Annotated in this window: 53 protein-coding genes and 1 pseudogene (1 of these 54 cut by a window edge); 29 read left to right on the top strand and 25 right to left on the bottom strand. The window is 71.6% G+C overall.

Features of this window, described 5'->3' with window-relative positions; translation table 11 throughout:
* Positions 1-56 precede the first annotated feature (56 nt).
* The 4 genes from E1262_RS21440 to E1262_RS21455 form a co-directional block, all read right to left on the bottom strand.
* On the bottom strand, positions 57-1,589 hold the full coding sequence (locus E1262_RS21440; protein WP_132105372.1) for an ABC transporter permease: 1,533 nt from the start codon (positions 1,587-1,589) through the stop codon (positions 57-59).
* Between the two features lie 177 nt (positions 1,590-1,766).
* Entirely contained in the window at positions 1,767-3,524 is a 1,758-nt protein-coding gene (locus E1262_RS21445; RefSeq protein WP_203454150.1) for an ABC transporter family substrate-binding protein, read from the bottom strand.
* A gap of 183 nt (positions 3,525-3,707) precedes the next feature.
* On the bottom strand, positions 3,708-4,934 hold the full coding sequence (locus E1262_RS21450) for an MFS transporter (protein ID WP_162606020.1): 1,227 nt from the start codon (positions 4,932-4,934) through the stop codon (positions 3,708-3,710).
* Positions 4,931-5,518 (bottom strand): winged helix-turn-helix domain-containing protein, encoded by a 588-nt coding sequence (locus E1262_RS21455; RefSeq protein ID WP_132105376.1) that lies wholly within the window; start codon positions 5,516-5,518, stop codon positions 4,931-4,933. Before E1262_RS21455 ends, E1262_RS21450 begins: the two co-directional genes overlap by 4 nt.
* Before the next feature lie 200 nt (positions 5,519-5,718).
* On the opposite strand from E1262_RS21455, the gene E1262_RS21460 reads away from it, so the two are divergent.
* The 5 genes from E1262_RS21460 to E1262_RS21480 all read left to right on the top strand — a co-directional run bounded on the left by E1262_RS21460 (position 5,719) and on the right by E1262_RS21480 (position 10,661).
* Positions 5,719-6,006, top strand: coding sequence for a hypothetical protein (locus E1262_RS21460; protein ID WP_132105378.1), 288 nt, complete (start codon positions 5,719-5,721; stop codon positions 6,004-6,006).
* A gap of 117 nt (positions 6,007-6,123) precedes the next feature.
* Positions 6,124-6,921 carry a hypothetical protein gene (locus E1262_RS21465; RefSeq protein WP_132105380.1) on the top strand — a complete coding sequence of 266 codons (798 nt, stop codon included), beginning with the start codon at positions 6,124-6,126 and terminating at the stop codon, positions 6,919-6,921.
* Between the two features lie 16 nt (positions 6,922-6,937).
* Positions 6,938-8,764: a fumarate reductase/succinate dehydrogenase flavoprotein subunit gene (locus tag E1262_RS21470; RefSeq protein ID WP_132105382.1), complete on the top strand. Its 1,827-nt coding sequence runs from the start codon at positions 6,938-6,940 to the stop codon at positions 8,762-8,764.
* Positions 8,765-8,790: 26 nt separating this feature from the next.
* Entirely contained in the window at positions 8,791-9,579 is a 789-nt protein-coding gene (locus tag E1262_RS21475; protein ID WP_132105384.1) for a succinate dehydrogenase/fumarate reductase iron-sulfur subunit, read from the top strand.
* Between the two features lie 785 nt (positions 9,580-10,364).
* Positions 10,365-10,661, top strand: coding sequence for a 4a-hydroxytetrahydrobiopterin dehydratase (locus E1262_RS21480; protein ID WP_132105386.1), 297 nt, complete (start codon positions 10,365-10,367; stop codon positions 10,659-10,661).
* A gap of 7 nt (positions 10,662-10,668) precedes the next feature.
* Here the strand turns inward: E1262_RS21480 and E1262_RS21485 are convergent, their stop codons facing one another.
* The gene (locus E1262_RS21485; RefSeq protein ID WP_132105388.1) at positions 10,669-11,514 is read right to left on the bottom strand and encodes a DeoR/GlpR family DNA-binding transcription regulator; all 846 of its coding nucleotides are present in this window, start codon (positions 11,512-11,514) and stop codon (positions 10,669-10,671) included.
* Between the two features lie 186 nt (positions 11,515-11,700).
* On the opposite strand from E1262_RS21485, the gene E1262_RS21490 reads away from it, so the two are divergent.
* The 5 genes from E1262_RS21490 (at position 11,701) to E1262_RS30990 (ending at position 17,979) form a co-directional block, all read left to right on the top strand.
* On the top strand, positions 11,701-12,987 hold the full coding sequence (locus tag E1262_RS21490; RefSeq protein ID WP_132105390.1) for an ABC transporter substrate-binding protein: 1,287 nt from the start codon (positions 11,701-11,703) through the stop codon (positions 12,985-12,987).
* Between the two features lie 71 nt (positions 12,988-13,058).
* Positions 13,059-14,009 (top strand): carbohydrate ABC transporter permease, encoded by a 951-nt coding sequence (locus tag E1262_RS21495; protein WP_203454151.1) that lies wholly within the window; start codon positions 13,059-13,061, stop codon positions 14,007-14,009.
* Between the two features lies 1 nt (position 14,010).
* Positions 14,011-14,856 carry a carbohydrate ABC transporter permease gene (locus E1262_RS21500; RefSeq protein WP_132105392.1) on the top strand — a complete coding sequence of 282 codons (846 nt, stop codon included), beginning with the start codon at positions 14,011-14,013 and terminating at the stop codon, positions 14,854-14,856.
* Between the two features lie 55 nt (positions 14,857-14,911).
* Positions 14,912-15,772: a ketose-bisphosphate aldolase gene (locus tag E1262_RS21505; RefSeq protein ID WP_132105394.1), complete on the top strand. Its 861-nt coding sequence runs from the start codon at positions 14,912-14,914 to the stop codon at positions 15,770-15,772.
* Positions 15,773-15,783: 11 nt separating this feature from the next.
* Positions 15,784-17,979 (top strand): ADP-dependent glucokinase/phosphofructokinase, encoded by a 2,196-nt coding sequence (locus E1262_RS30990; protein WP_203454152.1) that lies wholly within the window; start codon positions 15,784-15,786, stop codon positions 17,977-17,979.
* Between the two features lie 111 nt (positions 17,980-18,090).
* Here the strand turns inward: E1262_RS30990 and E1262_RS21520 are convergent, their stop codons facing one another.
* Complete coding sequence (locus tag E1262_RS21520) at positions 18,091-18,675, bottom strand: class I SAM-dependent methyltransferase (protein ID WP_132105396.1); 585 nt, start codon at positions 18,673-18,675, stop codon at positions 18,091-18,093.
* 261 nt (positions 18,676-18,936) lie between these two features.
* Between E1262_RS21520 and E1262_RS21525 the strand changes: the two genes are divergently transcribed.
* From E1262_RS21525 to E1262_RS21540, 4 genes are read left to right on the top strand one after another with little or no spacing between them, the layout of a single operon-like run.
* The gene (locus E1262_RS21525; protein ID WP_203454153.1) at positions 18,937-20,220 is read left to right on the top strand and encodes an ABC transporter substrate-binding protein; all 1,284 of its coding nucleotides are present in this window, start codon (positions 18,937-18,939) and stop codon (positions 20,218-20,220) included.
* Positions 20,217-21,185 (top strand): carbohydrate ABC transporter permease, encoded by a 969-nt coding sequence (locus E1262_RS21530; protein ID WP_132105398.1) that lies wholly within the window; start codon positions 20,217-20,219, stop codon positions 21,183-21,185. Before E1262_RS21525 ends, E1262_RS21530 begins: the two co-directional genes overlap by 4 nt.
* Positions 21,182-22,066 carry a carbohydrate ABC transporter permease gene (locus tag E1262_RS21535; RefSeq protein ID WP_132105400.1) on the top strand — a complete coding sequence of 295 codons (885 nt, stop codon included), beginning with the start codon at positions 21,182-21,184 and terminating at the stop codon, positions 22,064-22,066. The genes E1262_RS21530 and E1262_RS21535 overlap by 4 nt, the downstream gene beginning before the upstream one ends.
* Positions 22,063-22,638: a YesL family protein gene (locus tag E1262_RS21540; protein ID WP_132105402.1), complete on the top strand. Its 576-nt coding sequence runs from the start codon at positions 22,063-22,065 to the stop codon at positions 22,636-22,638. Before E1262_RS21535 ends, E1262_RS21540 begins: the two co-directional genes overlap by 4 nt.
* 8 nt (positions 22,639-22,646) lie before the next feature.
* On the opposite strand, the gene E1262_RS21545 is transcribed toward E1262_RS21540, so the two are convergent.
* From E1262_RS21545 to E1262_RS21570, 6 genes are all read right to left on the bottom strand, one after another.
* Positions 22,647-24,554, bottom strand: coding sequence for a polysaccharide lyase family protein (locus E1262_RS21545; RefSeq protein ID WP_132105404.1), 1,908 nt, complete (start codon positions 24,552-24,554; stop codon positions 22,647-22,649).
* Between the two features lie 159 nt (positions 24,555-24,713).
* Complete coding sequence (locus E1262_RS21550) at positions 24,714-26,360, bottom strand: exo-alpha-sialidase (protein ID WP_132105406.1); 1,647 nt, start codon at positions 26,358-26,360, stop codon at positions 24,714-24,716.
* Between the two features lie 22 nt (positions 26,361-26,382).
* Positions 26,383-27,297, bottom strand: coding sequence for a dihydrodipicolinate synthase family protein (locus E1262_RS21555; protein WP_132105408.1), 915 nt, complete (start codon positions 27,295-27,297; stop codon positions 26,383-26,385).
* Positions 27,297-28,910 carry an FAD-dependent oxidoreductase gene (locus E1262_RS21560; RefSeq protein ID WP_132105410.1) on the bottom strand — a complete coding sequence of 538 codons (1,614 nt, stop codon included), beginning with the start codon at positions 28,908-28,910 and terminating at the stop codon, positions 27,297-27,299. The genes E1262_RS21555 and E1262_RS21560 overlap by 1 nt, the downstream gene beginning before the upstream one ends.
* Entirely contained in the window at positions 28,907-30,925 is a 2,019-nt protein-coding gene (locus E1262_RS21565; RefSeq protein ID WP_132105412.1) for an MGH1-like glycoside hydrolase domain-containing protein, read from the bottom strand. The genes E1262_RS21560 and E1262_RS21565 overlap by 4 nt, the downstream gene beginning before the upstream one ends.
* Before the next feature lie 4 nt (positions 30,926-30,929).
* Positions 30,930-32,012, bottom strand: coding sequence for a LacI family DNA-binding transcriptional regulator (locus E1262_RS21570; RefSeq protein WP_132105414.1), 1,083 nt, complete (start codon positions 32,010-32,012; stop codon positions 30,930-30,932).
* Positions 32,013-32,242: 230 nt separating this feature from the next.
* Between E1262_RS21570 and E1262_RS21575 the strand changes: the two genes are divergently transcribed.
* Together E1262_RS21575 and E1262_RS21580 are read left to right on the top strand one after the other, a co-directional pair.
* Positions 32,243-33,142: a phytanoyl-CoA dioxygenase family protein gene (locus tag E1262_RS21575; RefSeq protein ID WP_203454155.1), complete on the top strand. Its 900-nt coding sequence runs from the start codon at positions 32,243-32,245 to the stop codon at positions 33,140-33,142.
* Positions 33,132-34,031: a helix-turn-helix transcriptional regulator gene (locus E1262_RS21580; RefSeq protein WP_162606021.1), complete on the top strand. Its 900-nt coding sequence runs from the start codon at positions 33,132-33,134 to the stop codon at positions 34,029-34,031. Before E1262_RS21575 ends, E1262_RS21580 begins: the two co-directional genes overlap by 11 nt.
* A gap of 27 nt (positions 34,032-34,058) precedes the next feature.
* On the opposite strand, the gene E1262_RS21585 is transcribed toward E1262_RS21580, so the two are convergent.
* Positions 34,059-34,283 (bottom strand): KTSC domain-containing protein, encoded by a 225-nt coding sequence (locus tag E1262_RS21585; RefSeq protein ID WP_132105418.1) that lies wholly within the window; start codon positions 34,281-34,283, stop codon positions 34,059-34,061.
* A gap of 152 nt (positions 34,284-34,435) precedes the next feature.
* On the opposite strand from E1262_RS21585, the gene E1262_RS21590 reads away from it, so the two are divergent.
* Positions 34,436-36,157 carry an ABC transporter ATP-binding protein gene (locus tag E1262_RS21590; RefSeq protein ID WP_132105420.1) on the top strand — a complete coding sequence of 574 codons (1,722 nt, stop codon included), beginning with the start codon at positions 34,436-34,438 and terminating at the stop codon, positions 36,155-36,157.
* The gene (locus E1262_RS21595) at positions 36,154-37,917 is read left to right on the top strand and encodes an ABC transporter ATP-binding protein (protein ID WP_132105422.1); all 1,764 of its coding nucleotides are present in this window, start codon (positions 36,154-36,156) and stop codon (positions 37,915-37,917) included. Before E1262_RS21590 ends, E1262_RS21595 begins: the two co-directional genes overlap by 4 nt.
* A gap of 6 nt (positions 37,918-37,923) precedes the next feature.
* On the opposite strand, the gene E1262_RS21600 is transcribed toward E1262_RS21595, so the two are convergent.
* From E1262_RS21600 to E1262_RS21615, 4 genes are read right to left on the bottom strand one after another with little or no spacing between them, the layout of a single operon-like run.
* Positions 37,924-38,355, bottom strand: coding sequence for a type II toxin-antitoxin system VapC family toxin (locus tag E1262_RS21600; protein WP_132105424.1), 432 nt, complete (start codon positions 38,353-38,355; stop codon positions 37,924-37,926).
* Complete coding sequence (locus tag E1262_RS21605) at positions 38,355-38,600, bottom strand: type II toxin-antitoxin system Phd/YefM family antitoxin (RefSeq protein WP_132105472.1); 246 nt, start codon at positions 38,598-38,600, stop codon at positions 38,355-38,357. The genes E1262_RS21600 and E1262_RS21605 overlap by 1 nt, the downstream gene beginning before the upstream one ends.
* 47 nt (positions 38,601-38,647) lie before the next feature.
* Positions 38,648-39,241 (bottom strand): DinB family protein, encoded by a 594-nt coding sequence (locus E1262_RS21610; RefSeq protein WP_132105426.1) that lies wholly within the window; start codon positions 39,239-39,241, stop codon positions 38,648-38,650.
* 50 nt (positions 39,242-39,291) lie between these two features.
* Positions 39,292-39,699 carry a RidA family protein gene (locus E1262_RS21615; protein WP_132105428.1) on the bottom strand — a complete coding sequence of 136 codons (408 nt, stop codon included), beginning with the start codon at positions 39,697-39,699 and terminating at the stop codon, positions 39,292-39,294.
* A gap of 31 nt (positions 39,700-39,730) precedes the next feature.
* Here E1262_RS21615 and E1262_RS21620 point away from each other — a divergent pair, with 31 nt between their 5' ends.
* Entirely contained in the window at positions 39,731-40,309 is a 579-nt protein-coding gene (locus tag E1262_RS21620; protein WP_132105430.1) for a CGNR zinc finger domain-containing protein, read from the top strand.
* Positions 40,310-40,370: 61 nt separating this feature from the next.
* On the opposite strand, the pseudogene E1262_RS21625 reads toward E1262_RS21620, so the two are convergent.
* A pseudogene (locus E1262_RS21625) lies at positions 40,371-40,556 on the bottom strand (winged helix-turn-helix transcriptional regulator); the annotation flags it as partial.
* Between the two features lie 12 nt (positions 40,557-40,568).
* Entirely contained in the window at positions 40,569-40,745 is a 177-nt protein-coding gene (locus E1262_RS30455; protein WP_162606022.1) for a hypothetical protein, read from the bottom strand.
* Between the two features lie 71 nt (positions 40,746-40,816).
* On the opposite strand from E1262_RS30455, the gene E1262_RS21630 reads away from it, so the two are divergent.
* Positions 40,817-41,116 carry an HNH endonuclease gene (locus tag E1262_RS21630; RefSeq protein WP_132105474.1) on the top strand — a complete coding sequence of 100 codons (300 nt, stop codon included), beginning with the start codon at positions 40,817-40,819 and terminating at the stop codon, positions 41,114-41,116.
* Here the strand turns inward: E1262_RS21630 and ychF are convergent.
* Positions 41,106-42,179 carry a redox-regulated ATPase YchF gene (ychF, locus tag E1262_RS21635; RefSeq protein WP_132105434.1) on the bottom strand — a complete coding sequence of 358 codons (1,074 nt, stop codon included), beginning with the start codon at positions 42,177-42,179 and terminating at the stop codon, positions 41,106-41,108. The two genes, E1262_RS21630 and ychF, sit on opposite strands and share 11 nt — an antisense overlap.
* A gap of 130 nt (positions 42,180-42,309) precedes the next feature.
* On the opposite strand from ychF, the gene E1262_RS21640 reads away from it, so the two are divergent.
* Positions 42,310-43,788, top strand: a complete 1,479-nt coding sequence (locus E1262_RS21640; protein WP_132105436.1) for a DNA recombination protein RmuC — start codon at positions 42,310-42,312, stop codon at positions 43,786-43,788.
* 62 nt (positions 43,789-43,850) lie between these two features.
* Positions 43,851-45,035: a hypothetical protein gene (locus tag E1262_RS21645; RefSeq protein WP_132105438.1), complete on the top strand. Its 1,185-nt coding sequence runs from the start codon at positions 43,851-43,853 to the stop codon at positions 45,033-45,035.
* 332 nt (positions 45,036-45,367) lie between these two features.
* Here E1262_RS21645 and E1262_RS30995 read toward each other — a convergent pair whose 3' ends face one another.
* The gene (locus E1262_RS30995; RefSeq protein ID WP_203454158.1) at positions 45,368-45,799 is read right to left on the bottom strand and encodes a pyridoxamine 5'-phosphate oxidase family protein; all 432 of its coding nucleotides are present in this window, start codon (positions 45,797-45,799) and stop codon (positions 45,368-45,370) included.
* Positions 45,800-45,965: 166 nt separating this feature from the next.
* Between E1262_RS30995 and E1262_RS30460 the strand changes: the two genes are divergently transcribed.
* Positions 45,966-46,424: a DUF1707 SHOCT-like domain-containing protein gene (locus tag E1262_RS30460; protein ID WP_162606023.1), complete on the top strand. Its 459-nt coding sequence runs from the start codon at positions 45,966-45,968 to the stop codon at positions 46,422-46,424.
* Between the two features lie 7 nt (positions 46,425-46,431).
* Here E1262_RS30460 and E1262_RS21660 read toward each other — a convergent pair whose 3' ends face one another.
* Positions 46,432-47,406 (bottom strand): 4-hydroxy-3-methylbut-2-enyl diphosphate reductase, encoded by a 975-nt coding sequence (locus E1262_RS21660; RefSeq protein ID WP_132105442.1) that lies wholly within the window; start codon positions 47,404-47,406, stop codon positions 46,432-46,434.
* A gap of 88 nt (positions 47,407-47,494) precedes the next feature.
* On the opposite strand from E1262_RS21660, the gene xseA reads away from it, so the two are divergent.
* Positions 47,495-48,724: an exodeoxyribonuclease VII large subunit gene (xseA, locus tag E1262_RS21665; RefSeq protein ID WP_203454159.1), complete on the top strand. Its 1,230-nt coding sequence runs from the start codon at positions 47,495-47,497 to the stop codon at positions 48,722-48,724.
* 20 nt (positions 48,725-48,744) lie between these two features.
* The gene (locus tag E1262_RS21670) at positions 48,745-48,960 is read left to right on the top strand and encodes an exodeoxyribonuclease VII small subunit (RefSeq protein WP_132105446.1); all 216 of its coding nucleotides are present in this window, start codon (positions 48,745-48,747) and stop codon (positions 48,958-48,960) included.
* Positions 48,961-49,006: 46 nt separating this feature from the next.
* On the opposite strand, the gene E1262_RS21675 is transcribed toward E1262_RS21670, so the two are convergent.
* Complete coding sequence (locus tag E1262_RS21675) at positions 49,007-49,537, bottom strand: DUF4245 domain-containing protein (protein WP_162606024.1); 531 nt, start codon at positions 49,535-49,537, stop codon at positions 49,007-49,009.
* A 184-nt stretch (positions 49,538-49,721) separates the two neighbouring features.
* On the opposite strand from E1262_RS21675, the gene E1262_RS21680 reads away from it, so the two are divergent.
* The 4 genes from E1262_RS21680 to E1262_RS21695 all read left to right on the top strand — a co-directional run bounded on the left by E1262_RS21680 (position 49,722) and on the right by E1262_RS21695 (position 54,746).
* Complete coding sequence (locus E1262_RS21680; protein WP_132105478.1) at positions 49,722-51,326, top strand: SLC13 family permease; 1,605 nt, start codon at positions 49,722-49,724, stop codon at positions 51,324-51,326.
* Between the two features lie 5 nt (positions 51,327-51,331).
* A complete protein-coding gene (locus tag E1262_RS21685; RefSeq protein WP_132105450.1) occupies positions 51,332-52,396 on the top strand; it encodes a tartrate dehydrogenase in 1,065 nt (354 codons plus the stop codon).
* Between the two features lie 71 nt (positions 52,397-52,467).
* Complete coding sequence (locus E1262_RS21690) at positions 52,468-54,060, top strand: sensor histidine kinase (RefSeq protein ID WP_203454171.1); 1,593 nt, start codon at positions 52,468-52,470, stop codon at positions 54,058-54,060.
* Positions 54,057-54,746, top strand: coding sequence for a response regulator (locus tag E1262_RS21695; protein WP_132105454.1), 690 nt, complete (start codon positions 54,057-54,059; stop codon positions 54,744-54,746). The genes E1262_RS21690 and E1262_RS21695 overlap by 4 nt, the downstream gene beginning before the upstream one ends.
* On the opposite strand, the gene E1262_RS21700 is transcribed toward E1262_RS21695, so the two are convergent.
* Positions 54,727-55,779, bottom strand: a complete 1,053-nt coding sequence (locus E1262_RS21700) for an ABC transporter ATP-binding protein (RefSeq protein ID WP_132105456.1) — start codon at positions 55,777-55,779, stop codon at positions 54,727-54,729. The genes E1262_RS21695 and E1262_RS21700 overlap by 20 nt on opposite strands.
* On the bottom strand, positions 55,776-56,266 hold the 3' portion of the coding sequence (locus E1262_RS21705) for an ABC transporter permease (RefSeq protein WP_203454173.1). 316 nt of this gene lie beyond the right edge of the window; the window shows 491 of its 807 coding nt (coding positions 317-807); its start codon lies beyond the right edge, outside the window; the stop codon is at positions 55,776-55,778. The genes E1262_RS21700 and E1262_RS21705 overlap by 4 nt, the downstream gene beginning before the upstream one ends.

Here is a 56,266-nt window from a genome sequence, read left to right on the forward strand (position 1 = left end):
CGGCCGGGGTGGGGCCCGGGTCGGGAGTCGTGGGGTTGCTCATCGTTTCGTCCTCCTCACGACAACCGGATGCGCGGATCGAGGAACGCGTATGCGATGTCGGCCAGCATGTTGAACAGCACCGCGGCAGTGCCGGCGATCAGGAAGAACCCCATGACCGGGTTCGGGTCGACGCGCGCCAGGGAGTCGACGAAGAGCTTGCCCAGGCCGGTCCAGCCGAACACGTTCTCGGTGATGACGGCGCCGCTGAGCACGCCGGCGAAGTCGAAGGCCATGAGCGTCGTGATCGGGATCATCGCGTTGCGGAACGCGTGCTTGACGATGACGCCACGCTCGGCGAGGCCCTTGGACCGGGCCGTGCGCACGTAGTCCTGGTTCAGCACCTCGAGCATGCTCGAGCGCGTGTACCGGGTGTAGGTGGCGAACGAGATCAGCACGATCGCGATGGTGGGCAGGATCAGGTGGGTGGCGCGATCCAGGCCCTGCTCCCAGAACGTGCCCTCGAAGTTCGGGGTGCGCGCGCCGATGGTGGCGATGACGCGGCCGCCGACCCGGTCAGAATAGGTGTCCCAGGCGCCGAGCAGCCGGTCGAGGAAGAGCAGCGCGCCGGTGCCGAGGCCGGTGAGAACGGCGGCCTGCATGGCCTGCCGGCGCTGCAGCCCGCCCAGGCCGTAGCCGAGGCCCAGGCCGACGGCGATGGTGAGCAGCGCGAGCAGGACGATGGTCAGTCCGCTGGGGTCGTCGAGGACCGAGTTCAGCGCGAAGTGGCAGACGATGCCGACTCCGGCCGACGCCAGGGCCGCGTAGAGCACGTTGCGGTAGGTGAACCCGGCCACCACCGCGGTGGTCAGGAACGCCAGCCCGGCGGCCGTGACCGTGATGACGACGATGCCGAGCCCGGGGTCGGCGAACCACTGGGTCTCCGACAGCAGCCACAGCGCGCCCGCGGAGGCCACGAACGCCGCGGCGAAGGTCGTGAGGCGTCTGGTGCGGTCGCCGGAGATGACGATCATCCAGAACAGCCCGCTGACGATCCCGAGGACCACCGCCACTCCGAGGGGGATGGACGGATCGGCCAGCCAGTCGTTGAACCGGATCGCACCGTACTCCTTGAGCAGCACCGCGACCCAGAAGATCGGCAGCGAGAAGAAGAGGAAGGCGCTGAACGTGACGCTGTAGTCCAGGCCGCTGTACTGGCGCAGCGCGGTGACGATGCCGACGGTGATGCCCAGCACCATCGCCAGCACGGTGGCGGCGATGACCAGCTGCAGGGTCTGCGTGAACGCGACGCTGAGCAGCGCACTGACGTCCTGGCCCTGGATGCTCTGGCCGAGGTCGCACTCGAAGACGAACGGCGCCAGGCAACCGGCGGCGCCCTTGAGCCAGATGAAGTACCGCAGCGGCGCCGGCGTGTCCAGGTTGAGCAGCCGGATACGGGCCTCGATGAGCGCGTCGCGGTTCGGCGCCCGCGACTCCTGCAGGTCCTGCAGCGGATTACCGGCGTTCGCGGTGAGCATGTACATCACGAACGTCGCGGCCAGCAGGATGAAGAACGAGACGATCACCCTGCGCACGATGAAGACCAGCATGGTTACACCAGCCCGTCGACAGTCATCAGATCAGAACCAACCCTCGTCAGGTCCGCACCATCGCCCGTCAGGGTACGACGGGAACGCGGTGCAAGGGTCGGGCCAGGGGCGACGAAGCCCCTGGCCCGCACCATCGGGCCGGTCCGGCCGGGGTTCCCGGCCGGACCGGCGAAACGGTCAGGACGTGCGCGTCCACTCTTCCATGTTGAACGACACCTGGGTCTGGGCGGCGTTCTGCTGGACACCCTCGATGGCGGGGTTGTGGGCGGTGACGCCCGGGTGCGCGTACAGCGGGATGCTGAACAGGTCGTTCCAGAGCTCGGTCTCGATCGTGGTCAGCAGCTCGGTCTGCCGGGCCTCGTCGACCGTGACGATCAGCTCGGTCCAGGCCTCGTCGACCGTCGCGTTCGAGTACCCGTACGGGTTCTGGCCCTCGTTGGTGCGGTAGAGCGAGGCCCCGGAGGTCATGACACCGGAACCGGCCCAGGCGAACAGCGCGACGTCGTAGCTGGTCACGTCGACGATACCGGCGCCGAGGTCCTGCGTCGGGGTGTCGATGATCTCGAAGCCGGCCTGGTCGCAGGAGGCCTTGATGGCCGCGACCGTGTCGGCGCGCCGCGGGTTCGGGTCGGATCGCAGGATGCGGACCTGGGTACCGGTGAGGCCGGCCGCCTCGATCAGCGCCGCCGCGCCCTCGATGTCGGGCTCGTCGTACTCGCCGCCGTAGGCCTCGCCCACGACCTGGTCGTACTCGGGGTCCCACGGGAAGAACTCGCGCAGGTTCATGACGACCGCTTCGGGGTTCGCCGGCTTGATCAGGTTGTCGACGATCTGCTGGCGCGGCACGCACATCGCGAACGCCTGGCGCAGGTTCGGGTCGGAGAAGAGCGCGCCCTCGGTCTGGTTGAAGTCGAGGTGCTCCCACGTCATCTCGTCACCGGTGATGACCGTGACCTGGTCGCCGAGCTGTTCCAGTGACGCCACGAGGTCCACGTTCACCTGCGGGGCGATGACGTCCACCTCGCCGTTGGCCAGCGCCTGGACCTGCTGGTCCTGCTGGATGAACCGGATGACGATGGTGTCGGTGGCCGGCGGGTCGCCGTAGTAGTTCTCGTTGGCGACCAGCGTCAGCGACTGGCCGGCCTCCCAGCTGTCGATCACGTACGGGCCCGACGACGGGATCAGGGCCTGGTCGAGCAGCGCGCCCGGCTCCATGTCCCAGCCGCTGTTCCAGAACTCCGCGACCGGGGCCAGCGCCGCCATGTCGTCGTTCTGGATCGCGGCGACAAGGTCCTCCGGCGTCATGCCGGCCTGCTCGGCCACGACGTGCGCGGGCAGGTAACCGCTGGTGACGACCTCCCAGTCGGCGAACGGCTCGGAGTAGACGAAGTCGAACTCCTTGTCGCCCGGCTGGCACTCCGGCTTGGCCACGAGGTCGTAACCGGTGGTGCCTGGGACCGCGAACAGCGGGATCGGCTGGCCGTCCTCGCCGACCTGGTCGGTGATGTACTGACCGGACTGGGTCGCCCACTCGAGCAGGGCGTCGTCACAGTCGATCGGCGTGCCGTCCGACCACGTGGCGTTCTCGGCGAACGTGTAGTGCACCGTGAGGGGGTCCTCAGAGGTCACCTCGTAGGTGCCGAAGGCCTCGTTGCGGATGATCTCGCCCTGCGGGCCGAAGTCCCACCAGCCGTCGACGACACCGTTCATGACGAACGTGTTCCACGTGCCGTTGCCGGTCTCGGAGTTGAGGTTGTAGGACGTGAACTCCGCGTCGGACGCGACCGTGATGGGGCCGCCCGACGAGCCGCCCGGGGACTCGGTTTCGCCGCTCCCGGAGCCGTTGTTGTCGTCGTCGCCGCCACATGCAGAGAGCGCCAGCGCCCCTGCCGTGAGCACGGCGAATACCGCCATACCCCTGCGCTTGGTGGTCAAGGTCTGACTCCTCGTGTGTCGGATCGCAAGGATCGCAGAATGAGAGTGTGGCTAAGACCATCACCGCTACTGACGTACACACAAGGCGGCAGGGCGCGCTGTTACTGACCTGCAACCCAACTAGGGCGGCAGGCTACGAAATCACAACGGATCGGACACGAACGTTCCCGGAAATTCTCCTGTCTAATCCTTCTTGGACAGGACGGAAAGCGGCCGGCTCACTCCCAGTCCCGCAGCGGCGATGCCGATTCCGCCGACAATGAATGGCAGCCGCAGGTCGACGGCGCCGAGCAGGCCGCCGGCGAACGTGCCGACCGGCATCAGCCCCCAGCCGAGAGTGCGCCACGCCCCGTGCACGCGGCCGAGCAGCCGGCTCGGCACCAGTTCCTGACGGATGGTGACGCTGACGACATTCCACGCCGAGACGCTGGCGCCGACGGTGACCATGGCGACACTGGCAGCCACGGCGTGCGGCACGAACCCGCACAGCGCGTACGACGCACCCGTGACCAGTACGGAGGCGACCATCACCGGGCCGCGGCCGAACCGCCGGACCGGCCGGGGCACGATCAACGCGCCGAGCAGCGCACCCAACGCCGCGGCCATGGCGAACACGCCGTACACGGCGTCGGGCAGGCCGAGCTGGTCCAGTACATAGAGGACGAAGACCGCCTGGGCCAGCGCGTTGAACACCGCGAGAACGACGTTGACGGCCCACAGCCGGCGCAGCACCGGGTGGCCGGCGAGGAACCGGATCCCCTCGGCCAGCGACCGCCGCGTCAGCGGCTCCTTCGGCTCACCGTCGGCTCGCGGCGGCCGGGCGGCGCTGAGCGGCAGCGTCAGGACGAGGACGGCGGCGAGCACATAGCCGGCGGAGTGCACGATGAACGGCAGCGCCGCCGCCACCGCGAACAGCACGCCGGCCAAAGGCGCGGCGACGAAGTTCTGCGCGACGACCTCGGTGGCCTGGAACCGGCTGTTCGCCCGGACCAGCCGGTCGCGCCCGGCCACCGACGGCACCATCGCCTGCAACGCCCCGTCGGCCATCGTCTCGAACACGCCGAACACGAACACCGCGGCGATGAGCACCGCGATGACCATCGCGTCGGCGGCGACGAGCAGGCACACCACGGCGGCGACCACCGCCCGGACACCACAGGCGACCGCCGCCACCCTGCGCCGGTCGAACCGGTCGACGACGCTGCCGGACAGCACGCCGAACAGCAGCCACGGCAGGAACTGCGCCACGCCGACCAGAGAGATGACGACGGGATCGCGGGTCAGCGCGGCCGCCAGCAGCGGGGCGGCCGTCGCGGCGACGCCGTCTGACAGGTTGCTGCCGCCAGCGGCGCCCCACAGCCGGGTGAACGCCGGGCCGAGCCCGCGTGCCGGCGGCGCGGCGACCGTCACGGCACGTCCTGGGCGGCGACCGGGAAGGTGTGGATCTGCACCTCGACGATGCGGGCGTCGTCGGCGCCGGGCTCGCGGCTGTCGACCCGCTCGTGCCAGGCGTCGAGAACGGCGGTCAGCTCGGCGCCGAGGCTGGCCAGCTCGTCGGGCAGCAGCCGCAGGTGCGCCGTCGAGTTGATGGTGGCCTGGCCCCACTCGCGCGGGACCTGGAGGTAGCCGACGGACAGCCAGTGCTCGAGCCGGGCCGACTGCGCCCGCTGGAGCTCGCCGACGACCAGGCTGGCGGCCTCGCCGCTGCCGCCCTCGGCCAGCTCGTAGCTGTCGAGCTGGCTGCCGCCGGGATAGGCGCGCCAGTACCGCTCGCGGCCGGCGCCGCGCCCGGGGTCCTCCTCGACGAAACCGTGCTTGGCGAGCTGGCGCAGGTGGTAGCTGGTCGACCCGGTGCTCTCGCCGAACCGCCCGGCCAGCATGGTCGCCGTGGCCGGGCCGAACGTGACCAGCGCGTCATAGAGCTGGACGCGCAACGGGTGCGCGAGACCACGCAGCGTGGTCGCGTCGATGTGGCGTCGCGGAGCCTCCGGCATGCCCGCACCGTAACGCGTACCAACACTTCTTTGCAACCATCCCTTTGCATGGCGGATGCTATTTTGAAAACGAGATCGTCCGGAAAATCAAGGGTGCGGCCGTGTGATGTTCATCCCATCGCAGGCAACCCCTGGATTCGCGGACGCTCCCGTGCCAGGCTGCGGCCTATCGCGACCGCCGACGCTCGCGGGAGGCAGTGATGGGAGTATCCGAGAGCCGGGCCGCAGTGGCCGAGGCCGTGTCCGCGCTCGACGCGGCGGTGGCCGCCCTGCGCCTCCATTACGGCGACACCCTCGGCGTCCGGCGGCTGGTCAGCGACGTGGCCCGGCTCGGCGACGACCTCGCCGAACTCGGCGAACCCCAGCCAGGCCATCGGCCGCATCAGGTCCGGCAGCTGGAGATCGTGCCCGACGAGCCGTACGACCCGAGCATGTGGGCCGGCGCCGAGGACGAGGGCCTCGGCGCCCCGGACCGGCGGGCTCCATGACCGGTCCCTCCGCCGCCACGTGAGGCCGCTTCCGTCCCCGTCCCCCGTTCTTTGAAGCGATGGCAGCCGACCGCAAGGTCTGACGCCAGTCCCCGATGAAATGAGCATTCAGAAGAGATGGCCGCCCCTACCGGAATCAAGTCTCCGACCCGGGCCCGCATCGCAGCCCGCACCCTGCGGACGGACCGCTGGTGGCTGTACCCCACGTTCACCGCGCTGGTGCTGCTCGCCTTCGTGGTCTACGCCACCTATCGGGCCTTCGTCGGCGAGCACTACTTCGCCGAGCCGTACCTGACGCCGTTCTACTCGCCGTGCGTCACCACCGAGTGCGTGGAGGGCTCCAGTCACCTGGGCACCTGGGTGGGCGACTGGTGGGCTCTGTCGCCGGCGGTGCTGATCCTGATCATCCCGCTGAGCCTGCGGCTGACCTGCTACTACTACCGCAAGGCGTACTACCGCTCGTTCTGGATGTCGCCGCCGGCCTGCGCCGTCGGTGAGCCGCACCGCCGCTACACCGGTGAGGCCCGGTTCCCGCTGATTCTGCAGAACATCCACCGCTACGCCCTCTACCTGGCGCTGGCGTACAACGTGCTGCTGACCTACGACGCGGTGATGGCGTTCAAATCGCCCGAGGGCGAATGGGGCCACATGGGTCTGGGCACGTTGATCCTCGTGGTCAATGCGGTGCTGCTGGGGCTGTACAGCCTGTCGTGCCACTCGTGCCGGCACATCATCGGCGGCCGCCTGCGCAACTTCTCCAAGCACCCGGTGCGGTACCGCGCCTGGGGGATGGTGTCGCTGCTCAACGGCCGGCATGCGCAGCTGGCGTGGGTGTCCCTGGTCTGGGTGGCCTTCACCGACTTCTACATCTGGATGGTCGCGTCCGGCACCTGGTCCGACCCGCGGTTCTTCTGAGGAGCAGAGCGACACCATGGCTGAAATCGAACGCCACAGCTTCGACGTGCTCGTGGTCGGCGCCGGCGGCGCCGGGCTGCGGGCGGCCATCGCGGCCCACGACGCGGGCGCGAAGGTCGGCATCGTCTGCAAGTCGCTGCTGGGCAAGGCGCACACCGTCATGGCCGAGGGCGGCATCGCCGCCGCCATGGCGAACGTGTGGAAAGAGGACAACTGGAAGGTGCACTTCCGTGACACCATGCGTGGCGGGAAGATGCTCAACCACTGGCGGATGGCGCAGCTGCACGCGCAGGAGGCGCCCGACCGCGTCCGCGAGCTCGAGGAGTGGGGCGCGCTGTTCGACCGCACCCCCGACGGCCTGATCTCCCAGCGCGACTTCGGTGGCCACCGGTACGCGCGGCTGGCGCACGTCGGCGACCGCACCGGCCTCGAGCTCATCCGCACGCTGCAGCAGCGCGCCGTGGCTCTCGGCATCGAGGTGTTCATGGAGTGCACGATCACCAAGCTCTTCACCTCCACATCTGCGGCCTCAACTGAGAAGCGTGTTTCGGCCGGCGCCGGCCGCATCAGCGGAGCGTTCGGCTACTGGCGCGAGTCCGGCCGGTTCATCGCGTTCGAGGCGCCGTCGGTCGTGCTGGCCACCGGCGGCATCGGCAAGTCGTACAAGGTGACGTCGAACTCGTGGGAGTACACCGGTGACGGCCACGCACTGGCGCTGGAGGCCGGCGCGAGCCTGGTGAACATGGAGTTCGTCCAGTTCCACCCGACCGGCATGGTCTGGCCGCCGTCGGTGAAGGGGATCCTGGTCACCGAGTCGGTCCGCGGCGACGGCGGCGTGCTGCGCAACAGCGAGGGCCGCCGGTTCATGTTCGACTACATCCCCGAGTTCTTCAAGGCCGAGACGGCGGACTCCGAGGAGGAGGCCGACCGCTGGTACGAGGACAAGACGAACAACCGCCGGCCACCGGAGCTGCTCCCCCGCGACGAGGTCGCCCGGGCCATCAACGCCGAGGTCAAGGCCGGTCGCGGGTCACCGCACGGCGGCGTGTTCCTCGACATCGCCTCGCGCCGCACGCCCGAGTACATCCGCCGCCGGCTGCCCTCGATGTACCACCAGTTCAAGGAGCTGGCCGACGTCGACATCACGGCGGAGCCGATGGAGGTCGGCCCGACCTGCCACTACGTCATGGGCGGCGTGGCGGTCGACCCCGACACCGGCGAGTCGGCCGTCCCGGGCCTGTACGCCGCCGGCGAGGTGGCCGGCGGCATGCACGGCGCCAACCGCCTGGGCGGCAACTCGCTGTCCGACCTGCTGGTCTTCGGCCGGCGGACGGGGCTCAACGCGGCTTACGCGGCGGGCCGGCGAGGCGAGCGGCCGACGATCGGCGACGAGGAGATCCGCGCGGCCTCCGAGCACGCGCTGGCGCCGTTCGGCATCGAGGGCGGCGAGAACCCGTACACCGTCCAGCAAGACCTGCAGGAGGTCATGCACAACCTCGTCGGCATCATCCGGACCGCCGACGAGATGAAGCAGGCGCTGACGGACCTGGCCGCGCTGCGCGAGCGGATCACCCGGCTCAGCGTCGAGGGGCACCGGCAGTACAACCCGGGCTGGCACCTGGCACTGGACCTGCACAACATGCTGCGCGTCAGCGAGTGCATCGCGCGGGCGGCGCTGGAGAGAACGGAGAGCCGCGGCGGGCACACGCGCGACGACTACCCCGCCACCGACGACTCCTGGGGCAAGGTCAACCTGCACTGCCGCCTCGACGGCGACGGCGTCGGCATCACCCGCGAGCCGCTCCCCCAGATGCCCGACGACCTGCGCGAGCTCTTCAACTAGAGATGTGACCGCCGAGGAGGCGTGAAGTGGGATACGACCTGAAGATGAAGGTGTGGCGCGGCGATGCCACCGGCGGGGACCTGGTGGACTACACCGTCCCCGTCGAAGAGGGCGAGGTGGTCCTCGACGCGCTGCACCGCATCCAGGCGACGCAGTCCGGCGACCTCGCGGTGCGGTGGAACTGCAAGGCCGGCAAGTGCGGCTCGTGCAGCACCGAGATCAACGGCAAGCCGCGGCTGGCCTGCATGACCCGGCTCTCGACGTTCGAGCCGGGCGAGACGGTGACGGTGACGCCGCTGCGCACCTTCCCGGTGGTTCGCGACCTCGTCACCGACGTGTCGTACAACTACCGCGTCGCCGAGACGGTCCCGGCGTTCGCGCCGGAGCCGCGGCCGGCCGACGGCCAGTACCGCATGCAGCAGGTCGACGTCGAGCGCGGCCAGGAGTTCCGCAAGTGCATCGAGTGCTTCTTGTGCCAGAACGTGTGTCACGTCATCCGTGATCACGAGGAGAACAAGCCGGCCTTCTCCGGCCCGCGGTTCTTCCTGCGCTACGCAGAGCTCGAGATGCACCCGCTGGACACCAACGACCGCCGGGCGCTCGCCCGCGAGCAGGCCGGCATCGGGCTGTGCAACATCACCAAGTGCTGCACCGAGGTGTGCCCGGAGGGCATCCACATCACCGACAACGCGATCATCCCGATGAAGGAGCGCGTCGTCGACCGGTCCTTCGACCCGGTCACCTGGCTGGGCCGGAAGATCTTCCGCCGCGACCAACTGCCGGAGGCGCAGGTGCCGCAGGGGCGGGCGGAATGAAATGATGCTCTCCGACCCGATCCGTGGGCCCGTGGGGTCGGTCGTGGTCGAGGCGCGCGTTCGTGGCAAGAGAATGGCGGCTCACACTGAAAGCGCCCTTGGCCGTCGGCGTGCGGGTCAAGCCGATCCCCGTCGGGGCGAAGCGCCCGTTGGTCGGCTCATTGAAACTGCCGATGATGGCGTCACTGATCATGAGGATCTGGCGGTCACGGGCGAGGTCGGGTGATCGGCACGGCGACATCGCCGTCGTCACGGCGTCGGCCGCGCCCGCGGGCCTGGCCGACCCGGCCAGGGCACCGAACACGACCCGGGCGTGTTGACACCAGCGCCAACAGTTGGCGCTCATGTCAACACCTCCGCGGCCATCACCGGCCCCCGGGCACGGACGCCCGGCCGCCGCAGCGGGCAGCGCCTGGATGCGCTGCCCCATGGCGGCTCACTCCGCCGCCACCGAGTCGATCACGGAGAAGGGTCGGGTTTCCCGCGACTGCAGAGCCGACCTTCTCCATGATCAAGTCGTACCCGGTCTGAGGCGCGGGTCCGCGGCCGAGACGATCGGGCGGCAGGGGGACGGCCCACCACGCCGGCACCAGCACGCCGCCAACCCGCGACACCCCGATCGTCGTCATCCACCGCGGCGACCCACAGGTGAGAAGGACCACGGATCGGTCGGGGAGCCTGAAATGATCAGGCTAGGCAGGCGACTCACCGCTTCCCCAGGAGTGCATGCTTGGTGAAGCGGGAACACACCAACTTGACGTGATCATTTCGCCGGAGGTGGATCGATGACTTTGCTCGGTGACGACGGCGTCCGGGCGGCCCTGGCGGAGCTGCCCGGCTGGTCCGGCGACGCCTCGGCCATCACGCGCGGCGTCAAGGCGCCGGACTTTCCCACCGGGATCCGGATCGTCGACGACGTGGCGGAGGCGGCCGAGGCGGCCGACCACCACCCGGACATCGACATCCGCTGGCGCTCGCTGACGTTCACGCTGGCCACGCACTCCGAGGGCGGCGTGACCCAGAAGGACGTCGACCTCGCGGGCAGGATCGACGAGATCGCCGCCCGGCACGGCGCCCGCTGACCGGCACTCAGGTCCGGGCGTCGTCGCCGGCCACGAGGACCTTCACGCCGGCCTCCTCGAGCGCCCGGCCAAGCGCCGGCGGCGGGACGGCGTCGGTGATGAGGTAGTCGGCCCGGCTCAGCTCGGCCACCCGGGCGAACAGCCGCCGGCCGAACTTGGAGGAGTCGGCCAGCACCGCGACCCGTGAGGCGCGGTCCATCATCTCGGCCATCATCGTGGCCTCGCCGAGGTTGCTGGTCGTGTAGCCGCTGCCGGCGTCGACCGCGCCGACGGCCACCAGCGCGAGGTCGCACTGGATCTGCAGGTCGTCACCGGGTGACATGCGCTGGAAGCTGACCGGGCCGACAGTGGCCTGCGCGCTGAACCTGACCTGGCCGCCGAACACGTAGAGGTCGCGGACGACCTCCGGGGAGATCTCCGCCGGCAGCTGCAGGCTGTTCGTCGCGATGGTGAGGTCGCGCTGGTCGCGCAGGTGCCGCACGACGGCGAGCGTGGTGGTGCCGGCGTTGATGATGACCGCGGCGCCGTCGGTGATCAGCCCGGCGGCCACCGCGCCGATCTGCTCCTTCGCCGACGCCTGCATGCGCATGCGCACGTCGAGGCCGGTGTCGGGCCGCGGGATGGCGGACGGGCTGACGGCGCCGCCGTGCGTGCGGATGAGCACGCCCTCGGAGTCGAGCTGGTCGAGGTCGCGCCGGATGGTATCGAGGGAGACGTCGAAGCGCTCGGCCAGCTGCGCGACCGTGACCTGCCCGACCTCGGACACGTAGGACGCCAGCGCGGCCTTGCGCCCGGCGGGCAGTCGGCGGGGCTGGCCGGTCGCGTCGGCTCCGGTGGGTGTCTGCGCGGCCATGCGAGATTTCTAGCACAGAACCGCAAAACGCGCGAGATGCAGCATGATCACGCACATATACGTTGCGCCAGACTCGCCAGGCACGCCCTTGACGTGCGACGCTGTCGGAGCTAGTGTCCCGACACCAGCAGAAACCTGCAGTAAGTCGCACTATCTCGCATACAGAACTCGAAGGAGAGTGACGAGATGAGCAACGGCGCCATCGCGAGACGGCGGGTCTTCGCCGTCCTCGGTGCATCGGCCATCGCGCTGACCGCAGCGTGCGGTGGCGGTGGCGACTCCGGCGACGACGAGGCCGGCGGCGAGGTCACCCTGGAGTTCAGCCAGTGGTGGGAGCCCGAGCTGCCCGACGGGTCGCTGCGCGCGCTCATGGACCGGTTCGAGGAGGAGAACCCCGGCATCCGGGTCGAGCTGCTCAGCGGGCCGTACGCGTCGACGAAGGAGCAGGTCGTCGCCGGCGCCGCCGCCGGCACCATGTCCGACGTCGTCGGCCTGGACGGCGCCTGGGTGAGCGACTTCGTCGACCAGGGCTCGATCGCCAGTCTTACCGATCTCATGGACGAGGCCGGCTACGACGACAGCGCGCTGGCCTCGCAGGTCCAACTCGAGGGCGCGACGTACATGATCCCGGTGGTCAACTTCGTCTACCCGCTCTTCACCAACAACGACCTGCTCGCGCAGGCCGGCATCACCGCCCCGCCCACCAACCGCACCGAGTTCCAGGCCGCCGCCACGGCGCTGTCCGGGCTGGGCGACAACGTCAGCGGCTGGGCGCTCCCGCTCTCGTTGGAGACGCCGAACGGGGTCCAGAACGACGTCATGTCGTGGGTCTGGGCCTCCGGTGGCAGCATGCTCGCCGACGGCCAGCCCGACCTCACCAACGACGACGTCAAGAGCGCGGTCGAGTACGTCGAGGGGCTGTGGGACGACGGCGCCATCGCGCCGGGCGCGTTCACGATGAAGGAGCAGGACAAGGTCGAGGAGTTCACCAACGGCCGGGTCGGCATGGTGATCAGCTCGCTCGCGCACGTCAACACGATCCGCGAGGCGAACCCGGACCTGGACTTCAGCATCTCCGCCATCCCGGCCGAGGACTCCTACACCGGCGAGCGGGGCATCCCCTACGCGTCGTGGGGCATCGGCGTCGCCGAGAACAGCGAGCACAAGGAGGAGGCCTGGAAGCTGGTCGAGTTCCTGCTCTCCGAGGACGTCAACGCGGAGCTGTCGACGCTGGCCAACGCGTTCCCCGGCAACACCGCGTCGGTGCCTGACTTCGTTGAGGGCGACGAGCTGTTCACCGCGGCCTTCGACATCTACCAGAGCGGCTACCCGGCCAACGAGTTCACCGGCCTCCCGGTCGCCGAGGAGCTGATGCGCATGTTCGGCGAGGAGCTGCAGCGGACGCTGGATGGCGATCAGTCGGTCGACGACGCCCTCGAGACGGCGCAGAGCCGCTGGCAAGAAGAGTTCTGACGCCACGTTCCAGGTCACGCCGGACCTGACGCCCCCGGTCCGGCGTGGCCGCACCCCAGGAGACGGTTGCCTTGTCCCAGCTGACCCTTCGACCGGCCGAGACCGGCGACGGCGGGCGCGACGCCCGCCGTCCCGGCCCTCGGCCCGGGCGCCTGCGGCGGTCGCTGACGCCCTATCTGTACCTGCTGCCGACCGTGCTGCTGCTGGTCGCGCTGATGGTGCTGCCGATCGTCATGGTCATCGGCTACTCGCTGATGGACAACGTCATCACCACCAGGAACTCGGAGTCCGTCGGGCTGGACAACTACGTCGAGGTCGTCACGGACCCGGTGTTCCACACGGCGATCCGCAACACGCTGTACTTCACCGGCGTCAGCGTGCTCGCCCACCTCGTCCTGGGGCTGGCGTTCGCGCTGCTGCTCAACAGTGCGTTCGTCGGACGCTGGGCCAAGGCGCTGTTCCGGATGATCTACGTGCTGCCGTGGCTGTTCACGATCGCCATCGTGGCCGTGCTCTGGCGGCTGCTGCTCAACCCCAACGGCGTCGTGAACTACCTCCTGGACGTCGCCGGCTTCATCGACGGCAACGTCGAGTGGCTGGCCGACCCCGACACCGCCCTGCATGCCGTCACGTTCATCAACATCTGGTGCGGCTACCCGTTCTTCATGATCAGCCTGCTGGCCGGGCTGCAAGGTATCCCGAAGGACCTCTACGAGGCGGCCCGGGTCGACGGCGCCAGTGCGGTGAAGCAGTTCTGGCACGTCACCATTCCGCAGCTCAAGCCGATCATCATCAGCATGGCGCTGCTCGACTTCATCTGGACGACGCAGCAGTTCGCGCTGATCTGGATGACCACCGGCGGCGGGCCGATCAACGTCACCGAGATGCTCAGCACCTTCACCTACAAGCTGGCATTCAGCAAGTACGAGTTCTCGATGGCCTCCACCAGCGCGGTCATCATCCTCGTCCTGTCGATGGTGCTGGCCTTCTTCTACGTCAGGCATCAGAGAGTGCGGGATTGACATGGACCTGCCCAACGTCCGCCGCCGCGGCCTCAAGCGGACCGGCGTCTACGCCGGCCTCGTGCTCGGCGCGCTGTTCGCCGGGCTGCCGGTGCTCTGGATGGCGCTGAGCTCGTTCAAGTCGAACAGCGAGATCTTCGAGTACCCGCCGCGGCTCATCACCGACAACTTCTCGCTGGACGCGTACACGACGATCCTCACCGATCCGGCCAAGCTGCGCTTCTTCCTCAACAGCTACGTCATCGGCCTGTCGGTCGTGGTGCTGACGCTGGTGGTGGCGATCTTCGCCGCGTACGCGTTCAGCCGGTACGACTTCCCGCTCAAGCGGGTGCTCAACGTCGTCGTCATCAGCGTGCAGGCGGTGCCGCCGATCACCCTGCTGATCCCCTATTTCGGGCTCATGGTGACGCTCGGCCTCTACAACACCTATCCGGGGCTGATCCTCACCTATCTGGTGTTCACGCTGCCCTACGCGATCATCATGATGACCGGCTATTTCAACACGCTGCCGAAGGAACTGGACGAGGCCGTCAAGGTCGACGGCGCGGGGCCGCTGACGGCGTTGTGGCGCATTCTCGTGCCGATCTCAGTGCCCGGCCTGGTGTCGGTGGGGCTCTACACCTTCATGATCGCGTGGAACGAGTTCCTGTTCGCGTTGACGCTGACCCGCACCGAGGACATGCGCACCGTTCCCATCGGCATCCAGCTGCTCATGGGTCAGCACTCGTACGAGTGGAACGAGATGATGGCGATGAGCGTCCTCGGCTGCGTTCCCATCCTGCTGCTCTTCCTCTTCTTCCAACGGTTCTTCATCGGAGGTATGAGTGCCGGCGCCGTGAAGATCTGACCCCCTTTCCGACGAGAACGCACACCACCGAGAACGACCCGAGGAGAACTTGAACATGCTGGTGAATGGCCGAGACCTGCTCGCCGTGGCGCACGACAACGACTTCGCCGTGCCCGCGTTCAACATCAGTGACTACGCGATGTTCAACGGCATCGTCGAGATCAGCGAGGAGAAGCAGGCGCCGCTCATCGTCGCGATCCACCCGGACGAGCTGCGGCACACCGGCGTCGACATCATGGAATCGATCACCGCCCGGGCACACCGGTCGACCGTCCCGGTGGCGATCCACTTCGACCACGGCACCACGTACGAGCAGATCCTGCTGGCGATCCGGACCGGGTTCACGTCGGTGATGATCGACGGCTCGACGCTGCCCTTCGAGTTGAACATCGCCATCACCAAGCGGGCTGTCGAGGCCGCGCACGCGCTCGGCATCTCGGTGGAGGGCGAGCTGGGCACGATCGGCAAGACCGACGCCGAGGCCGAGGACGGCACCGACTCCATCATCTACACGGACCCCGACGACGCCGTCACGTTCGTCGCCGAGACCGGCGTGGACTCGCTGGCAGTCGCGATCGGCACCAGCCACGGCATCTACCCGGCGCACATGAAGCCCGAGCTCAAGCTGGACCTGCTCCAGGACATCGCCGCGAAGATCGACGTGCCGCTGGTGCTGCACGGCGGCTCCGGCAATCCCGACGACGAAATCGCGCAGTCGGTCAAGCTGGGCATCAACAAGATCAACATCTCGTCGGACATCAAGGTCGCCTACCACGAGAAGCTGCGCGAGGTGCTGGCGGACACCGCACTGCGCGAGCCGAACACGATCCAGCCGCCGGCCATCGACGCGATGAAGGTGGTCGCCGCGCAGAAGATCGACCTGTTCGACGCCGCCGGCAAGGCCGCGCTCTACTGAGGCCACTGTTCATGACCGAACGGCTGGTGCTCGGCCTGGGCGGGACCGTCGACTACGAGATCGCCTGGGACGCCGCCACCATCGAGCGGCTGGTCGTCGAGCACGACATCCGCGCCGCGGAGCTGTCCACCGCGATCCCGGTGGACAGCGAGCGGTCGCTGCTGGTCACGCTGCTGGCGTTCGTCCGCGATGGTACCGGCGGGGAGCGCTTCGTCGCCTCGTCCGACATCGTCACCGGCCTGGCCGCCCGGTTCGACACCCGGATCACGCTGGGCGGGACCTGCGTGCGTGCCGCGCTGGGGCTGGCGGCGGTCGGCATCGGCAGCACGGTGCACCTGGTCAGCATCGACGACCACGTGCGCCGACTGCTGCCGCCGTCCGTCGACTACCTGTGCAGCGCCGACGCCGACTCGCTCGACCCGCACCTGATCGTCCAGTACCCGGCCGGCTCCCGGGTCCGGGCCGGCGACCTGGATCTGCACGCCCCGCACGCGAACCGGCTCATCTACGTGCACGACCCGCCGAACCGGGAGCTGCGGCTGCACCCGGGCCTCGGCGACGCGCTGAGCCGGGCCGACGTGTTCCTGATCTCCGGGCTCAACTCGATCCAGGACCCGGCGGTGCTGGACGACCGGCTGGGCGAGCTGCGCGCGGCGACCGAGCGGCTGCCGGCCGGCGCGCTGACGTTCTACGAGGATGCCGGCTACCACGTGACGGAGATCGCGGCGGCCGCCCGGGCCGGCGTGCTGGAGCTGGCCGACGTGTACTCGATGAACGAGGACGAGCTGGGCGAGCGCCTCGGGCATGCCGTCGACCTGCTCGATCCGTCCGCGGTGGTGGACGCGCTGCGGGCGCTCACGGGGGTCGTGCCCGCACCGGTCGTCGTCGTGCACACGAGGTACTGGTCGGTAGCGCTCGGCGCCGACGCGAGCCGCTTCGAGGGCGCGCTGCGCGGCGGAATCACGCTGGCCAGCGCCCGCTACCTGGCCGGCGACGTGCTGACGGCGGCCGACCACCGTGCGGTCGCGGCGCACCCGGCGCACCCGGGCGGCGTGGCGGTGGTCGAGGCGGTACGGACGGCGTTCGGCTCGGCGGCCGCCGGGGTGCCGGCGTACGTGCTGGACACGTCCGCCCCGACCAGCATCGGCCTGGGCGACACGTTCGTCGGCGGCTTCCTCGCCGCGCTGGCCGACCGGGCCGCCGCGTCCGGCGCGCCCGCCGTGCCGGTGGTGCTGCCGGCCAACCAGCCGGCCGAGCGGTTCTACCGCGGCGGGGCGCGGATCGCCCGGTTCCGAGGCACTCCGCCGGGTGCGGGCCGCGAGCCGGAGGACTGGGTCGCGTCGACGACGTCGGTGCACGGTCAGGGCGAGGCCGGGCTGACCCGGTTGCCGGACGGCCGGCTGCTGGCCAACGCCGTCGCGGCCGACCCCGAGTGGTGGCTCGGGCCGAAGCACGTCGCCACGTACGGCGCGGACACCGCGGTGCTGGTCAAGCTGCTCGACGCCGGGGAGCGGCTGCCGGTGCACGTGCACCCGGACGCCCCGTTCGCCCGCGAGCACTTGCACACCGGCCACGGCAAGACCGAGGCGTGGGTGATGCTGGAGCCGGCCGAGGTCCGGCTGGGCTGGAGCCGCGACGTGGGCGCCGACGAGCTGGCCGGCTGGGTGGAGCGCCAGGACGCCGACGCGATGCTAGCCGCGATGCACGTCCTGCGGCTGGAGCGCGGCGACGCGGTGCTCGTGCCGGCCGGGCAGCCGCACGCCATCGGCGCGGGGGCCTTCCTCGTCGAGCTGCAGGAGCCGGCCGACCTGTCCATCCTGCTGGAGTGGGACGGCTATGCGATCGACGGTCCCGGCACGGGGCATCTGAGCTTGGGCTATCCGGCGGCGCTCGCCGCGGTCGACCATCGCGGGCTGACCCGGGCCGAGGCCGATGCGCTCCGGACGGCCGACGCCGGCACCGTCGGCGACCTCCTGCCGGGGGCGGCCGGGTTCTTCCGGGCCGAGCGGTACCGCGGCGACGTCGCGTGGGACGCCGGTTTCGCCGTCCTGGTGGTCGTGGCCGGCACGGCCGAGCTGGTGACCGGCGGCGGTGCGCGGCTGCCGGTGAGCGCCGGCACCACGGTGCTGGTGCCGTACGCCGCGGGGCCGGCCCGGCTGGAGCGGGCCGCCGGGCTGGAGGTGCTGCTCTGCCGCCCGCCGGCCTGACCGGCCGTGCCCAACCACCCGGCTCACGGCCGGTCATCGTTGCGGCGTGGCGACACCAGCGCCGACAGCGCTGGTGTCAAGGTCCCGGTTCGGACTCGGCACTCCGACCGGTCAGCGGTGTCGCAGCACGCTGACCGCGAAGTCGGCGTCGTCGTGCCAGGCGCGCAGGTCCCAGGTGGCGAACCGGTGCTCCAGCCGCAGCCCGGCCTCCTCGGCGTACCGGTCGAAGTCGGCCAGCGCGAGGTTCCGGTTCACGTGGAAGCCCGCGACGACGAAGCCGTCCGGCACGACGTGCGCGCCCACCCGCCGCAGCACCTCGGTCTCCGTCCCCGGCGCGACGAACACCATGACGTTGCCGGCCAGCACTGCGGCGTCGAACGCCTCGCCGAGGTCCAGCTCGCTCAGGTCGCCGACGAGGTACCGCGGCCCCGGATGGTCCGTCCGGGCGGCCTCGATCAGCGCCGGGTCGACGTCGACGCCGACGACGGTGTGCCCGCGTTCGTGCAGGGCCGCCGCGATGCGGCCGGTGCCGCAGCCGGCGTCGAGCACCCGGGCGCCGCGCGGCAGCATCGCGTCGACCAGACGGGCCTCACCGGTGAGGTCGGCGCCGTCGGCCGCGAGCTTGCGGAACCGCTGGATGTACCACTGCGAGTGGCCCTCTTTGGTCTCGGAAAGCCACCGCGTCGGCTTGGCCATGGAGCCACTGTATGCGGCGCGGTCCGGCCGGAGGCAGCCGCGGCCAGACATCTGACTAATCTCCGTTCTGGGGCTCGACCAGCGAGAACCCTGCTGCTGCGGGCAAGCGCTTACATCCTCGCCTTCGGGAGGCCATGCCAGCTCGGTACGGCGCGATTGAAACGTTATTGACACCCTTCGCGGCACCCTGGCAAGGTGAGCGTCACACGTCCGATCTTTCGCCCCATGCGTGAGCCAGGCACTGCACCGGAGGAAGCAACGATGCTCTCGACTCGACCCGGCCGGCGTCGTGCGGCCATGGCGGCAGTGGCCGCGCTCCTGACCGTCACGGCCGCCTGCGGCGGCGACAGCACCAGCGGCGGCGAGGACGAGGACGTCACGCTGCACTTCACCTGGTGGGGCAACGCCGACCGCGCGGAGCTGACCGAGCAGGCCATCGACCTGTTCGAGGAGGAGCACCCGGGCATCACCATCGAGACGTCGTTCTCGGAGTTCGACGCCTACTGGGAGCGGATGGCCACGCAGATCGCCGGCGGCAGCGCACCGGACATCCTGCAGATGGACTACCGCTACGTGCGGGAGTACGCCGAGCGCAACGTCCTGCGCGAGTTCGGCGACGACGACGTCGACACCTCGGCCATGGCGCCGGGCCTGCTCAGCGCCGGCGAGATCGACGGCGTCAGCTACGCCATCCCGATGAGCCAGAACACCCAGGCACTGCTCTACGACCCGGCGGCCTGGGCGGCGGCCGGCGAGCAGGCCCCCGGACCGGACTGGACGTGGGCCGACCTCGAGGCGGGCGGCCGGGTGGTCGCCGAGGCCACCGGCATCAGCGCCATCAGCGACTTCGGCCAGATCGAGGACTGGTTCGAGGTGTGGCTGCGGCAACGCGGCAAGACCCTCTACACCGACGACGGCGAGCTCGGCTACACCGCCGAGGACGTCGCTGAGTACTGGACGTTCACCAACGGGCTGCGCGAGGCCGGCATCGTCACGCCGGCCGACGAGACCGCCACGATGGACGGCTCCCAGGCCAACTCCCCGCTGGCCAAGCAGACCAGCGCGGCGGAGTTCAACTACGACAGCGGCCTGACGGCGGAGTCGTGGGAGATCTACGGACGCGAGCTCGCCCTGGCGCCGTTCCCGTCCGACAGCGGCGAGCTCGGCCAGTACGCCAAGCCGTCCATGCTCATCTGCATCTCGCAGCGCTCCGAGCACCCAGAGGAGGCGGCGCAGTTCATCGACTTCCTGCTCAACGACCCGGAAGTCGGCGAGCTGCTCGGTACGTCGCGCGGCATGCCCGCCAACGCCGACATCCGGGAGGCCGTCGGTGGGGCTCTCACCGGACCGCCGCAGCTGGCCTTCGAGTTCGAGCAGGCCGTCCTGCCCGAGCTCGCCGACGCACCGCCGCCGCCACCGCGCGGCGCCGGCTCGGTCAAGGCCGCGTTCCAGCGGATCTACGACGACGTCATCTTCGGTTCGACGACGCCCGAGGAGGCCGCGGAGCGGTTCATGAGCGAGGCCGAGCAGGCCCTGGCGCAATGAGCGTCGACGTCGGCCGGCCGCGGGAAGCCCCGGCGGCCGGCCCACCGGCGGGTCGGCAGCGACCCCGGCGCCGGCAGCCGTACGGCGAGCGCGCCGGCTTCGGCTACCTGTTCCTGAGCCCATGGGTGGCCGGTGCGCTGCTGCTGACCGTCGGTCCGATGGCGTACTCGCTGTACCTGTCGTTCACCGAGTACGACCTGTTCACCGCGCCCGAGTGGATCGGCCTGGGCAACTACCGGCGGATGTTCACCGAGGACGACCGGTTCCTCACCTCGGTCTGGGTCACGGTGAAGTACGTCGTCATCTCCACGCCGCTCAAGCTGGCCGCCGCCCTCGCGGTGGCCTTGCTGCTGAACCGGGCCAGCCGCGCGCAGAGCTTCTACCGCGCCGCGTTCTATGCGCCCTCGCTGCTCGGCGCCAGCGTCGCGGTCGCCCTGGTGTGGCGGGTGATCTTCGATAACGGCGGCCCGGTCAGCCAGGTCACGTCGGCCTTCGGCTGGGAGACCGGCGGCTGGACCACCGACCCCCAGTACGCGCTGATGGCCATCGTCCTGCTCGCCGTGTGGCAGTTCGGCGCGCCTATGGTGATCTTCCTGGCCGGCCTCAAGCAGATCCCGTCGACGCTGTACGACGCGGCCGCCGTCGACGGTGCCGGCTGGTGGCGCACGTTCGTATCGGTGACGGTGCCGATGCTCTCACCGGTCATCCTGTTCAACCTGGTGCTCGAGACGATCAACGCGTTCCAGGCGTTCACCTCGGCGTTCATCGTCAGCGGCGGACGCGGCGGACCCAGCGACTCCACCCTCTTCTACACGCTCTACCTGTACCAGCGCGGGTTCGTGGACTTCCAGATGGGCTACGCCTCCGCGATGGCCTGGCTGCTGGTGGTGGCCATCGCGATCGTGACGGCGATCCTGTTCCGGACGTCGCGGTCCTGGGTCTTCTACGCGGGGGACGGCCGATGAGCACGACGGCGGTGACGGTGCGGCCCGGCCCTCGACGGGAGCGGTCGCGGAGGATGCGGCGGCTGACCTGGCATCTGGTCTGCCTGGCACTGCTGGCGGTGCTCCTCTACCCGGTGCTGTGGCTGCTGTCGATGTCGTTCAAGCCGGCGAGCGAGATCGTGTCCAGCCTGAGCCTTCTGCCGGAGACGTTCATCCTCAGCAACTACACCGAGGCGTTGGAGGGCTCCGCCGGGATCGGCGTCTGGCGGTTCTTCGCCAATTCGCTGATCGTCGCCGGACTGTGCGTGGCCGGCAACGTGGTGTCGTGCGCGCTGGCGGCGTACGCGTTCGCGCGGCTGCGGTTCCCGCTGCGCGGGCCGTTGTTCGCGTTCATGATCGCGACCCTGATGCTGCCGACGCACGTGGTGCTCATCCCGCAGTACACGATCTTCAACGAGCTGAACATGATCGACACGTTCTGGCCGCTCGTACTGCCGAAGTTCCTGGCGACCGAGGCGTTCTTCGTCTTCCTGATGGTGCAGTTCATGCGCAACCTGCCGGAGGAGCTGGGCCAGGCCGCGCGCATCGACGGATGCGGGCCGATCCGCGCGTTCCTGCACGTCTTCCTCCCGCTGTCCAAGCCGGCGCTGGTCACGACCGCCATCTTCAGCTTCATCTGGACCTGGAACGACTTCCTCTCCCAGCTGATCTACCTGAACAGCCCGGAGAACTACACGTTGCCGCTGGCGCTGCGCCTGTTCGTCGACCAGACCAGCGAGAGCTCGTACGGACCGATGTTCGCCATGTCGGTGCTCACCCTGCTGCCCGTCGTGCTGTTCTTCCTCGCGTTCCAGCGGCTGCTGGTCGAGGGCGTCAGCACGTCGGGACTGGGCGGATCGTGAGCACGCCTCGCCCGGCTGCGCTGACCGGCGGCCGGCTCGGGCTGTTCGCCGACTGCCTACTGGCCGGAATCCTGGCGACCGTGGCGATGGCCGGGGTCCTCACCGCCTATCCGGGCTTCGTCGCCGCGTGTGCGACCATCCGCCGGCGGGTGGAGCAGGACCGGTCCGTGGGGCCGGTCACGTTCTGGCGGACTTTCCGCGAGGTCGCGCGCAGCGGGCCGCTCGGGTTCGTCGTCCCACCGGCCGTCGCCGGGGTCCTGGGCCTGGACGCGGTCGCGGTCGCCGCGGGCGTCCCTGGTGCCGCGGCTCTGCTGGTCGTGCTCGTGGCCTGCACGGCCGCGGCGGCCGTGCTCGGGCTGCGAGCGGCGGCGGGGTGGCGGCCGGGACGCGCGTGGCCCGCAGTCGGTGCCGAGGCCGCCCGGCGCGCGGCCGGTGGCATCGGCGGGGACCTGCTGTTGCTGCTGGCGGCCGGCTGCGCGGCCGGCATCGCCGCCGCCGTGCCGGTCACCGCGCTCCTGGTGCTGGGTCCGCTCGCCGTCGCCGCCGTGGCGGTCGAGGCGCACGGCCGGTGACGCCGCCGTCAGTCGAGCTCGAGCCGGATGGCGTCGTAGGCGGCCTGGGTGGCTACCTCGTCGGGGGCGTTCTCGTTGAGCCGCAGGACGATCTCGTTGCCCTCCGGATGGAGCAGGGCGGCGTCGAACCGGAACTCGCGGCGGAACGTCCGGCCACCGCACGAGCTGCGATACGTCGCGCCACGGGTGTCGTCGGGCTGGAAGACCCACACGAACGGCTCGCCGTTGACCCGGATGGTGAGGTTGCTGGGATACGGCGGGATGTCGCGGGCGGTGTCCATGGCCCACGCGGCCAGCGCCACCGTCAGCGTGGCCGTCGAGCCGGCGCGCGGCGCGTCGTCGAGGTCGAACACGATCCGCCACGGCGCCTGGTCCACGCCGTCGATCCGGTCGAACTGGAGGTAGTTCCAGTCCTCGTCGGTGCTGCGTCCCGCCGTGTAGACGACGCCGTCCGGGAAGTCGCCGGCGAAGAAGCTCCAGGTGCCGTACTGCCGGTACTCCTGGCCGCGCCGGAACTCCACCGACGTGCGGTTCGGCGTACCGATCTGGAACACCGTCCGGCCGTTGTGGCGCGGGATCCAGGTCAGCCGGCCGAGGTCGAGGTCGCGGCGGGCGCCGACCACGACCCCGTCGCGGACGTACTCGCCCCAGACGCCGGGCCGGTAGACCGTCAGCCGGTAGGTGCCGGGGCGCACGTGCCGCAGCGTGAAGGAGCCGCCGGCGTCGGTGTCGGCCCAGTAGTTGTACCCGAGCGCGCTGTCCTGGACGTCCACGCCGTCGTCGGAGAGCACCGCGACCGCTCCGTCCATCCGGCCCGTGCCGGGTATCCGCACCGTGCCACGGACCGTCGAGCGCCGGCTCGTCGGCTCCCAGCCGGGCAGCGCCACCCGGTCGTAGAACCCCGCATGCACGTCGACGTCGGCGTAGCGCAGGGCGTCGGCCCGGGCCTGAGCGGGGTCGTTGCCCTCGCTGAAGTAGACGAAGTACGGGCCGTAGGTCTTCTGCCAGGTATCGCCGGCCGCGACGCGCACCGGCGGCGAACCGTAGTGGGTGGCGTGTGGCTCGACCAGGAGCACCGGCCGGCTCGTCGTCTGGTGCAGCGTGAGGTCCTGACGCACCGGGCCGCCGCTGAACGCCTCGAGGTTCGGGGTGACGGCCCAGATGCCGTGCGTCGCGCCGTACCAGCCGTGCACGACGTGGTCCTTCATGTACGTCGCCCAGTCGTACTTGGTGTAGTAGCGACGCGCGTAGCCCGTCGCCACCCCGGCGAGGTCGTGGGTGGCATCCATCACGACGGGACCGGCCGCCAGCTCTTCCGGGGTCGGCTGGAGGGCGGCGTCTGCGCGCCAAGCGTCGCCGATCGGGTCGTCCTCGACGCTCACGTGCGTGAACAGCTGCGGGTCGAGGTAGAACACGTAGCGGTGCTGGGCGGAGCGGAACCCATGCAGGTCGGCGGTGTGGTCGAACACCGTCGCGAGGTGGATGCCCGGCTCACCGGCCCGGACGATGTGGTGCCGCTCGAGCCAGAACGGCCCGCCGTCGGTCGGGCTGTACCGGAACGCGATGTCGACGAAGTCGGCGCCGCGCCGGATCTCGTACCTGTTCTGCGCCGGCGGCAGCGGCCCCGGATCGCCCTCGCGGGAGTTGTTCATGTCGAAGTTGCCGCGGCCGCCGCCGAGCAGGTCCTGGCCGTTGAACGTGAGCGCGACCAGCCGGCCCGGCGAGGTCTTGCTCACGGTGAGCTGCACCGGCCCGTTGTCGACGCTGATGCCGCTCTCGGTCTCCTCGACGGTGAGCGTCGCCGCCGAGCCGGTCGACGCGGACGCCGTCACGGCGCCGGCCACCGCCCCGACGGACGTGCCGGCGGCAACGGACGTACCGGCGGCGGCTTTGAGGAAGTCCCTGCGCTTGAGCATGCCGTCAACTCCTCGCCGAGCGGGCGAAACGTTTCAAAAGGGTACGGCGAGCCTAGCGATCGCAGCCCTGCCCGGTCAATGATTCAGCCGATCTTTACCGCCGATTCTCTGGCGAGTGCCCCCTGTTTCAGCGGCTGCCAGGCGACATACATCCGATGACTAGCCGTGGATCTGCACCAGCGAGACTAGGTCCGGGCTGAACCGGACGCCGGTGGAGTCGACGTGTTTGTCGACGACGGTGAACCGGACGGTGTGCCGGCCGCGGCCCAGCTCGACGCGGCCGACCCGCTCGGTTTTGAACGACCGCACCGACAGCGTCGACGTGTCGATCGGCCCGCCGAGTCGCGCCCCGTCGACGTCGATCACCACGACACCGCAGTTCGCCTGGTGCCGGAACCGGATGTACAGGTCGTACTCCCCGCCGCGGGTGATCTCGACGGTCGCCTCGAGGTACTGACCGTAGTCGGTGGCGCGGACCTCGACCACGCTGCCGCCGCTGGCGGCCGGGTCCGCCGTCCGGACCACCGTGAGGCCGGGGGACGTCGCCGCCGGCAGGTCCTCCACCTCGAAGGAGTGCCGCGTCGCCGGGCCGCGGCGGCCGGTGTCGGCGCCGCCGGTCAGCCAGGCGAGATCGAACGTCGCGAACACCACGTCGCGCGAGAAGCTGGTGGTGACGCCGGGCTGGTGCTCGCGGCCGTAGAGCACGCCGATCCGGCCGTCCGGCAGCGCGACGATGTCGGAGTACGACGCCGGCCCCGCGGTGAGCGCGCGGCTGTACGGCCAGCTCATGCCCTCGTCGTAGGAGATGGAGACGGTCATGTTCCGCCGGGTCGGCGAGTCGGTGCGCGAGAACACGATCCGGCTGTCCTCGCGCTCGCCGAGCCCGGTGAGGCGGATGACGCCGGTGTCGATCGCGTTGACCGGCCGAGCCGAGGCGTCCAGCACCGGCGGCGACCATGTGGCGCCGCGGTCGGTGCTGACCGAGGCGATCCGCGGGTGGGTGCCGCCGGACGCGTACCGGCCCAGCACCACCAGCGCGCCGTCCGGCCGCTCGATCAGCCGGGCCTCGTTCAGCGGGTAGGCGCCGTCCAGCGGCACGCCGCCGCCGGCCTGCCAGGTCGCGCCGCCGTCGTCGCTGTGGATGACGGTGACGCCGTAGCGGCGTTCGGCGACCGGAAAGGCTATCGCCCTGCGGTGCCAGACCTGCAGCATCAGCCTGCCGTCGGCGAGCTGCAGGCCGTGCCCGGGGCCGGGCATGTGCAGCGTCTGCCCGTTCGGGTCGCCGTCGAACAGCTGGGTCAGCTCGGTCGGTTCGGACCACGTCCCGCCGTCGTCGTCGCTGGACACGACGTACAGGCGGGAGCCGTCCGGCGAGCCGCCGGTGTTGCCCGGGTCGCGGAAGCACTCGGCGTGGAACAGGAAGATTCGGCCGGACGCGCGATCGACCAGCGGCGTCGGGTTGACGAACGACTGGACGCCGTCGGAGCGGCGCACGTAGCGCAGCGGCTCCCAGGTGCGGCCGCCGTCGCGGCTGCGGCGGACGGCGAGGTGGTGCGGGTCGGCGTCGTGCTGGGTGAGGCGAGCCTCGGCGAACGCGAGCACCGAACCGGCCACCGTCGTCGTCAGGCCGAAGACGTGGAAGACGGCCAGCCCGTCGTCGCCGGCGCGGAACACCAGCGACTCGTGGACGTCGCCGGTCGCCGTCGCGGCCGCGGCGGGCGAGGCCGACGCCAGGGCACCGATGGCGGCGGTACCGGCCGCGGCGCCGAGGACGAGGGTGCGGCGGCTGATCGGGGTGCTTTCCACGGCGCTCTCCTTCGAGGCGGGGTCAACGGGGCGTGATCAGGTGCGCGTCGAGCGGCGCGACCAGGTCGAGCAGGGCGGCCCGCTCGTCGGGGGTGACCGGGACGAGCGGCGCGGCGACGTGCGGTGGGCAGAGCCCGCGGGAGTCGAGGACGGCCTTGACGGCGGGCACGCCCGGCCGGATGGTGTGCAGCGTGATCAGCCGATCGACGGTTTCCTGGGCGGCGTCGGCCTCGGCCAGCCGGCCGGACCGGAACGCCTCGTACAGCTCGACGCACAGCACCGGCGCGACGTTCGCGATGCCGGGCACGATGCCATCGGTGCCCGCCTCCAGCCCGGCGACCAGCTGCGACTCCGACCCCTGGCTGACGCCGACGTCGTCGCGGCGGCGGGCGGCGGCGATCAGCTGGCCGAACAGCGCGAGGTCGCCGGAGCTGTCCTTGATGCCGGCGACGTGCGGCATCGCCAGGACCTCGTCGAGGACCGCCGGCGTCATCGGCACGCTGTAGCGCGGGATGTTGTACGCGACGACCGGCACGCCCGCGCCGGCGAACGCGGCGAAGTGTGCGACCACCTCGTCGTCGCGGTGCCGGTAGTAGATCGGCGGGCTGACGACGACGGCGTCCGGCTCGGCCAGGCGGACGGCCGCGGCCCGCTCCAGCGCCTCCGCGGTCCCGGCGGCCGTGACGTTGACCAGCACCGGGCCGCCGTCGGTGAGCTGCCGCCACCGCGCCGCGACGCCGGCCGCGAACTCCGTCAGCGCCGAGGCCGGCAGCAGCGGGCCCTCGCCGTTGCTGCCGAACAGCATGAGGCTGCGTGCCCCGGCCCGGGCGAGTGCGTCCAGCAGGCCGTACGCCGCGGCGGCGGACGGCTCGCCCGGCGCGCTCATCGGCGTCACCAGCGGCACCATGACTCCACTGAGGAGAGCGCGACCGTCCATCAGTATCCCTTCACCTCCGGCCAGGCCAGCTCGACGCCGTCAGCGGTCAACTCGTCCTGGAAGGCGGCCAGCCGGGCACCGTTCTCGTGCACCTGGCCCGGCTCCAGTCCGCCGGCCAGACAGTGCGCCGCCAGCGCGCCGGCCACCTCGCCGACGTTCCACTCCACAGGATGCAGCCGGTAGCAGCCGTTGGTGATGTGCGTGGTGCCGATGTTCTTGCCGGCCGGGAGCAGGTTGCGCAGCCGCACCGGCAGCAGCGCGCCGAGCGGGATCTGGAAAGGGCTGCTGGCAACGTCGATGTAGGTGTCGCCACCGGTCGAGGGGTGCAGGTCGATGCGATACATGCCGACGCCGACGGAGTCGGGGTACTGGACCGCTCCGGCCGAGCCGCGCACGGCCAGCGACAGGTCCTGCTCGACGACCCGGCGGCGAGCCACGATGCGCCGCGACTCACGGATGTACGGCGCCTTCGCCAGCCCGTCCGTCGTGCCCATGACGTCGCCGCGCAGCCGCAGGCCGGGCCAGCCGGTGCCGCCGTCGGGCCGCGGCGCCTCGGTCTGCAGCCAGTACAGCATCGACATGGACAGCTCGCGGGCGCCGGCCAGGTGCTTCGCGCGCTCCTCGTCGCTGACGCCGATCAGCGGCCCGGGCAGGTAGTCGATCATCGGCCAGTTGACGACCGTGACGTCGCTCTCGGCGAAACCGGGCCGGAACACCGACCGCGCGACGATGCGCCGGAACGCCCACAGCTCGCGGTCGCCGGGGTCCTTGCTCTGGTCGGCCACGACCGGGCCGGTGTCGCCGTTGGGCAGGAACGCCCGCTCGAACGTCTCCAGCGTCCGCGGGTCCGGCCCGCTGAGGCTGATCAGCGGGTTCGGCCACTTCGGCGGCTGGTAGGCGCGCCAGGCGGCGTACCCGGCCGGCCGGTCGATGGTGTGGTCCTCGCCCGCGCGATGATCGACCGCGAACACCCACGAGAACGCCTGCATGTTGTCGGGCTGTGCCTCGTCCGGCGCGCTCGGCTCGCCGGTGTCGTGCCGCGACTCGAACCCGGTGACGTGCTCGGTGCCGGTGAGCGGCAGCAGGTCGCCCAGCTCAGTGGCGTCCAGGACGTACGGCGCGCCGACCTCCAGCCGGTCGCCGTCCGGGCCCTCCAGCACCACGGCGGTGACGCGGTCGCCGTCGACGCTCGCGGCCACCGGGCGATGCCGGTACAGGACGCGCAGCCGGCCCGCCGCGATCCACGGCCCCACCATCGCCTCCAGCACGGCGGCGCCGACCCGCGGCTCGTGGCAGAGCCGGCTGACCTTCCCCTGGCCGGGGTTGAGGGTGCGGTCCACGCGGGCCCAGTCGGCCAGCGGGTACCAGGTGCGGTAGTAGGCGCGGATGTTCTCGCGCAGCTCGCGGTAGCTGCGGGTGCTGCCGAACTGCTCGATCCACGCGTGCTCGTCCGGCGGGACGCCCTGGCTGGTCAGCTGGCCGCCGATCCAGTCGGTCTCCTCGGTGAGCACAACCTCCCGGCCGCGCCGCAGTGCCGCGAGGGCCGCGGCGACGCCGCCCAGCCCGCCGCCCACCACGAGAATGTCGGTCGTCGTTGCCGTCTCACTGCTCACGCGGGGGATCCCTCTCTGACGAACCGGACGTGCCGGGTGCCGCCGTCGACGGTGACGGCTTCCGGCTCGCCGTGGTTGCTGCCCGGCGGGGCGACGAAAACGTCGCCCGTGCCGGTGACGGTGGCGCTGACGGCGTCTGCGGTGCGCCGGTAGCCGGTGACGACGACACCCGGCGCGGCGTCCAGCAGGACGGCGCCGTCGAGCGTGACGACCAGCCGGGCGCCCGCGGTCACCGTCAGCCGGCCGTCGCCGAGCGGCAGGTTGCGCAGCTCCGCGGGTGCACCGGGATGAGCGAACCGCCAGCCGTCCGCGCGTGCCTCGGCCAGCTCGCCGAACGCGAGGTGCGCCAGCAGCCCACCCCACGCCATCAGCCCGTCCGACCGCTGCTGGAAGCCGGTGAGGTCCTCGCCGTCGAAGGCCGGGTAGTTCTCTCGGACAGCGCTGTGCGTCTCCCACTCGGCGAGGAACAGCTCCAGCAGCGCGCCGCTCACGTGCCGGCTGTGCGCGCGCAGGTCATAGCGGCGCAGGCCCTGGACCGCGAGGTAGGCCATCGGCGCCCAGATGCGGCCGCGCCAGTAGGTGGCGGCGAAACCGGGGTCGTTGCGGGCGACGCTGGGCAGCGGCCGGTCGCCGCCGAGCACCTCGGGCGCGAGCAGGGCGTCAGCGATGTCCTGCGCGGTCTCCGCGGACGGGAAGCCGCCGAGCAGCGGGTAGAGCAGCGTCGGTGAGACGTGCGGGTCGTGGCTGCCGTCGGCGCGCAGGTTCCGGTACTGCCGGGCGTCGTCGTCCCAGAACAGCGTCGCCGCGGTGGTGCGCGCCTGGTGCGCCTCGGCGGTGAGCCGGCGGGCTGTTGTGTCGTCGCCGAGGATGCTCGCGATGGTGGCCAAGGCCTCGGCATCGGCGACGTGCAGCGCGTTGAGGCCTGCGTCGGCGAGGTCCATCGTGTGCGTCGCCGGATCGTAGGTGGCCTCGTCATACATCGGGGAGTCGTCCAGGCCGGACTCGCGCTTGGTGCGGTCCAGCGTGGCCGACTCCGGGTCTCCCTCGATGGGATCGGACCCCCACGCCAGCAGCCCGTGCGGGCCGCGACGGTGCGCCGGCCACCAGTCGTGCCAGGCCAGCAGGCCGGGGAAGGTCTCCTCCAGCAGGCGCCGGTCGCGGTTGTCGTCGGACAGCCCGCCGGCCAGGTACGCCGAGAACACCGTCAGCGCGCCCACAGGCGGCTGCGACCGGTCCCAGGTGGTGCCGCGCTCGTCGCTGACCCGGTTCGGGACCATCCCGGCGGCGTCGGCGAACGGCAGGATCTGGCCCAGGATGCCGCGCGCGTAGTCGCGGTCGACGACGCTCGCGACCAGCCCGGTGAAGAAGGTGTCCCACGCGTGCAGGGCCCAGCTGCCGTAGAACCCCTGGCGCTCGACGGAGACGAAGTCGCGCGACGTCGGGGTGAGAACGCGGTCCAGGTCCGGCGCCTGGATGGTGTTCCAGGTGACGGCGCGGGTCAGCGCGTCGGCGGCGTCGCGGTACCAGCCGCCGGATCTGGGCCGGACGGCGTCGGCGGCGGCCCGGCGCTCCTCGATCACGGCGCCGACGCCGCCGACCGTCGCCGCCGAATCGCGCGGGACGATGAGGAAGTCGTCGCCGGAGCGGTCCAGCCGCCACTCCCCCGGGTCCGGACCGGGCCAAGGCAGCGGCGTCGCGTCGCGGCCGGTGGCGACGTCGGCGACGACCGTCCCGGCGGACTCGGCGCGCACGTACAGCTCGCCGCGGGGTCCACCGGCCATCGTCAGGCGCAGCTCGATGCCGTCGACCTCCACCGTGACCTCGGCGAACGAGCCGTCGACCGTGTGGTGCCCGAGCCGGACCAGCCGGTGCCGCCAGGTGAAGCCGTCGAGCACGGGCGTTCCGGCGGCGTCGAGCAGGCCGAACCGGACCCGCAGCCCGGACGGCAGGTGAGTCATGCCGGTGTGCGTGCGGACGTCCCAGGTGTTCCAGCCTTGGGGCGCGGGGACGGTCATGCCGTCACCGCCGGAGGGCTGGGCCCGCTGGGGCCGGCCCGATGGAGTCGCCGGGGACGAACGTGCACGGGATGATGGTCTGGCGCGAGGCCGGCTGGGCGTCGCCGAGCAGGTCGACCAGCATCCGCACCGCCTCGCGGCCCATCTCTGCACGCGGGAGCGAGAACCGGGTCCAGTCGCGCAGTTCCGGAGTCCACGACGGCGGCTCGCCGAGCAGCGCGATCGAGCAGTCGTCTGGGAAGCGCACCCGCTCGCTGTCGGTCATCGCCGTCAGCGCGTCGACCAGCCGGTTGTCCTCGGTCGGCTCGACCAGGACCGCGGTGACGCCGTAGCCGCCGATCCAGTGCAGCACGTGCTCGACGGACAGGTCGGCGGGGTCGGCCAGACCCTGGATCAGCCGCTCGTCGACCTCGAGTCCGGCGGATGCCAGGCCCTCGCGGTAGCCCTGCTCGCGGTCGCGGGTCGGCTCGGTGTCGTCGATGGCGCGCAGGTACAGGATGCGTTCGTGGCCCTGCCGGTGCAGCTCCGCGACCACGGCGCTGGTGGCGCCGACGTAGTCGGCCCCGACGTAGCTGACCTCGCCGTCCTCGACCTCGCGGCGGCCGATGAAGACGAACGGGAAGTCCTCCTGGACCAGCGCGTTCAGCTCCTCGCGCCGGACGTTGCGACCGAGCAGGATGCAGCCGTCGGCGAGCTTGAGACGGTTGGCGCCGCCGGCGTAGATGGACCGGTCGGCGGCGGACGTCACGGAGCTGAACAGCAGCAGGTCGTAGCCCTGCGCCGCGGTCTCCTCCTCGACGCCGAGCAGGAACGGGTAGTAGAAGTCGCGCTGGTCGGTCGGGAACACCGGCTCGAACGTGTAGAGGCCGAGCAGGTGGCTGCGGCCGCCCTTGAGGCTGCGCGCCGCCACGTTGGCCGAATAGCCCAGCTCCGCGGCCGCGGCGAGCACGGCCTGCCGCGTCGACTCGGCGATCTGGTCGCTGGCCGCGCCGCCGCTGATGACCAGCGAGACGGTGGCCTGCGAGACTCCGGCGCGGCGCGCGATGTCGACCTGGGTCGGCCGGCGTCGTCGCCCCTGGGGTGGCACGGTTCGGTTTCTCCTAGTTCATACGTATTAGATGCGGTGTCGACGACACTACGCGGAGATTTCGCGAGCCGTCAAGACGTGGCCACCCTCGACTGATGCGAGACGATTCGCCATCATGCAGCGCGGTGGAGCCATGGCCGGACGAGGGTCGCGGCGGCACGCTGGAGGCCGGCCCCCGGTTCCCGTGGGCGCTCGTCGTTCCGCCGTCACGCCGTCGCATGGAGGTTGCCGTGACCGTCACACCCGCCGCACCCGTGACCCCGCCCGCCGTCGACGTCTCGGCGCCCGGTATCCTGGAGGACCGCTACGACCAGGACGGATTCGTCATCCTTCGCGACGTGCTGAGCCGCGCCAAGCTCGACGCGCTGCTCGCCGAGACGGCCCGCATCTGCCGCGGCGAGCTGGGCGAGATCGACGGCGCCGTCGCGTCGGCGCCTGACGAGACCGACGACGAGGTCATCCGCCGGTTCCTCTGCATCCACTACCCGCACAAGCTGTCGTCGCTGATGCTCGACACGATGCGCCATCCGGCGATCGTCGGGCCGCTCACCCGGATCATCGGGCCGAACGTCAAGGCGATGCAGTCGATGCTGTTCGTGAAGGCCGAGGGGAAGCCCGGCCAGGCCTGGCACCAGGACGAGATGTTCATCCCGACCCGCGACCGCTCGCTCACCGCCGCGTGGATCGCCCTCGACGACGCCACCGTCGAGAACGGCTGCCTCTGGGTGCTGCCCGGCTCGCACCGCGACGGCGTCATCTACCCCAACCGCGAGCACGACGACCCGCGCTACGACTGCACCGTCGAGTCCTACGACTTCCCCTGGACCGACGACGACGCCGTCCCGGTCGAGCTGACCGCCGGGTCGGTACTGCTGTTCAACGGCTACCTGCTGCACAAGTCGCTGCCGAACACCGGCCGGCACGGCTACCGGCGGGCGCTGGCCAACCACTACATGAGTGCCGAGTCTCTGCTGCCGTGGGCGCTGCCGTACGAGGGCCAGAGCATGGCGCAGGCCGACTTCCGCGACGTCCTCCTGGTGGCCGGGCGCGACCCGTACGCCTACAAGGGCGTCGAGCAGCTGCGCCGGCCGCGGATCCGGCCCGATCGCGATGGTGGCTGTGACCGCTGAACTCGCTCTGTCGTCGGCGGCGCTCCAGGTGGGGCTGGTGCCCCGCCTCGGGCCGGCCGTCGCCGACTACCCGCCCGGCTCCACGTTCGGGCCCCGCGACGCCCGCACCTTCGAGTTCGTCTGGCTGCTGTCCGGCAGCGCGACATGGTGCTGGGACGACCTGCGGGTGCGGCTGACGCCAGGGACGCTGCTGCTGGTCCGGCCGGGCATGCGCGACTGCTTCCACTGGGACCCGCGCCGTCCCACGCGGCACGCATACGTGCACTTCACCGTAACCGGCGACGCCGTCGGCGGCGGCGCGGGCTGGCCGATCGCGCGCGACCTCGGCGGCCGGCCGGACCCGATGGGCGCGCTGTGCAAGTACCTGCTCTGGCTCGGCTCGACGTGCCCGCCGGGGTGGCGCGAGCAGGCGGCCGAGACGCTGCGGCTGCTGGTGCTGACGTTCCTCGCTCCGCCGCCGGCGTCCTCGGACGACGCGTCCGGCGGGCTGCCCGAGCCGATCGTCGCCGCGATGTCCGCCGTCCGCTCCGCCTGGTCCGACGGCGTCGCCCGGCCGGTCGCCCTGGACCGCCTGGCCGCCGCGGCCGGGGTATCGGTGTCGACGCTGTGCCGCGCGTTCCAGCGCCGGTTCGGGCTCGGGCCGGTGGCCGCGCTGGAGCGGCTGCGGCTGGCCCGTGCCGAGCCGCTGCTGTGGATGAGCAACCTGTCGCTGCAGGCCATCGCCGTGCAGTGCGGCTTCGCCGACGCGTACCACTTCTCCCGCCGCTTCCGCGCGGTGTACGGCCTCGCGCCGAGCGCCTTTCGTGCCACCCCGCCGCAGGCCGCTCCCCCGTCGCCGCTGGAAGCCGCCGGTCTCGCCGCGCTCGAGCCGCTCACCCCACAAGCCTGACCGGGCCACATCCGCGGCGACGGCTGCTCAGGATTCCACGGGCACGGCCTCGTGGTTGGGCTTGATCTCCTCGTTGAGGTAGGCGCCCATGCTGTCGGCCTGCATCATCGCCTCGACGTCCAGCGGGTCGACGTCGAGGTAGCGGTAGACCACGCCGGAGGCCCACTCGACCTCCAGCGTCCACGTCTGCGGGTCGTACCCGACGGACCGCAGCGCGGACGACGACACCGGCCACCGTCTGAGCTTTCCCATCGAGTCGATCGTCGGCGCCACGGCCGGGCCGGTCAAGAGGGTGGCCGCGAAATGCATTGCCACTGTGTGCCGGGCGCGGGCTGTCCCCCTTGCCGTTGTGGGACTCACCGCCGCGCATCCTCGCGTTCGGCCTTTGCTAGGTTCCGTGTCTTGTGCGGCGCCTTCCCGATCCGGATCCCGGCGAGCCGAGCCGCCTGACTCCCGGCCACTATCTTCTCTGGCTCGCCCGCACCCAGCTGGCCGTCGTCCTGCTCGGCGGGTTCTACGGCGTCCTCTGGCCGACCGCGCAGGCGCTCATGCCGTACGCCGTCGGGCGGGCCATCGATGGCGGGCTGACCGGGCGCGACCGCGGCGACCTGCTGCTGTGGGCCGGCGTCGTGCTGGCGCTCGGCGTCGTCCAGGCGGCCACCGGCATCCTGCAGGACCGGTGCGCGCTGGGCAATGCGCTCGGGGCGCGATACCGGACGTTGCAGCTGGTCACGCGGCAGGCGACCCGGCTCGGCGCGACGCTGCCGCGGAAGACGTCGGCCGGCGAGGTGATGAGCGTAGGCGTCGCCGACGTCATGCAGATCGGGCGGGCGCTGGACTACAGCTCGCGGACGATCGGGTCGGTGGCCTCGATCGTCGTGGTCGCGGCGATCATGCTGGCGACGTCGTGGCGGCTCGGGCTGGTCGTGCTGGTGGGCGTGCCGCTCATGGTGTGGGCGGTCGCGCTGCTGCTGCGGCCTCTGCACGACCGGCAGGCGCGGCTGCGCGTCCAGCAGGCCGAGCTCACCGCGCACGCCGTCGACATCGTCGGCGGGCTGCGCGTGCTGCGCGGCATCGGCGGCGAGGAGCTGTTCGGCCGGCGCTACCAGGCCGAGTCGCAGCGGGTCCGGCACGCCGGCGTGCACCTCGCCCGCGCCGAGGGCGCCCTGGAGGCGGCTCGCATGCTGCTCCCCGGCCTGCTGGTCGCGCTGATCGTGTTCCTCGGGGCGCGGCAGGTGCTGGCCGGCGACCTCACCGGCGGCCAGTTGGTCGCGTTCTACGGATACGCGGTGTTCCTGGCGACGCCGGTGCGGCGGCTGAGCATCGGCGCGAGCGCCATCATGAAGGCCTACGTCGCGGCCAAGCGGGTGGTGTCGCTGCTGGCGCTGGAGCCGGAGATCGCGCCGGTCGGGTCGGCGCGGCTGTACGGTGACGGCGCCGGCGCCGCGCGGGGCGGCGAGCTCGCCGACCCGGAGGCCGGGCTGGTCGCCAATGGCGGCCGGTTCACGGCCGTGGCCTGCACGGATCCTGGCGCAGCCGCCGTCCTGGCCGACCGGCTGGGACGCTACCGCGAGTCGGGCGTCACGTACGGCGGCCGCCCGCTGCGCGACGCCGACATCGGTGAGGTGCGGCGGCGCATCCTGGTCGCGGGCAACGAGGCGCGGCTGTTCGCGGGGCCGCTGCGCGAGGAGCTGGCGGTGGACGGACCGCTCGATGACGCACGCGTGCTCGCCGCGCTGGAGGTCGCGTCGGCCGGCGACATTCTGGAGGCGCTGCCCGACGGCCTCGACACCGTCGTCGGCCCGGGCGGCAAGGAGTTCTCCGGCGGCCAGCTGCAGCGACTCCGGCTGGCCCGGGCGGTGCTGGCCGAGCCCGACGTGCTCGTGCTGGTCGAGCCGACCAGCGCCGTCGACGCGCATACAGAGTCCCGCATCGCCGCCCGGCTGGCCGCCACCCGGGCCGGCCGGACCACGGTCGTCTTCGCGACCAGCCCGATCCTGCTGGACCACGCCGACCACGTCGCGCTCGTCGACGGCGGCACCGTCGTCGCCACCGGCACGCATGCGTCCCTGCTGGGCGATCCGCGCTATCGGGCGCTGGTCGCCCGCGAGGAGGGGGCGGCATGAGCCGCTCGGCTGACGGGCTCCCCGTCGCGTCGGTGCGGGAGGTGCGCCGGCACGCCCGGCGGCTGGCGCTGCGGCATCGCCGCGAGGTCGCCGGCGCCGTCGCGCTGCACGCGCTCGGCGCGGCGTCCGGGCTGGCCGGCCCCTGGTTGCTCGGCCGGCTGGTCGAGGACGTCAACGACGGCGTCGACCACGTCACCCGGGTGACGCTGCTGATCTGCCTGTTCGTCGCGCTGCAGGCGGCGCTGACCGCGCTGGCGATGTTCGTGTCGGCGCGGCTCGGCGAGAAGGTGCTGGCCCAGCTGCGCGAGGAGTTCGTCGACGGCGTGCTGGCGCTGCCGATCGGGACCGTCGAGGAGGCCGGCACCGGCGACCTCATCACCCGCACCACCCGCGACGTCGACCTGCTGGCCCGCGCGGTGCGGTACGCGATCCCGGACACGCTGATCAGCTCGGTCACCATCGTCCTGACGCTTGGCGGGCTGGTGCTGCTCGGGCCGCTGCTGGCGTTGCCGGCGCTGGTCGGAGTCCCGGTGCTGTGGGTGGCGTCGCGCTGGTACCTGCGCCGGGCGCGCGCCGCCTACCTGCGCGAGAACGCGTCGTACTCGCAGCTGGCCGAGGGCCTCGCCGAGACCGTCGACGGCGCCCGGACGGTGGAGGCGCTGCGGCTGGGCGACCGGCGGTTCGCGCGGGTGAACCGGGACATCGCGACCTCGTACGCGGCGGAGCGCGCGACGTTGCGGCTGCGCACGGTGTACCTGCCCACGATCGACGTGGCGTTCGTGCTGCCCGTCTTCGCGACGCTGGTGATCGGCGGGCTGCTGTACCTCGACGGCATGGTGTCGCTCGCCGCCGTGACGGCCGCGACGCTCTACACGCAGCAACTGCTGGTGCCGGTCGACACGCTGCTGTTCTGGCTGAACGAACTGCAGATCGGCGGGGCGGCGATGGCACGGTTGCGGGGAGTACGACGCGATCCGGCTGTCTTCGAGGGTTCGAGGTCAGCGCCTCGCTCGGATATCGATGCCGTCAATACCGGAGGGTTCGAGGTCCACGGGTTGAGCCATGCCTACCGGCCCGGCCACGACGTCCTCCACGACGTCGACCTCAGCATCGCGCCGGGCGAGCGGCTGGCCGTCGTCGGGCCGTCCGGGGCGGGGAAGTCGACGCTCGGGAAGCTGCTCGCCGGCATTCACCAGCCGCGGACCGGCACGATCACCGTCGGCGGCGTCGCGGTGTCCGACCTGCCGCTGGACCGGCTGCGCACCGAGGTCGCGCTGGTCACGCAGGAGCACCACGTCTTCCGCGGCACGTTGCGCGACAACGTCGTCCTCGGCCGCCCGTCGGCCGACGACGCCGCGGTCGAGGCCGCGTTGCGGGCGGTCGACGCGTGGGACTGGGCAGGGGCGCTCGGGCTGTCGGCCGCGGTCGGATCCGGCGGGGCGGAGTTGTCGCCGGCGCAAGCGCAGCAGCTCGCGCTGGCCCGGCTGGTCCTGGCCGACCCGCACACGCTGATCCTCGACGAGGCGACGTCTCTGCTCGACCCGAGCGCGGCCCGGCACCTGGAGCGGTCGCTGGCCGCGGTGCTGGCCGGGCGGACCGTCGTCGCGATCGCCCACCGGCTGCACACGGCGCACGACGCCGACCGGATCGCCGTCATGGAGGCCGGCCGCATCGTCGAGCTCGGCTCGCACGATGCGCTGGTCGCGGCGGGCGGTGCGTACGCGGCGCTCTGGCGCTCCTGGCACGGCCGGACCGGCTGAGCAGGGCTACGCCGATCGCCCTGCCCACGGGTTCAGCAGCTCGAGCCCGAGCGAGGCGAAGTCTTTGGTGTTCCGAGTGACCAGACCCAGGCCATGGTGCAACGCCGTGGCCGCAATGAACGCGTCTCGTTCTGGCCGCGGATCGGGGATGTGCAGGCCGGCGGCGCGACGCATGACATCGACGTCGAGGGTGATCACCCGCCCGCGGAACTCATGGCTCACCGGGCCGTCGAGCCAGGCCCGGAGCACGCGTCCCTGATCCGCGTCGCGTCGCTCGATCCGCCGAACACCCAACTCGAGCTCATAGATCGTCACGACGGACACGAAGTCCAGGCCGGCTGGCCTGGATCGGGCCCAGGCGGCGAAGGAGCTGGCGACCTCACGGCCGGCTGACGCCTTGCGCAGTTCACTGACGACATTCGTGTCGAGTAGCCACATCAGAGTTCGGGGATCTTCGCCTCGAAGTCGAGAACCGCCGGTTCGAAGTCGGCAGACTCAGGCAACGCGAGCGATTCGGCAAGGCTGCGATCGGCCCCGATGAGTGTGCGGTACTCGTCCACGCTCAGGAGGACGTGCGACGGTCTGCCCCGATCGGTGATGAAGACCGGCGCGTGTTCGGCTGCCCGCTTGGCCGAGCTGACGTCATGGTTGAACTCACGCGCGGACATCGTCACCATCGTCAGCCTCCTCGTTGTAGGTACATACCTACTGTAGCTCAGCCGCGGTGACGTCACCCAAGCAGCCGGTTCTCGGCCTCGAGCGCGGTGCGCTTCAGCTTCTCGACGTAGTCGGACCACCACTGCGCGTCGTGGTCGGGAAGGTTGGAGACATCCTTGCGCAGGCCGATCTCGCCGTCGACGGTCTCGCGCACGATGTCGGCGTGGCCGGCGTGCCGGGCGGTCTCGGCGATCATGTGGACGAGGATCTGGTGCAGCGTGACCGGGTTCCGCTCGGCCGGCCACCACGGCACGGTGCCGGTGTCGTCCAGGTCGAGCGCGTCGATGGTGGCGTCGGCGTGCGCGATGGCGCGGCGGTAGAAGTCGACCACCCATTCGCGGGACTGGTCGGCCGTCGCCCAGAGGTCGGCGTTGTCCTCGGCGTCGTCGTCCAGCCACGGCATCGGCTCGGGCACGGGACGGTCGAAGACCCGGCCGAAGTAGTCGTACTCCATGCTGGCGACGTGTTTGACCAGCCCGAGCAGGTTGGTGCCCGTCGGCGTCATCGGCCAGCGAGCGTCGCGCTCACTCAACCCGTCCAGCTTCCACAGCAGGGCGTCGCGGTGACTCTGCAGGTAGCGCTTGAGGGTGTCCTTCTCGTCGAGCATGGGCGCGACGCTACCCCGCGGCTCCGACAGCGTGGCCGTCAGTGTCGCCGTCACCCCGCGGGCGGCGGCACGGCGGCGACGGCCTCGATCTCGACGAGGGCTCCCGGGACCGCGAGGCCGGCGACGAACGCCGACGTGATGGCCGGCGGGTTCGGGCGCTGGCCCCAGACCTCGCCGAACGCGGCGAAGCCGTCCTGCAGCGATGCCCCCTCACGGATGAGGATCGTCCACTTGACGACGTCCTCGGGACGGGCGCCGGCCGCCTCGAGGACGGTCAGCAGGTTCCTGAGTGCCTGCCGGGTCTGGCTCGCGATGTCCGGCCCGACGACCTGACCGCTCTCGTCGACGCCGTTCTGGCCGCCGATGAAGACGAGGTCGGCGCCGGCGGGGACCCGCACGGCCCAGGTGAACGCCGGATTCGCGTGCATGGATTCGGGGTTGATGTGCGTGAGTGTCATGGATCACACCGTAACCGGTTATAGTGGTGTCATGCAACGCCGCGAGGATCTCCCTCTCTCCGTCCGGGTGCGGTTCCTCACCGGACGCGTCTCGCTCGACTTCACGCACACCGGCGGCGAGGGCGAGTCCGCGAGGTGGGAGATCGTCCACACGCCCGGCGACTTGGCCCACTGGCTCGGCGTCATCCTGTCCGTCGACGGGTTGTCCGCCGGGCCGGCCGACATGGAGGCGATGCGCCCACTGCGCACGGCGATCACGAACGCGGCGCGGTCGCTCGCCGTGGGCGGCGCGGTTCGCGTCGACGACATCGCGACGATCAACGCCGCGGCGGCCGTGCCCCCGCTGGTGCCGCAGTTGGGCGCCGTCGGCGCCGGTGCCGGATTTGCCGCACCGACGACGGCCGCCGCGCTGTCGACGATCGCTCGGGACGCGATCGACCTGTTCGGTGGCCCTCTGGCCGAGCGGATCCGCGTCTGCGCCTCTGAGACCTGCGGCCTGCTGCTCGTCGACACGTCTCGCCCTGGGAAGCGGCGCTGGTGCTCGATGCAGCGGTGCGGCAACCTCGCGAAGGTCCGCGGCCACCGGGAGCGGTCGGCGCTGTCGTCCTGACGCCGTTCGCGGCCCTGCTCAGCCGGGCAGCGGCCGGGCCCAGTCGAGCAACCGGCCCGCCTCAGCGGGGCAGCGGCCCGGTGTACCTGACCCGAGCGGCCTCGACCGCGGGCATCCGCGCCGCGGACCACTCGCCGAGCGCGGCGAAGACCGGCTGCAGACTCCGTCCCTGCTCGGTGATCTCGTACTCCGCCCGCGGCGGCACCTCGGCGTGATAGCGCCGCAGGACCGAGCCGTCGCGTTCGAGCCAAGGCACCGATCAGGGCTCCTCGGTGATCGTGCCCTGGTGGTAGAGAACGTGCCAGCCCTCGGGCTCCGCCCAGCGCCAGATGGTGGCCCGCAGCGACGCCGACCCTGCCCGTTCAGCCGGTACATCACCAGGACGGCTGCGCATCTCGGGCGCGGCACGGCGCGCGCCTCCGGGGGCCTCGCCCATGCCGCCCGTACGCTCGGAGCGTGCCGTCTCGCCGCCGCGCCGCGATCTACGCCCGGCGCCGCCAGCGCCGGATGGCGAAGGTCGAGCACGACCTGTCCGACGCCCAGTGGGCGGCGCTGGTCGCGGCCTGGGCTGGCTGCGCCTACTGCGGCGCCGGCGATGCTCAGCTGCAGAAGGACTGCATGCTGCCCATCTCCCGCGGCGGACGCTACACGCTGACCAACGTGGTGCCGGCGTGCCGCTCGTGCAACGCGAGCAAGTGCAACTCCGAGGTCACGACGTGGATGCGCCGCAAGAAGCTGGACGAGCAGGCGTTCCTCGTCCGGCAGGCAGAGATCGCCCGCTCGGCCGCGGATGCCGTCACACGTTGAAGCGGAACTCGACGACGTCGCCGTCGGCCATGACATAGTCCTTGCCCTCCATGCGGACCAGGCCCTTCGACCGGGCCTCCGCCATGGAGCCGGTCGCGACCAGGTCGTCGAAGGAGACGACCTCGGCCTTGATGAAGCCCTTCTGGAAGTCGGTGTGGATGACGCCGGCCGCCTCAGGAGCGGTGGCGCCCTTGCGGATGGTCCACGCGCGCGCCTCCTTCGGGCCCGCCGTGAGGTACGTCTGCAGCCCCAGGGTGTCGAAGCCGACCCGGGCGAGCATGTCGAGACCGGACTCCTCCTGACCCATCGACTGCAGCAGCTCCAGCGCCTCGGCATCGTCCAGTTCCGACAGCTCGGCCTCGATCTGGGCGTCGAGGAAGATCGCCTCGGCGGGCGCGACCAGGGCGCTCAGCTCGGCCTTGAGGCCGTCGTCGGAGAGCTCCTCGTCGTCCATGTTGAAGACGTAGAGGAACGGCTTGGCGGTGAGGAGGTGCAGGTCGCGCAGCGGCTCGGGGTCGAGGCGCGCCGCGAAGACGGTCTGCCCGCCGTCGAGGACCGCCTTGGCCTGCTCGACGGCGGCGACGATCTCCTGCTTCTCCTTGGCCATCCGCGCCTCCTTGACCAGGCGCGGGAGGGCATTCTCGGTGGTCTGGAGGTCGGCGAGGATCAATTCGGTCTCGATGACCTCTATGTCAGACTTTGGCGCGACTCGTCCGTCGACGTGGACGACGTCGGGGTCGTTGAAGACGCGGATGACCTGGCAGATCGCGTCGGCCTCACGGATGTTGGCGAGGAACTTGTTACCCAGGCCCTGCCCCTCGGAGGCGCCCTTCACGATGCCTGCGATGTCGACGAAGCTGACGGTGGCCGGCACCTGGCGAGCGGAGTCGAAGATCTCGGCCAGCTTCGCGAGCCGCGAGTCGGGCACGCCGACGACGCCGACGTTGGGCTCGATGGTGGCGAACGGGTAGTTCGCGGCCAGCACGTCGTTCTTCGTCAGGGCGTTGAACAGCGTGGACTTGCCGACATTGGGCAGGCCGACGATGCCGATGGTGAGACTCACAGGTGCCAAGGGTACGTGGCCCGGCCGCCGGCGACGAAGCGGATCTTGAACTGGCACGAAACGCCTGTTCCGGACCGGTTCTCGCCGCGCCTCCCGGACTTTGTCGGAGGTCCCCGGCAAAGTAGCCCCCATGAACGTCTCCAGCGTCCTCGTCGCCCTCGTCGCCCTCCTCCTCGGCGGCGTGGTTGGCGCGCTGCTCGTCCGCGTCCGCACGGCCGGCGCCGCCGCCACGGTGGCTGCCGAGCGCGATGCCGCGCGGGCCGAGCTCGACACCGTCCGGCGCGAGAGGCAAGAGCTGCAGGCCGAGCGCGAGGTCGACCGCGAGCGCATGCTCGACGCCCAGGCCGAGCAGACCCGGCTGGAGACCGAGCTCGCCCACGCCCGCGCCAGCGGCGAGGAGAAGCTGGCCATGCTGCGCGCCGAGCAGGAGCGGCTGACGCAGGAGTTCCAGCGGCTGTCCGTCGACGCCCTGCGGCAGAACCGCGCCGAGTTCCTCGAACTGGCCACCGAGCAGTTCAAGGGTTCCGAGGAGCGCGTCAAAACTGAGCTCGAGCACCGCCGCCTGGCCGTCGAGGCCATGGTCAAGCCGCTGAACGACCAGCTCCAGAAGGTCACCGACCACGCCCACCAGCTGGAGAAGGCCCGCGCCACCGCCTACGGCGAGCTGCGCACGCAGCTCGAGACCATGGGCAAGAGCTCCGAGCAGCTGCGGCTCGAGACCCAACAGCTGGTGACGGCGTTGCGCGCGCCGCAGGTGCGCGGCCGGTGGGGCGAGCTGCAGCTGCGCCGGGTCGTCGAGGCCGCCGGCATGGTCGAGCACGTCGACTTCGCCGAGCAGGCCAGCGCCGACACCGCCGACGGCAAGCTCCGTCCCGACCTCGTGGTCAACCTCGCCGGCGGCAAGAAGGTCGTCGTCGACGCGAAGGTGTCGTTCAACGGCTACCTCGAGGCGCAGGAGGCCCGCGACGAGGCCACGCGCGACAAGCGGCTGGCGGCGCACGCCCGGCACCTCAAGACCCATATCGAGTCGCTGGCCGGCAAGCAGTACTGGGAGCAGTTCACGCCCACGCCCGAGTTCGTCGTCATGTTCGTGCCGTCCGATGTGTTCCTCAACGCCGCCATGGAGCAGGACCCCACGTTGTACGAGTACGCCTTCGAGCGCAACGTCGTCATCGCGACGCCGTCGACGCTGGTCGCGCTGTTGCGGACGGTCGGCTACGCCTGGCGGCAGGAGGCGTTGGCGCAGAACGCGCAAGAGGTGCTGAGCCTCGGCCGCGAGCTGCACTCCCGCCTCGCCACCATGGGCGGTCACCTCGCCCGGCTCGGCCGTCAGCTCGACGGCGCGGTCAAGGCGTACAACGACGGCGTCAGCTCGCTGGAGAGCCGGGTGCTGGTCACCGCGCGCAAGATGGCCGACCTCAAGGTGGTCGACGAGGAGATCGAGGCGCCGCCGCAGGTCGAGCGGGCCGCGCGGCAGCTCCAAGCGCCCGAGATGGTCGACGACGCGCTGATCGCGCTGGAGGACATCCAGATCGATCCGCGATTCGGCCTCGGCCCGGCCACCGGCAAGGGGTCACGGTCGCGCCGCCGCAGCGGCACCGACGGCTGACAGAATGCCGCGCAGACGGCCGGCGCCCACCCGGCCGCAGCCGGCGAGTGGAGGACCCCGGCATGGGTGAGGTGGCGCTGATACTGCTCGGCGTGGTCCTCGGGATCGCCGGCGACGAGGCCTACTCGTCTGTCAAGTCCCGGGTCGCCGCCCGCCGGATGGACCGACGCCGCCGGCGACTCGAGCAGTCGGCCGACCCCGTCCGGCACGCCACCCACCTGTTGGAGATCTTCCGAACGAACGGGCTGACGGACCGGCTCGTCCGCACGACGACGACACTCGAACCGGCGCTCCTGCCGATGGTCCACGACCAGGACGATCGGCTCGTCGGCGACCTCACGCCGGAGTCGGACGCCCCGCTGCGGCTGCTTCAGCCCGACCGGGTCGAGCTGCCGTACCGGAGCGGCGTCATCGAGCGCAAACAGCATGGCGGCGTCACGTTGTGGGACGGCTCGCTGCTCTACGCGCTCGGCGAGCCGGTCGGTGACGACGGGCTGGCAGCGGGTGTCTGCAACTACTACGCGTACGTCGACCTCAGCGACCGCATCCTGCACGAGTCCGACGAGCCGGACGGCGCCAAACCACTGCTCCTCGGCACCTTCCGCAGCTTCGACGACGCGATCAGCGGCTCGCTGCGTCCCATCGTGATCTCCGCGGCGGCGACCTGCGTCTTCGAGGGCGCGGACGGCCGCCGCCAGGTCACGCTCCAACGCCGCTCCGACCGCGTGGTCACCTCGCGCGGCATGTACGCCGTCGCACCCGTCTTCGGGCTGGAGCCGAACGTGCTCGGCACATCGCGCAGCCGGTTCGGCCTGGTCACGTACAACGTGCTCAAGGAGATCCTTGAGGAGTTCTTCGACGAGGAGGAGTTGTCGCGGGCCGCAGACCAGCCCGGCGCGGCTCACCCCGACTGGATCTTCCGCAGCGAGCACGGCCGCCGCCTCGTCGCGGAGCTGGACGTGGGCCGGTTGCGCCTGCGCTGCACGGGCGCGGCCATCGACATCAGCGACGGCAGCGTCATCCTGGCCGTCCTTGCGCACTTCACCTCGCCGGCCTACGCCGACGAGCTCAAGCTGACCGCGCGCGGCAGCTGGGAGTCGGCCACCACCGGCGGGCCGCGCATCGAGTTCGCAGCGTTCGACGGACCGGAGCTGACGGCACTGATGACGGCCGGCACCATGACCGCGTCGAGCATCTTCGCGCTCGACCGGGCCCGCGCGGAGTTGGGCGCCGGGCCGAGCCGCTGAACCGCCCGCCGCCGGCGTCGCGACGGATAGCGGCCTCCCCGCCGGTGATGGGTGAGCCTCCGGTGGGCCGCGAGGCTCACCCATCGCCGGGCCTGGAATCAGCCGGTCCCGAGATAGGCGCCCAGTGTGTTCGCGAACTGGTAGCCGTCGTCGCGTCCAGTTGACCGACCAGGTCATCGCACCGCCGATCGGACCCCACGGATCGGATGGGACGAAGCCGCCGCATTGTGTCGCGGTCGCGGCGGTCGAGGTCGGCGTGACGGCACGCGCCGGGCTGCTCGCGGCTGGGAGGCTGCACGGAGCGGCCCACGTGGCGGGACGTACGGGCCGCGTCAGAGCGCAGCCGGGCGGTTGAGGCGCCGCCCGCGGACGATCTCGGGCCGGATCCGGATGTAGTGCGGCCGGTCCCCCAGCGCCCACGGCGTCAGCCCGAGCGTCGCGAGCCGCGTCCGCTCGGCCGCGTCGGCGACCGCCTCGGCCCGCCCGACCAGCACCACCGACCAGCCGGTCAGGGCGTCCTCGTCGTACTGATCCCCTTCGAACGCGACGACGGCGGACCGGGTCGCGGCCGCCAGCTTCGACCCCATGCCGGTCTGGATGATCACGTCCTCGCCGTCGAGGACGAAGTTCACCGGCTGGATCGCCGGCAGCGCCGCCTCGGTGAACACGATGCGGCCGATCGGCACCGTCCGCAGCAGCGCGAAGCAGTCGGACCGGCCGAGGTTCTCGAGGCCGGCGGAATCGGCAGGAGCGATCGCGTCCACACCTCCAGCGTCCACACCCGGCGCCGCGAGAACCAGGGACCAAGGTCCCGCCGCAGGGGCCCGGAAGTCCGCCGGGCCACGCCCGCGCGGCCGGGCGTTCCACGTGACCGGTCCGGCGCGGCGCCGGTCGTATCCTTGCTCGGACACGCGAAGGGAGAAGGCCGGGATGAGCGATCTGCCCGCGCGGCGGCCTGAGCAGAGGGCGAGCGACGCCGACCGGGAGCTCGTCGCCGACGACCTGCGCGACGCCTTCGGCGAGGGACGGCTCGACAACGACGAGTACGAGCGCCGCATCCAGGCAGTGTGGGAGTCGCGCACCTACGGCGAGCTGGACCGCCTCACCGCCGACCTGCCGCAGCCGCTGCACCGTGAGCGGCGCCGGGCCGAGGAGGAGCAGCAGCAGGCCGTCGCGGAGCGGAAGAAGCGTGCGCTGCGCGAGTACCTCGACGAGTGGCAGGCGTGGGCCGGCGCCGCCGTCATCATGATCGGCATCTGGGGCATCAGCAGCATCGCGGCCGGCGAGCTGCGGAACTTCTGGCCCATGTGGCCCATCGGCATCTGGGGCCTGATCCTGCTGGTCAGCGGCCTCGGCAAGCAGGACAAGGGCAAAGATGAGGGCGCCTGACGGACGGTCAGTCCGACGCCGCCGATGCCTTGAGGTCGCGGCGCAGCTCGCGCGGCAGCGAGAAGATCAGCGACTCCTCGGTGGTGCGGTGCTCGTCGACGGTGGGGAAGCCGCGCTCCCCCAGCCACGCGACGACGCCGGCCACCAGCTCCTCGGGCACCGACGCGCCACTGGTGACGCCCACCGTCGAGACTCCGGCGAGCCAGGCCTCGTCGATCTCGGACGCGTTGTCGATGCGGTACGCCGCGTCGGCGCCGGCCTCGAGGGCGACCTCGACCAGCCGCACCGAGTTGGACGAGTTGGCCGAGCCGACCACCAGCACCAGCTCCGCCTCGGCGGCGATCTCCTTCACCGCGACCTGGCGGTTCTGCGTGGCGTAGCAGATGTCGTCGCTCGGCGGGCTGATCAGCGCCGGGAACCGCTCGCGCAGCCGGCTGACGGTCTCGTACGTCTCGTCGACCGACAACGTGGTCTGCGACAGCCACACCACGCGGGACGGGTCGCGGACCTCGACCTTGTCGACGTCGGCCGGGCTCTCGACCAGCTGGATGTGCTCGGGCGCCTCGCCGGAGGTGCCCTCGACCTCCTCGTGCCCGGCGTGGCCGATCAGGACGATGTCGAGGTCGTCCTTGGCGAACCGGCGCGCCTCGTTGTGCACCTTGGTGACCAGCGGGCACGTGGCGTCGATGGTCCGCAACCCGCGCTCGGCAGCCTCGGCGTGCACCATGGGTGACACGCCGTGCGCGGAGAACACCACCAGCGCGCCCTCGGGCACCTCGGACAGCTCTTCGACGAAGATCGCGCCGCGCTGCTCGAGCGTCTCGACGACGTGCTTGTTGTGCACGATCTGCTTGCGGACGTAGACCGGTGGGCCGTAGTGGTCCAGCGCCTTCTCGACGGTGACCACGGCGCGGTCGACGCCCGCGCAGTAGCCCCGGGGTGCGGCCAGGAGCACTCGGCCCGAATCAGTCATGTCTCCCATGGTAGGTGCCCGGACCGTCGGTCCGAGCGGCCGCTGCCTACCGGCGAGGTCCATGGGGGAATCGGAGACAGGAGGTACGGTGCCCATCGTGGCCTTGGACACGTCCCCGGAGAAGCCCGCGCCCGTCCGGGTCATCTCGCAGCTGATCGGCCAGTGGGTGGCCCGGCTCGGCCCGGTCTGGGTCGAGGGCCAGGTGGCCCAGTACTCCCGCCGTCCGGGCACGTCGACGGCGTTCCTCACCCTCCGCGACCCGCACGCCGAGGTGTCGCTGACGGTCACCTGCCCGGTCGGGCTGCTCGACGCCCTCGAGGTGCCGCTGGCCGACGGCGCCCGCGTCGTCGTGCACGCGAAGCCGTCCTGGTACTTCACCCGCGGGACGCTCTCGCTGGCCGCCGACCAGCTGCGCACCGTCGGGCTGGGCGACCTGCTGGCCCGCATCGAGCGGCTGCGCAAGATCCTGGCGACGGAGGGGGTCTTCGCCGACGCGCGCAAGCGCCCGCTGCCGTTCCTGCCGCGGGTCGTCGGGCTGATCTGCGGCCGCGACTCCAAGGCGGAGCACGACGTGCTCGAGAACGCGCGGCGACGCTGGCCCGGCGTGCGGTTCCGGGTCGAGCCGGTCGCCGTGCAGGGGCTGAACGCCGTCGGCCAGGTCATGGACGCGCTGCGGGTGCTCGACCGCGATCCCGAGGTCGACGTCGTCATCATCGCCCGCGGCGGCGGGTCGGTCGAGGACCTGCTGCCGTTCTCCGACGAGGCGCTGGTGCGCGCCGTCGCCGCGGCCACGACGCCGGTGGTCAGCGCGATCGGGCACGAGGCCGACACCCCGCTGCTCGACCTGGTCGCCGACGTCCGGGCGTCGACGCCGACGGACGCGGCCAAGCGCGTGGTGCCCGACGTCGCCGAGGAGGCCGACCGGGTGGCCCGGGCGCGCGAGCGCATCCGGTCCGCCGTCCGGCACCGGCTCGACCGCGAGCGGCACGGCCTGGACTCATTGCGCTCCCGCCCGGCGCTGGCCGACCCGCATCACGGCCTGCGGCTGCGCGGCCAGGAGGTCGACGCGCTGGTGCAGCGGGCCCGGCGCACCGTGCGGCACGCGCTCGAGCGCGCCGCCGTCGAGGTCGACCACACCCGGGCCCGGATCCGGGCGCTGTCTCCTGCCGCGACGTTGGAGCGCGGCTACGCGGTGGTGCAGAAGGACGACGGCACCGTCGTGCGGCAGCCCGCGGACGTCGCGGCCGGCGACCACGTGCGGCTGCTGGTCGCGGGCGGCGAGATCGGCGCGACGATCGACGCCACCGGCGAGCGGGCGGCGCCGTAGCGCTGGTAGGTTGGCTGCCCATGCAGGCCGCCGAACCCACCTACGAACAGGCCCGCGACGAGCTGATCCAGATCGTCGCGAAGCTCGAGGCCGGCGGCACCACGCTGGAGGAGTCGCTGGCCCTGTGGCAGCGCGGCGAAGAGCTGGCCGCGCTGTGCGAGCGGTACCTCGACGGTGCCCGCGCCAAGCTCGACGCCGCGAGCGGCGCGGACGGCACCCCCGACGCTGAGGGCTGATCAGGCCTCGCGGTCGCACCCCGTCCGCTTCGAAGCTGTCCTTGTCTCAGCGCAGCAGCGTCACGAACTCCTCGAGCCCCTCGTATGAGACGGTGCCCCGTACGATCGTCAGCGCGCCGCCGTCGACGCGGACGAGGGCGCGGTCGGGTTGGTCGTCCTCCTCGAGGAGGCGCTCCCACGTGACGCCGTCGATGGTGCTCTCACCGTCGGGCTGGAAGTCCGCCAGCCGGTCGTCGCGGTAGCTCTCGATCTCACCGTCGGTCTGCTCCAGGCCGACGAACTGCTCGCCGTCGATGAGGAAGCCGAGCCGCCAGCGGTCGCCGCTGGCCTCCTGCGCGAAGTCGACACTGGTGGCGCGCCAGCCGTCCGGGACCGGCTCCGGCGCGAGCACGTCGTAGCCGTACTCGGCGCGGGCCACCTCGAGCGCCGGCTGGTAGTCGACGGGGTCGGGCAGCCGCGGCTCGGGGTCGTTGAGCAGGTTGAACACGATCGCGAACGCCGCGATGACGCCGGCCAGGACGCCGACGCTGCGCAGGATGTCGCCCAGCGAAGGGTTGCCGCGGGTCGAGGTTGCCACGTACAGCATCGTCCCAGGTCGCCGCCCGCGACGATGCGGCGGGCCACCCACGCGGCCACCCGCGGACGGCCGTGGCGTTTCCGATCGATGTACTCAAGTTACGCAACGGTGACATGTCGATGTGGGCTGGCTCACACTCGGGCGTCAAACGACCGCCTCCCGAGAGGAGCCGCACGTGTCCGTCATCGACCGGCCGACACCGCCGCCGCCCACGGACGTCGACAAGGCGTTCCTCGGCCATGCCACCTACCGCAGCCTCGGCGAGCAGCAGCTGAGCCCCGTCGAGGAACGCTTCGAGCGCGGCCGCCGCACCGCCGGGCTGTTCCTCGCGCCGTTGGTCACCATCACCGCGTTGCTGCTGCCGCTGGGCCTGGACGACGAGCAGCACACGCTGGCGGCGATCCTGCTCGGCGTCATCGTCCTCTGGGTCACCGAACCGGTTCCGATCCCGGTCGGCGGGTTCATCGGCATCGGCGCGATCGTCCTGCTCGGCGTGGTGCCGGCGGCGGAGGCGCTGGCGCCGTTCGGCTCGCCGACGGTGTTCACGTTCATCGGCGCGTTCATCCTGGCGCAGGCGATGCTCAAGCACGGCCTGGCCAAGCGGTTCGCGATGTGGATGCTCAACCTGCCCGGCGTCGGCTCCTCCACCACCCGGGTCGTCATCGTGTTCGGACTGATCACCTGCCTGCTGTCGGCGTTCGTCTCGAACACCGCGACGGTGGCCATGCTGCTGCCGACGGCGATCGGCATCCTCACCGTCATCGCCAAGCTGCTGCAGGCCAAGGGGCTGGTCGCGCGTGACTTCGACCCGCTGCGGCTACGGGTCGGCGCCGCGCTGATGCTGATGCTCGCCTACGGCGCCAGTGTCGGCGGGTTGCTGACGCCGGTCGGGTCGCCGCCGAACCTCATCGGCCGTGGGCTGATCGAGGAGGCGACCGGCGAGACGATCTCGTTCCTGGACTGGATGCTGCTCGCACTGCCGATCTGCGCGCTGATGTTCGTCGCGCTCGCCGTCGTCCTGCTGCTGCTCAACCGCCCGGAGATCAAGCACCTGGAGGGCGTGTCGGAGTGGGTGGCGACGGAGAAGGCGGCGCTCGGCCGGTTCTCGCGGGCCGAGAAGAACACGCTGATCGCGTTCGCCGTCACCGTCAGCCTGTGGATCTTCCCCGGCGTCATCGCGGTCGTCGCCGGCACCGAGTCCGAGCTCTACACCAGCGTCAGCGGCCGGCTCAACGAGGGCGTGGTCGCCGTGGTGGGCGCGGCACTGCTGTTCCTGCTGCCCACCGACTGGAAACGGCGTGAGTACACGCTGCGCTGGAGCGACGCGGCCCGCATCGACTGGGGCACCGTGGTGCTGTTCGGCACCGGCATCATCTTCGGCTCGCTTCTGGAGTCGACCGGTCTGGCCGAGACGATCGGCACCGGCGCCTTCGACTCCCTCGGCCTGACCAGCACGTTCGCCATCACCGCGTTCGCCGTGCTGCTCGCCATCGTCATCTCGGAGACCACCAGCAACACCGCCGCTGCCGCCGTCGTCGTCCCGATCATCATCCCGATCGCGGTCGCCGCGGGCGTCAACCCGTTCGTCCCGGCGCTGGCCGCCACGTTCGGCGCCTCGTTCGGGTTCATGCTGCCGGTCTCGACGCCGCAGAACGCGATCGTCTACGGCTCGGGCGTCGTGCCGATCACCAAGATGATCCGGTCCGGCGTCTCGTTCGACGTGCTCGGCGCGATCCTGATCCTGCTCATGCTGCCCGTGATGGTGAGCGTGCTCGGGCTGGGCGGGTGACGGCGATGGCGGGGACGATCGCGGTGATCCCGGGCGACGGGATCGGCCCCGAGGTGATCGAGTCGGCCCGCACGGTGCTGGACGCGCTGGACCGGCGGTACGGCCTGGACCTCGCCTACGAGACGTTCGACTGGTCCTGCCGCCGCTACACCGAGACCGGCGCGATGATGCCCGCCGACGGGCTGGAGACGCTGGCCCGGTTCGACGCGATCCTGCTCGGCGCCGTCGGCTGGCCCGGCGTCCCGGACCACGTGTCGCTGTGGGGACTGCTGATCCCGATCCGGCGCGTGTTCCGGCAATTCGTCAACCTGCGGCCGATCCGGGTGTTCGACGGCGTCGGCAGCCCGCTGCGCACGGCCGGCCCGGGCGCCGTCGACCTCGTCGTCGTCCGTGAGAACGTCGAGGGCGAGTACAGCGAGATCGGCGGGCGGCTGAACCGTGGCTTCCCGGACGAGTTCGCGGTCCAGGAGTCGGTGTTCACCCGCGCGGGCGTCAGCCGGATCGCCGACTATGCGTTCGAGCTGGCCCGCGGACGCCGCGGCTACGTCACGTCCGCGACGAAGAGCAACGGGATCGTGCACACGCTGCCGTTCTGGGACGAGATCGTGGCCGAGCGCGCGGAGCGGTTCCCCGACGTGCGCTGGGACCAGGAGCACATCGACGCGCTGGCGGCGAAGTTCGTCCTGCAGCCCGAGCGGTTCGACGTCGTCGTCGCGTCGAACCTGTTCGGCGACATCCTCAGCGACCTCGCGGCGGCCGTCGCGGGCAGCATCGGCATCGCACCGTCGGCCAACATCGACCCCACCGGCACCCACCCGTCGATGTTCGAGCCGGTGCACGGATCCGCGCCGGACATCGCCGGACGGGGCCTGGCCAACCCGGTCGGCGCGTTGTGGTCGTGCGTGCTGATGCTGGAGCGGCTCGGGCACGAGAAGGTCGCGGCCGAGCTGATGACGGCGATCACCACGACGCTGCGCTCGCCGGAGACGCGCACTCCTGACGTCGGCGGCAGCGCTGACACCGCCGACGTGACGGCCGCCGTCGCCGCGCTGGTGGCCGGCAACCGGTGACGGAGGCGGCGCACGTGCCGCAGACTGACGTGATGGGATCGCTCACGAGGCCGTGGCGACGGTGGAGCCTGGTGCGCAGCACGGTCGTCATCCAGCTGACGGTGGTGCTGGGCATTGTCGCGGTCGTGACGGCGATGGTGGCCGTGAACGCTCAGCGCGAGGCCCGCGAAGCGGCCGGCGACCGGTCGATGTCGGTCGCACAGGCCGTCGCCGCGGCGCCGTCGGTCATCGCCGCGTTCGGCTCCGACGACCCCAGCGCGCACCTGCAGCCGTATGCCGAACGCGTCCGGTCCGGCGGCGACGTCGACTTCATCACGATCATGTCGCCGGACCGGGTCCGCTACACCCACCCCGACCCCGAGCAGATCGGCGGGACGTTCCTCGGCAACGTGGGCGACGCGCCGTCCGGCGGCACGTTGCGCGAGACGTTCACCGGCACGCTCGGCCCGTCGGTCCGCGCCGTCGTGCCGGTGCGGTCCGGCCCCGACGGCGGCGCGGTCGTCGGGCTGGTCGCCGTCGGCGTCACCATCGAGAACGTCGGCGAGCGGGTGGCCGAGCAGGTGCCGTGGATCGTGCTGACGGCGCTGGCCGCGGCCGTGCTCGGCGTCGCCGGGTCGGTGGTGGTGGGACGGCGGCTGCACCGGGTCACCGGCGGCATGGGCCCGGCCGAGGTCACCCGCACGCTCGCCTACTACGCGTCGGTGCTGCACGCGATCCGCGAGGGGCTGCTCATCCTGGACGAGCACGGCCGGGTCGTGCTGGCCAACGACGAGGCGATCCGGCTGCTCGGCCTGCCCGGCCCGCTGCCGCCGGGCGTCACCCTCGACGACGTCGACCTGCCGCCCGCCGTCGTGCGCGCGCTGACCAGCGAGGGCAGCACCATCGACGAGATCGTGCTCACCGAGGAGCGGGTCATCGTGGTCAGCCGGATGCCGGCCCGCACCGACGACTCCGCCGCGGGCCAGGGCCGCAGCGGGGCGGTGGTGACAATGCGCGACCACACCGAACTGGAGCGACTGGCCCGCGAGCTGGACACCGCGACCAGCTTCTCCGACGCGCTGCGGGCGCACGCCCATGAGTCGGCGAACCGGCTGCACGCCGTCGTGTCGCTGCTCGAGCTCGGCCGGTCCGGCGCCGCCCTCGAGCTCGCGACCACCGAGCTGGCCACCACGCAGGCGCTGGCCGACCGGGTGGTGTCGGCGATCGACGAGCCGGTGCTGGCGGCGCTGCTGCTCGGAAAGACCGCGCAGGCCGACGAGCGCGGCGTCGCGCTGACCATCGAATCGGCCGGCTCGGCGCAGGAGGCCGGGCTGGCGACCCGCGACCTGGTGACGGTGGTCGGCAACCTGGTCGACAACGCCGTCGACGCCGCCGGGGCCGGGTCGCCGCCGCGCTGGGTGCACGTCGCGATCGACGCGACGGAGGGGCTGGTGGTCGAGGTGAGCGACTCGGGCGACGGGGTCGCCGCGGGCGACCGCGACCGCGTCTTCGACCGCGGCTGGTCCACCAAGAACGGCGCCGGCGCGCACCAGGGCTTGGGACTGGCGCTGGTCACGCAGGTGGTGCGCCGGCTGGATGGCGAGATCGAGCTGACAGAGAGCGGCGGGGCGACGCTGTTCCGGGTGACGCTGCCGGCCGCCCCGGTCGTGGTGGAGCCGGCATGACCCGCACGCTGCGCACCCTCGTGGTCGAGGACGAGCCGATCGTCGCCGCCGCCCACGCGACCTACGTCGAACGCGTGCCGGGCTTCGAGCTGGCCGGTACGGTGCACTCCGGCCGCGAGGCGCTGGCCGTGCTGGCCCGCGACCGGATCGACCTGGTGCTGCTGGACATGAACCTGCCGGACCTGCACGGGCTGGACGTCTGCCGCAAGCTCCGCGCCGCCGGCCTGAGCACGGACATCATGGCGCTGACGGCCGCCCGCGACCTCGCCATGGTGCGCGCCGCGGTGTCGCTGGGCATCGTCCAGTACGTCATCAAGCCGTTCACGTTCGCGATGCTGGCCGACCGGCTCACCCGCTACGCCGCCTACCGGGCGCGGACCAGCGCGGAGTCCGAGGCGACCAGCCAGCACGAGATCGACCGGCTGCTCGGCGCGCTGCGCGCGCCCGACCTGTCCCGGCTCCCGAAAGGCCTGGCCGAGGAGACCCTCGACCACGTGGTCGCCGTGCTGCGGGAGCAGGACGGCGCGTCGGCCCGCGAGGTGGCGGCCGCACTATCGGTGTCGCGGGTCACGGCTCGCCGGTACCTGGAGCATCTGCACGACCTCGGCCGGGTCGAACGCGAGGCGCGGCACGGCGGCGCCGGCCGGCCGGAGCTGAGCTACCGGCTCACGCCGGATAGACGCTGATCTCGGTGGCCTTCACCGACGCCCACACCTCGCCGCCAGGCTCCAGGCCGAGGTCGGCGACGGCCAGCGGCGTGACGTCCGCGAGCACGGGCACCGCGCCGTCGGCCGTCACCCGGACGAGGTCGCCGTGCGCCTCGAGGTCGGCGATGACCAGCGGCCACGCGTTGCGGGCCGAGCCCTCCGGCCGGCGCGGGCTGAGCGTGACGGCGACCGGCGGGAACGCGATGTGCACCGGGCCGGTGGCGTCGTGGGCCAGGGTGACGACGGCCCCGGTCGGCAGCTCGGCGGTGCGGCCCGACGCCGTCCCCGTCAGCAGGTTCAGGCCGACGAGGCGGGCGACGTAGTCGGTGCGCGGCCGGCGCGCGACCTCGGCCGGCGGGCCCTGCTGGACGACGCTGCCGCGCTCCAGCACGACGACGCGGTCGCCGAGCACCATGGCCTCGAGCGGATCGTGGGTGACGACGAGCGTGCAGCCGTCGTAGCCCGCGAGGTGCCGGCGCAGCTCGGCCCGGACCGCGGGCCGGGTGCCGGCGTCGAGCGCGGCCAGCGGCTCGTCGAGCAGCAGCAGCCGCGGTGCGACGATCAGCGCGCGGGCCAACGCGACCCGCTGCGCCTGGCCGCCGGAGAGCTCGCCCGGACGCCGTCGCTCGTACCCGGCCAGCCCCATGCGGCCGAGCCATTCGCGAGCCTCGGCGCGGGCCCGGTCGCGGGGCATGCCGCGCGAGCGCAGCCCGAACGCGACGTTCTCCAGCACGCTCATCCGCGGGAACAGCAGGTAGTCCTGGACGACCATGCCGACCCGCCGGTCGCGCGGCCGGACGTGCACCCCGGCGGCGGGGTCGTCGAGCGTGACGCCGTCCAGCTCGACCCGCCCGGCGTCCAGCGGCAGGATCCCGGCCAGCAGCTGCAGCGCGGTCGACTTGCCCGCGCCGTTCGGCCCGAGCAGTGCCACGACCTCGCCGGGCGCGACCGCGAGCGCGGCCCGCAGCTCGAGGTCGCCGCGGCGCAGCGCGAGGTCGGCGTGCAGGCTCATGCGGTGCCGATCCAGCGTTCGCGCAGCCCGACCAGGATGGTCACCGACACGGCGATCATGAGCAGGCTGAGCACGATGGCGACGTCGCTGTCGCCGGAGTTGATCGCGACGTACGCCTCCAGCGGCAGCGTGCGGGTGGTGCCGGGGAAGCTGCCGGCGAAGGTCACCGTCGCGCCGAACTCGCCGAGCGCCCGGGCCCAGCACAGCACCGCCCCGGCCAGCACGCCCGGCGTGACGGCGGGCAGCGTGACGCGGCGGAACGTCGTCCAGGAGGTGGCGCCGAGCGTGGCCGCGACGTCGTCGTACCGGCGGTCGGCCGTGCGCAGTGCCCCCTCGACCGCGACGACGAGGAACGGCATCGCGACGAACACCTGCGCCAGCACGACCGCCTCGGTGGTGAACGGCAGGCTGATGCCGAACGTGTCATACAGCCAGCCGCCGACCAGCCCGCGCCGGCCGAACACCATGAGCAGCGCGACGCCGCCGA

The sequence above is a fragment of the Jiangella aurantiaca genome (assembly GCF_004349105.1).
In the GTDB taxonomy this organism is placed as follows: Bacteria; Actinomycetota; Actinomycetes; order Jiangellales; family Jiangellaceae; genus Jiangella; species Jiangella aurantiaca.

Bases quoted from the DNA above. Each gene is read 5' to 3' on its own strand.
- E1262_RS21525 (WP_203454153.1), top strand. From the start codon at position 18,937: ATGCTCTCGACTCGACCCGGCCGGCGTCGTGCGGCCATGGCGGCAGTG.
- E1262_RS21485 (WP_132105388.1), bottom strand. From the start codon at position 11,514: ATGGCCGCGCAGACACCCACCGGAGCCGACGCGACCGGCCAGCCCCGC.
- E1262_RS21630 (WP_132105474.1), top strand. From the start codon at position 40,817: ATGGCGAAGGTCGAGCACGACCTGTCCGACGCCCAGTGGGCGGCGCTG.
- E1262_RS21440 (WP_132105372.1), bottom strand. From the start codon at position 1,589: ATGCTGGTCTTCATCGTGCGCAGGGTGATCGTCTCGTTCTTCATCCTG.
- E1262_RS30455 (WP_162606022.1), bottom strand. From the start codon at position 40,745: ATGGGCGAGGCCCCCGGAGGCGCGCGCCGTGCCGCGCCCGAGATGCGC.
- E1262_RS21555 (WP_132105408.1), bottom strand. From the start codon at position 27,297: ATGGACGGTCGCGCTCTCCTCAGTGGAGTCATGGTGCCGCTGGTGACG.
- E1262_RS21595 (WP_132105422.1), top strand. From the start codon at position 36,154: ATGAGCCGCTCGGCTGACGGGCTCCCCGTCGCGTCGGTGCGGGAGGTG.
- E1262_RS21460 (WP_132105378.1), top strand. From the start codon at position 5,719: ATGGGAGTATCCGAGAGCCGGGCCGCAGTGGCCGAGGCCGTGTCCGCG.
- E1262_RS21490 (WP_132105390.1), top strand. From the start codon at position 11,701: ATGAGCAACGGCGCCATCGCGAGACGGCGGGTCTTCGCCGTCCTCGGT.
- E1262_RS21455 (WP_132105376.1), bottom strand. From the start codon at position 5,518: ATGCCGGAGGCTCCGCGACGCCACATCGACGCGACCACGCTGCGTGGT.
- E1262_RS21620 (WP_132105430.1), top strand. From the start codon at position 39,731: ATGCAACGCCGCGAGGATCTCCCTCTCTCCGTCCGGGTGCGGTTCCTC.
- E1262_RS21500 (WP_132105392.1), top strand. From the start codon at position 14,011: ATGGACCTGCCCAACGTCCGCCGCCGCGGCCTCAAGCGGACCGGCGTC.
- E1262_RS21545 (WP_132105404.1), bottom strand. From the start codon at position 24,554: ATGCTCAAGCGCAGGGACTTCCTCAAAGCCGCCGCCGGTACGTCCGTT.
- E1262_RS30460 (WP_162606023.1), top strand. From the start codon at position 45,966: ATGAGCGATCTGCCCGCGCGGCGGCCTGAGCAGAGGGCGAGCGACGCC.
- E1262_RS21585 (WP_132105418.1), bottom strand. From the start codon at position 34,283: ATGGGAAAGCTCAGACGGTGGCCGGTGTCGTCGTCCGCGCTGCGGTCC.
- E1262_RS21600 (WP_132105424.1), bottom strand. From the start codon at position 38,355: ATGTGGCTACTCGACACGAATGTCGTCAGTGAACTGCGCAAGGCGTCA.
- E1262_RS21610 (WP_132105426.1), bottom strand. From the start codon at position 39,241: ATGCTCGACGAGAAGGACACCCTCAAGCGCTACCTGCAGAGTCACCGC.
- E1262_RS21685 (WP_132105450.1), top strand. From the start codon at position 51,332: ATGGCGGGGACGATCGCGGTGATCCCGGGCGACGGGATCGGCCCCGAG.
- E1262_RS21695 (WP_132105454.1), top strand. From the start codon at position 54,057: ATGACCCGCACGCTGCGCACCCTCGTGGTCGAGGACGAGCCGATCGTC.
- E1262_RS21470 (WP_132105382.1), top strand. From the start codon at position 6,938: ATGGCTGAAATCGAACGCCACAGCTTCGACGTGCTCGTGGTCGGCGCC.
- E1262_RS21530 (WP_132105398.1), top strand. From the start codon at position 20,217: ATGAGCGTCGACGTCGGCCGGCCGCGGGAAGCCCCGGCGGCCGGCCCA.
- E1262_RS21670 (WP_132105446.1), top strand. From the start codon at position 48,745: ATGCAGGCCGCCGAACCCACCTACGAACAGGCCCGCGACGAGCTGATC.
- E1262_RS21615 (WP_132105428.1), bottom strand. From the start codon at position 39,699: ATGACACTCACGCACATCAACCCCGAATCCATGCACGCGAATCCGGCG.
- E1262_RS21565 (WP_132105412.1), bottom strand. From the start codon at position 30,925: ATGACCGTCCCCGCGCCCCAAGGCTGGAACACCTGGGACGTCCGCACG.
- E1262_RS21645 (WP_132105438.1), top strand. From the start codon at position 43,851: ATGGGTGAGGTGGCGCTGATACTGCTCGGCGTGGTCCTCGGGATCGCC.
- E1262_RS21520 (WP_132105396.1), bottom strand. From the start codon at position 18,675: ATGGCCAAGCCGACGCGGTGGCTTTCCGAGACCAAAGAGGGCCACTCG.
- E1262_RS21480 (WP_132105386.1), top strand. From the start codon at position 10,365: ATGACTTTGCTCGGTGACGACGGCGTCCGGGCGGCCCTGGCGGAGCTG.
- E1262_RS30990 (WP_203454152.1), top strand. From the start codon at position 15,784: ATGACCGAACGGCTGGTGCTCGGCCTGGGCGGGACCGTCGACTACGAG.
- E1262_RS21640 (WP_132105436.1), top strand. From the start codon at position 42,310: ATGAACGTCTCCAGCGTCCTCGTCGCCCTCGTCGCCCTCCTCCTCGGC.
- E1262_RS21535 (WP_132105400.1), top strand. From the start codon at position 21,182: ATGAGCACGACGGCGGTGACGGTGCGGCCCGGCCCTCGACGGGAGCGG.
- E1262_RS21465 (WP_132105380.1), top strand. From the start codon at position 6,124: ATGGCCGCCCCTACCGGAATCAAGTCTCCGACCCGGGCCCGCATCGCA.
- E1262_RS21505 (WP_132105394.1), top strand. From the start codon at position 14,912: ATGCTGGTGAATGGCCGAGACCTGCTCGCCGTGGCGCACGACAACGAC.
- E1262_RS21660 (WP_132105442.1), bottom strand. From the start codon at position 47,406: ATGGGAGACATGACTGATTCGGGCCGAGTGCTCCTGGCCGCACCCCGG.
- E1262_RS21700 (WP_132105456.1), bottom strand. From the start codon at position 55,779: ATGAGCCTGCACGCCGACCTCGCGCTGCGCCGCGGCGACCTCGAGCTG.